48 protein-coding genes and 1 tRNA gene (2 of these 49 only partly in view) are annotated in these 57,671 nt (G+C 73.2%); 18 read left to right on the forward strand and 31 right to left on the reverse strand.

The features are described 5' to 3' along the window. The 6 genes from O7609_RS08030 to O7609_RS08055 form a co-directional block, all read right to left on the reverse strand. On the reverse strand, positions 1–397 hold the beginning of the coding sequence (locus O7609_RS08030) for a cytochrome P450 family protein (RefSeq protein WP_269737064.1). The gene continues 848 nt to the left of window position 1, outside the view; only the first 397 of its 1,245 coding nucleotides appear in the window; the start codon lies at positions 395–397; its stop codon lies off the left edge, out of view. Between the two features lie 225 nt (positions 398–622). Beyond that, positions 623–1,009: a DUF6479 family protein gene (locus O7609_RS08035; RefSeq protein ID WP_269734268.1), complete on the reverse strand. Its 387-nt coding sequence runs from the start codon at positions 1,007–1,009 to the stop codon at positions 623–625. Positions 1,010–1,066: 57 nt separating this feature from the next. Continuing rightward, positions 1,067–2,143, reverse strand: a complete 1,077-nt coding sequence (locus O7609_RS08040; RefSeq protein WP_269744326.1) for a nucleoside triphosphate pyrophosphohydrolase — start codon at positions 2,141–2,143, stop codon at positions 1,067–1,069. Between the two features lie 43 nt (positions 2,144–2,186). Beyond that, positions 2,187–2,828, reverse strand: a complete 642-nt coding sequence (locus tag O7609_RS08045) for a SurA N-terminal domain-containing protein (protein ID WP_269743322.1) — start codon at positions 2,826–2,828, stop codon at positions 2,187–2,189. 135 nt (positions 2,829–2,963) lie between these two features. Next, positions 2,964–3,179, reverse strand: a complete 216-nt coding sequence (locus tag O7609_RS08050; RefSeq protein ID WP_269734270.1) for an EF-hand domain-containing protein — start codon at positions 3,177–3,179, stop codon at positions 2,964–2,966. Positions 3,180–3,430: 251 nt separating this feature from the next. Beyond that, a complete protein-coding gene (locus O7609_RS08055; RefSeq protein ID WP_269743323.1) occupies positions 3,431–4,327 on the reverse strand; it encodes a helix-turn-helix domain-containing protein in 897 nt (298 codons plus the stop codon). A gap of 518 nt (positions 4,328–4,845) precedes the next feature. Between O7609_RS08055 and O7609_RS08065 the strand changes: the two genes are divergently transcribed. Further along, positions 4,846–5,055 (forward strand): DUF397 domain-containing protein, encoded by a 210-nt coding sequence (locus O7609_RS08065; RefSeq protein WP_269743324.1) that lies wholly within the window; start codon positions 4,846–4,848, stop codon positions 5,053–5,055. A gap of 52 nt (positions 5,056–5,107) precedes the next feature. After that, positions 5,108–5,578, forward strand: a complete 471-nt coding sequence (locus tag O7609_RS08070) for a GNAT family N-acetyltransferase (RefSeq protein WP_269734273.1) — start codon at positions 5,108–5,110, stop codon at positions 5,576–5,578. Between the two features lie 37 nt (positions 5,579–5,615). Here the strand turns inward: O7609_RS08070 and O7609_RS24595 are convergent, their stop codons facing one another. From O7609_RS24595 to O7609_RS08080, 3 genes are all read right to left on the reverse strand, one after another. After that, positions 5,616–6,050 (reverse strand): DUF6879 family protein, encoded by a 435-nt coding sequence (locus O7609_RS24595; RefSeq protein ID WP_332330040.1) that lies wholly within the window; start codon positions 6,048–6,050, stop codon positions 5,616–5,618. 118 nt (positions 6,051–6,168) lie between these two features. Beyond that, complete coding sequence (locus tag O7609_RS08075; protein WP_269734274.1) at positions 6,169–7,326, reverse strand: acyltransferase family protein; 1,158 nt, start codon at positions 7,324–7,326, stop codon at positions 6,169–6,171. A 176-nt stretch (positions 7,327–7,502) separates the two neighbouring features. Beyond that, entirely contained in the window at positions 7,503–7,655 is a 153-nt protein-coding gene (locus O7609_RS08080; RefSeq protein WP_269743325.1) for a hypothetical protein, read from the reverse strand. Positions 7,656–7,803: 148 nt separating this feature from the next. Here O7609_RS08080 and O7609_RS08085 point away from each other — a divergent pair, with 148 nt between their 5' ends. Continuing rightward, a complete protein-coding gene (locus O7609_RS08085) occupies positions 7,804–8,913 on the forward strand; it encodes an acyltransferase (RefSeq protein WP_269734276.1) in 1,110 nt (369 codons plus the stop codon). A gap of 58 nt (positions 8,914–8,971) precedes the next feature. On the opposite strand, the gene O7609_RS08090 is transcribed toward O7609_RS08085, so the two are convergent. From O7609_RS08090 to O7609_RS08120, 7 genes are all read right to left on the reverse strand, one after another. Beyond that, on the reverse strand, positions 8,972–11,299 hold the full coding sequence (locus tag O7609_RS08090; protein WP_269743326.1) for a glycosyltransferase: 2,328 nt from the start codon (positions 11,297–11,299) through the stop codon (positions 8,972–8,974). Continuing rightward, entirely contained in the window at positions 11,296–12,765 is a 1,470-nt protein-coding gene (locus O7609_RS08095; RefSeq protein WP_269743327.1) for a glycosyltransferase family 29 protein, read from the reverse strand. The genes O7609_RS08090 and O7609_RS08095 overlap by 4 nt, the downstream gene beginning before the upstream one ends. Positions 12,766–12,927: 162 nt before the next feature. Beyond that, on the reverse strand, positions 12,928–14,313 hold the full coding sequence (locus O7609_RS08100; RefSeq protein WP_269734279.1) for a polysialyltransferase family glycosyltransferase: 1,386 nt from the start codon (positions 14,311–14,313) through the stop codon (positions 12,928–12,930). A 4-nt stretch (positions 14,314–14,317) separates the two neighbouring features. After that, positions 14,318–15,286 carry a glycosyltransferase family 2 protein gene (locus O7609_RS08105; protein WP_269743328.1) on the reverse strand — a complete coding sequence of 323 codons (969 nt, stop codon included), beginning with the start codon at positions 15,284–15,286 and terminating at the stop codon, positions 14,318–14,320. Between the two features lie 170 nt (positions 15,287–15,456). Further along, the gene (locus O7609_RS08110; protein ID WP_269743329.1) at positions 15,457–16,740 is read right to left on the reverse strand and encodes a serine/threonine-protein kinase; all 1,284 of its coding nucleotides are present in this window, start codon (positions 16,738–16,740) and stop codon (positions 15,457–15,459) included. Further along, entirely contained in the window at positions 16,737–17,444 is a 708-nt protein-coding gene (locus tag O7609_RS08115; RefSeq protein ID WP_269734282.1) for a hypothetical protein, read from the reverse strand. Before O7609_RS08115 ends, O7609_RS08110 begins: the two co-directional genes overlap by 4 nt. A 104-nt stretch (positions 17,445–17,548) precedes the next feature. Next, a complete protein-coding gene (locus O7609_RS08120; RefSeq protein ID WP_269734283.1) occupies positions 17,549–19,471 on the reverse strand; it encodes an N-6 DNA methylase in 1,923 nt (640 codons plus the stop codon). A gap of 197 nt (positions 19,472–19,668) precedes the next feature. Between O7609_RS08120 and O7609_RS08125 the strand changes: the two genes are divergently transcribed. Further along, positions 19,669–20,259 (forward strand): DUF4352 domain-containing protein, encoded by a 591-nt coding sequence (locus O7609_RS08125; RefSeq protein WP_269734284.1) that lies wholly within the window; start codon positions 19,669–19,671, stop codon positions 20,257–20,259. Positions 20,260–20,406: 147 nt separating this feature from the next. On the opposite strand, the gene mfd is transcribed toward O7609_RS08125, so the two are convergent. The 4 genes from mfd to O7609_RS08145 all read right to left on the reverse strand — a co-directional run bounded on the left by mfd (position 20,407) and on the right by O7609_RS08145 (position 27,977). Further along, entirely contained in the window at positions 20,407–23,958 is a 3,552-nt protein-coding gene (gene mfd / locus O7609_RS08130) for a transcription-repair coupling factor (RefSeq protein WP_269743330.1), read from the reverse strand. 247 nt (positions 23,959–24,205) lie between these two features. Next, the gene (locus O7609_RS08135) at positions 24,206–26,791 is read right to left on the reverse strand and encodes an ABC transporter permease (RefSeq protein WP_269743331.1); all 2,586 of its coding nucleotides are present in this window, start codon (positions 26,789–26,791) and stop codon (positions 24,206–24,208) included. Beyond that, entirely contained in the window at positions 26,788–27,585 is a 798-nt protein-coding gene (locus tag O7609_RS08140; protein WP_269734287.1) for an ABC transporter ATP-binding protein, read from the reverse strand. The genes O7609_RS08135 and O7609_RS08140 overlap by 4 nt, the downstream gene beginning before the upstream one ends. A gap of 320 nt (positions 27,586–27,905) precedes the next feature. After that, positions 27,906–27,977: transfer RNA gene (locus O7609_RS08145), tRNA-Gln, on the reverse strand. A gap of 444 nt (positions 27,978–28,421) precedes the next feature. On the opposite strand from O7609_RS08145, the gene O7609_RS08155 reads away from it, so the two are divergent. After that, entirely contained in the window at positions 28,422–29,762 is a 1,341-nt protein-coding gene (locus tag O7609_RS08155) for a sensor histidine kinase (RefSeq protein ID WP_269743332.1), read from the forward strand. A gap of 33 nt (positions 29,763–29,795) precedes the next feature. Here O7609_RS08155 and O7609_RS08160 read toward each other — a convergent pair whose 3' ends face one another. Next, positions 29,796–30,290 (reverse strand): SUKH-3 domain-containing protein, encoded by a 495-nt coding sequence (locus tag O7609_RS08160; RefSeq protein ID WP_269734289.1) that lies wholly within the window; start codon positions 30,288–30,290, stop codon positions 29,796–29,798. After that, complete coding sequence (locus O7609_RS08165) at positions 30,287–30,790, reverse strand: YwqJ-related putative deaminase (RefSeq protein WP_269734290.1); 504 nt, start codon at positions 30,788–30,790, stop codon at positions 30,287–30,289. Before O7609_RS08165 ends, O7609_RS08160 begins: the two co-directional genes overlap by 4 nt. Positions 30,791–30,988: 198 nt before the next feature. Between O7609_RS08165 and O7609_RS08170 the strand changes: the two genes are divergently transcribed. From O7609_RS08170 to pth, 7 genes are all read left to right on the forward strand, one after another. Beyond that, positions 30,989–31,963 carry an SMI1/KNR4 family protein gene (locus tag O7609_RS08170; protein ID WP_269743333.1) on the forward strand — a complete coding sequence of 325 codons (975 nt, stop codon included), beginning with the start codon at positions 30,989–30,991 and terminating at the stop codon, positions 31,961–31,963. 5 nt (positions 31,964–31,968) lie between these two features. After that, entirely contained in the window at positions 31,969–34,260 is a 2,292-nt protein-coding gene (locus O7609_RS08175) for an SUKH-4 family immunity protein (RefSeq protein WP_269743334.1), read from the forward strand. Between the two features lie 102 nt (positions 34,261–34,362). Next, on the forward strand, positions 34,363–35,250 hold the full coding sequence (locus O7609_RS08180) for a cellulose-binding protein (RefSeq protein ID WP_269734293.1): 888 nt from the start codon (positions 34,363–34,365) through the stop codon (positions 35,248–35,250). A 117-nt stretch (positions 35,251–35,367) separates the two neighbouring features. Further along, entirely contained in the window at positions 35,368–36,840 is a 1,473-nt protein-coding gene (gene glmU / locus O7609_RS08185; protein WP_269734294.1) for a bifunctional UDP-N-acetylglucosamine diphosphorylase/glucosamine-1-phosphate N-acetyltransferase GlmU, read from the forward strand. Between the two features lie 99 nt (positions 36,841–36,939). Beyond that, entirely contained in the window at positions 36,940–37,914 is a 975-nt protein-coding gene (locus O7609_RS08190) for a ribose-phosphate diphosphokinase (RefSeq protein WP_269734295.1), read from the forward strand. A gap of 197 nt (positions 37,915–38,111) precedes the next feature. Then, positions 38,112–38,690, forward strand: a complete 579-nt coding sequence (locus O7609_RS08195) for a 50S ribosomal protein L25/general stress protein Ctc (protein WP_269734296.1) — start codon at positions 38,112–38,114, stop codon at positions 38,688–38,690. A 124-nt stretch (positions 38,691–38,814) separates the two neighbouring features. Then, positions 38,815–39,408, forward strand: coding sequence for an aminoacyl-tRNA hydrolase (gene pth / locus O7609_RS08200; RefSeq protein WP_219088501.1), 594 nt, complete (start codon positions 38,815–38,817; stop codon positions 39,406–39,408). Between the two features lie 24 nt (positions 39,409–39,432). On the opposite strand, the gene O7609_RS08205 is transcribed toward pth, so the two are convergent. Both O7609_RS08205 and O7609_RS08210 read right to left on the reverse strand, forming a co-directional pair. After that, positions 39,433–40,116, reverse strand: a complete 684-nt coding sequence (locus tag O7609_RS08205; protein WP_269734297.1) for a TetR/AcrR family transcriptional regulator — start codon at positions 40,114–40,116, stop codon at positions 39,433–39,435. Continuing rightward, entirely contained in the window at positions 40,113–41,150 is a 1,038-nt protein-coding gene (locus tag O7609_RS08210) for an acyl-CoA desaturase (RefSeq protein ID WP_269734298.1), read from the reverse strand. Before O7609_RS08210 ends, O7609_RS08205 begins: the two co-directional genes overlap by 4 nt. Positions 41,151–41,539: 389 nt before the next feature. Here O7609_RS08210 and ppc point away from each other — a divergent pair, with 389 nt between their 5' ends. Beyond that, complete coding sequence (gene ppc / locus O7609_RS08215) at positions 41,540–44,284, forward strand: phosphoenolpyruvate carboxylase (protein ID WP_269734299.1); 2,745 nt, start codon at positions 41,540–41,542, stop codon at positions 44,282–44,284. A 110-nt stretch (positions 44,285–44,394) separates the two neighbouring features. Here ppc and O7609_RS08220 read toward each other — a convergent pair whose 3' ends face one another. Next, positions 44,395–45,213: a trans-aconitate 2-methyltransferase gene (locus tag O7609_RS08220; protein ID WP_269734300.1), complete on the reverse strand. Its 819-nt coding sequence runs from the start codon at positions 45,211–45,213 to the stop codon at positions 44,395–44,397. Between the two features lie 148 nt (positions 45,214–45,361). Here O7609_RS08220 and O7609_RS08225 point away from each other — a divergent pair, with 148 nt between their 5' ends. After that, on the forward strand, positions 45,362–45,865 hold the full coding sequence (locus tag O7609_RS08225) for a MarR family winged helix-turn-helix transcriptional regulator (RefSeq protein WP_269734301.1): 504 nt from the start codon (positions 45,362–45,364) through the stop codon (positions 45,863–45,865). A 2-nt stretch (positions 45,866–45,867) separates the two neighbouring features. Here the strand turns inward: O7609_RS08225 and O7609_RS08230 are convergent, their stop codons facing one another. Then, positions 45,868–46,608 (reverse strand): response regulator transcription factor, encoded by a 741-nt coding sequence (locus tag O7609_RS08230; protein ID WP_269734302.1) that lies wholly within the window; start codon positions 46,606–46,608, stop codon positions 45,868–45,870. 146 nt (positions 46,609–46,754) lie between these two features. Between O7609_RS08230 and O7609_RS08235 the strand changes: the two genes are divergently transcribed. Beyond that, on the forward strand, positions 46,755–47,204 hold the full coding sequence (locus tag O7609_RS08235; protein WP_269743335.1) for a GNAT family N-acetyltransferase: 450 nt from the start codon (positions 46,755–46,757) through the stop codon (positions 47,202–47,204). Here the strand turns inward: O7609_RS08235 and O7609_RS08240 are convergent. From O7609_RS08240 to O7609_RS08260, 5 genes are all read right to left on the reverse strand, one after another. Further along, the gene (locus O7609_RS08240) at positions 47,197–47,850 is read right to left on the reverse strand and encodes a response regulator transcription factor (protein ID WP_269743336.1); all 654 of its coding nucleotides are present in this window, start codon (positions 47,848–47,850) and stop codon (positions 47,197–47,199) included. The two genes, O7609_RS08235 and O7609_RS08240, sit on opposite strands and share 8 nt — an antisense overlap. 224 nt (positions 47,851–48,074) lie before the next feature. Continuing rightward, the gene (locus O7609_RS08245; RefSeq protein ID WP_269734305.1) at positions 48,075–49,910 is read right to left on the reverse strand and encodes an outer membrane protein assembly factor BamB family protein; all 1,836 of its coding nucleotides are present in this window, start codon (positions 49,908–49,910) and stop codon (positions 48,075–48,077) included. A gap of 257 nt (positions 49,911–50,167) precedes the next feature. After that, complete coding sequence (locus O7609_RS08250) at positions 50,168–52,015, reverse strand: ABC-F family ATP-binding cassette domain-containing protein (protein ID WP_269734306.1); 1,848 nt, start codon at positions 52,013–52,015, stop codon at positions 50,168–50,170. Positions 52,016–52,141: 126 nt separating this feature from the next. After that, positions 52,142–53,776 (reverse strand): penicillin-binding transpeptidase domain-containing protein, encoded by a 1,635-nt coding sequence (locus tag O7609_RS08255; protein WP_269734307.1) that lies wholly within the window; start codon positions 53,774–53,776, stop codon positions 52,142–52,144. Positions 53,777–53,941: 165 nt separating this feature from the next. Then, positions 53,942–55,621, reverse strand: a complete 1,680-nt coding sequence (locus tag O7609_RS08260; protein WP_443072082.1) for a dolichyl-phosphate-mannose--protein mannosyltransferase — start codon at positions 55,619–55,621, stop codon at positions 53,942–53,944. A gap of 62 nt (positions 55,622–55,683) precedes the next feature. Between O7609_RS08260 and rsmI the strand changes: the two genes are divergently transcribed. The 3 genes from rsmI to O7609_RS08275 all read left to right on the forward strand — a co-directional run. Then, positions 55,684–56,529, forward strand: coding sequence for a 16S rRNA (cytidine(1402)-2'-O)-methyltransferase (gene rsmI, locus O7609_RS08265; RefSeq protein WP_269734313.1), 846 nt, complete (start codon positions 55,684–55,686; stop codon positions 56,527–56,529). A gap of 164 nt (positions 56,530–56,693) precedes the next feature. Beyond that, a complete protein-coding gene (locus tag O7609_RS08270) occupies positions 56,694–56,981 on the forward strand; it encodes a hypothetical protein (protein WP_332328052.1) in 288 nt (95 codons plus the stop codon). 162 nt (positions 56,982–57,143) lie between these two features. Beyond that, positions 57,144–57,671: the 5' portion of a TatD family hydrolase gene (locus O7609_RS08275; protein ID WP_269743337.1), read on the forward strand. 327 nt of this gene lie beyond the right edge of the window; 528 of the gene's 855 nt are visible here — the first part of the coding sequence; its start codon is at positions 57,144–57,146; the stop codon falls past the right edge of the window.

Here is a 57,671-nt window from a genome sequence, read left to right on the forward strand (position 1 = left end):
TGCCGCGGGCCGCGAAGCCGTCGATGAGGCCGTCCGTCAACTCCTGCACGCGCGGCGCGAACGCGGCCACGCGCCGCGGGGTGAAGGCGCGCGAGACGAGACGGCGCAGCCGGGTGTGGTCCGGCGGGTCGATGTTCAGGAGGTGCGTCATCAGGTTGGCGCTGCGCTCGCCGGGGATGCCGACCTTCCCCTTGCCGTGCGCCCGCTCGCTGTGCGCGCCCGGGTTCTTGCTGAGCCGCTGGTCGGCGAGGGCCTGGCGGGCGTCCTCGTACCGGGTGACCAGCCACGCCGAGACCCCGCTGGGCAGTTCCGCGCGGTGCACGGGCGCGTGCTCCCGCAGCCAGGCGTACGCCGGATACGGGTCGGCGGCGAACTCCCGGGTGAAGAGGTCGGGCATCGGGGGGCGGTCGTTCACGTTCACCACGCGAAACTAACCCGCGCGCCCCGGCCTCCGCCCACCCCCTCCACGGGCCGCCGTGCGGGCCGGACGGCGTTCCCCATGCCGAGCCCGAGGAAGCCGGGGCTCCGGGTTCGCCGTCCCGCCGGACGTCGGGCCACCCGGCCGTACGCGGCCGGGGCGGGTGCGCACGGTGCGTGACGGGCACGGGTACGCGCGGGCGCGTCACTTCGGGACGTCGCCGCCGCGACTGCCGAAATCCCAGCGGCGCCGCCCGTCCGTCTTTCCCCGGTGCGTGCCCCAGTTCCCGATCTCGTTCGGGTACCGGCGCCTGCCGTCGTGCGGCATCTCGTCCGGCTCCCGCAGCTCCCGCTCGTGCCCGGTGCTCCCCGTCACCTCGGCACCGTGCCCGGTGGTGTCCCGGTGCCCCGGGTGCTGGAGCGGAGGCTGGGAGCGGCCGACGCTCCGGCGGATCTTGTGGACGCCCACCGTCACCGTGAGGACCAGCAGGACGGTGATGACGATGCCGATGAGCAGGGGGCCGAGACCGACCAGATGGTCCTCCGCAGCCTGCCCGGCGTCGGCCAGGCGTGTCGCAAGGCTCTCGTTCATGGCCGCCGAGTACCCCGGAGGCCGCACCTTACGCAGCCCCGCCGGGCCGGGCCCGCCTCAGCTCGGCGACGCGTCCGCCCCCGTCGCCGTCTCCGCCGTCCCGGTCGCCTTCCCGGTCGCCGTCTGCGCGGCCGCCGAACGCTGCTCCTGCGCGATGATCGCGTCCCGGTACGCGCGGGCCGCCGCCCGCAGCGCCGTCTCCGGGTCGACGCCCTCCGCCTCGGCCCGCACGGCCAGCCCCAGCAGCTCGTAGCCGACGCCCACGCCCGCCGCGGGCACGTCGAGCCCCGCCGTACGGGCCCGGCCCGCCAGCTTCGCGGCCAGCGCCAGCGCCGGCTGCCCCAGCGGCACGCCCTCGGTCACCGACGTCCGGCGCTTCTCCACGGCCTTCGTCCGCCGCCAGTGCTCCTTGACGTCCTCCGCCGTCTCCGCCGTCTCCTCGCCGAACACGTGGGGGTGCCGGTGGACCAGCTTCGCCACGATCCCGGCCGCCACGTCGTCGATCGAGAACGGCTCGTCCGGGTCGTCCTGCGCGATCCGGGCGTGGAAGACCACCTGGAGCAGGACGTCGCCCAGCTCCTCGCGCAGCTCCTCCCGGTCCCCCGTCTCGATGGCCTCGACGAGCTCGTACGCCTCCTCGATGCCGTACTTGACCAGGTCCTCGTGGGTGCGCGGGCCCGTCCACGGGCACACCTCCCGGATCTGGTCCATGACCTCGACCAGATCCAGCAGCCGGGCGCCGGGCAGGTCGTACGAGCCCGGCAGCAGCTCCAGGTCCGGCATGGCCTCCCGGCCGCCGCCCGCGAGACGGGCCAGCCCGTCGGTCAGCCGGGGCTCACCCTCCGCACCGGCCACCACGACGACCGTCCGGCCGCCCGCGCACTCCGTCACCAGCTCCCGGGCCGTCGGCCCGGCCTCCTCCACCGCGACCCCCGCCTCGCGCAGGTACGGCAGCTGCGGGTGCCCGGCGTCGGAGCACACCACCCGGTCGGCGCTGCGCAGCGCCTGCCAGGCGGGCCAGGACAGCAGCCCGGGCGCCACCCGGTGACTGGTGGTGAGCAGTACGACACGCCCGGTGTCCCGGCTCTCGTCGCCGGTCGCCGCAGGGGTCGCGGGGGTCTCTTCGGGGGTTATGGCCTCTTCGCGGGACGTCACCCGTCGAATGTAACGCGCCCGGTCAGGCCGGTTCCTGCGGCGTCCGGGCGGGGTTGATCCACGGCTCCGTCCCACCGATGAGCGACACGAGGTCGACGTCCCACTCGCCGTAGCGGGGATTGACGTCGATGTCGAGGGACCGCGCCGTCTCGACGAACTCCCGGTTCATCACGTCGTCGGCGTTCGGCGTCCGCGGGCCGACGCCGATGGCCTTGGCGATCCCGTCGATCAGCAGCTGCATGCGCAGGGCGTCGTCGATGTGCTCCGGCGCGATCGACTGCTGGATCATGAACGCCTCCAGCCCCTTCGGGCCGCCGCGCTGCTTCTCCTGCGCGGCCCGGTGCTCCTGCACGTCGCGCCGCGTGATCTCCACCCCGTGGCGGCGCGCCGACTCCTCGACCACGCGCTCCCGGAGCATGTAGTTCAGCGTGTAGCGCGGCAGCGGGCCCGTCTGCTGGATGAGCTGCCCGCCGTTCGGATCCGAGCGCTGGGCGTCCCGCACCGCCTCCGCCCGCGCCTGGACCGAGGACACCTCGATCCGGTCCCCGTCCACGACGGCCGCCGCACCCGGATGCGTCTCTCCGCCGCAGCCCGTCAGCAGCGGGACCCCGCCCAGCAGCAGCGCTGCGGCGGAGAGGGGAAGCGCGGACCTACGGCGATGCATGGGGGCCTCCTGGCTGGGCCGGAAACGACGGCGTTTCGTCCTGCCTGGTGATCGTAAGGAGTCAACCCCCCGATCCACCACCGTTTCGCCACGCCCGTCTCGCCGGGCCCCGCCAGAAGGGCTCCCGCCCGCGCGTCACGCCTTGCGCAGGGCCTCCCAGTACTCCTCGAAGGACAGCTTCCCGTCCCCGTTGGCGTCCTTCGCCGCTATGACCGCCTCCGCCACCGGACCGGTGACGAACGGGTCGCCCATCTCCGCCATGGCCCGCTTGAACTCCTCGGCGGTCACCAGACCGTCCTTGTCCGCGTCGAACCGGTCGAACGAAGCCCGCGCATCCTCCATGCTCGCCACGCCCGCACCCCCTTCACCTCGAAGTCTGTCCGCGCCCCCAGCGGACGCGCCCCCTACAGTAACGATGTTGACCCGGCGGGCGGTTGCAAGGATGGGTGGCCAAGGGCCGTGCTGGAAGCGAGGTTTCCCTCCGTGACGTCGCGGTGGTTCAGCCTCCCCGTGCCACGAGGGCCGGTTCGCCGTCGGCCTGGACCGGGGACGGCCCGCGAAGCGTCGTCGGACGGATCGGCCCCCGTGCGCAGCCGTACCCGTCAACACCGCTCGACGTCACGCGCCGCGCGACACACGGGGCAGGAGCCTCCCGGCCTGGGGGCGCGGAATACGCGGGGGCAGGTGTCGCACTCCTGGAACGGATCGGGCGGGCGGGGCGGCGGGGGCTGCGCCGCCGGGGCCGACGCGGGCGGCAGGAGCGCGGTCAACCGGTAGCCGATCAGCCCGGCCGGGCGGGTGAGCGGCTCCGGCAGGTTCGCGGTGAGCGCGTTCCGCAGCGCCTCCGGGCTCGCGCCGCGCTCGAACCAGGCCGCCACGGCCGGGGTGAGCCGCCGCACGTCCCCCTCGGACAGCAGCAGCCGGGTGTCGCTGCGCCGCAGCCGGACGAGGAACCCTCGCGCCGCCCCGTACGGCGCCGACTCCGGGCGCCTCGGCTCCGGCAGCGGCGGCGCCGTCCGCCTCGGGGCGGGCGGCGGGGCCTCGGGCAGGAGCGCCCGGGCCTCCGGCGGGGGCGGCGGGGCCTCCGGCGGGGGCGGCGGGGCCTCGTGTGCCGGGGCCGGTGACGGGCCGTCAGGGTGCCGCCGCCCAGCCCCCACCCGCGCCCTCGCCTGCGGCCGGCAGGCACCGGGCCGCCCGGCGACGGCACCGGCCGGCCGGTGGTGGCACGTCGTCTGCGTGACGATGCGCCCGCCGGGCAACCGCCGGCGCCTGCGCGTCAGGTACCCGTGGGCCTCCAACTCCCGCAGCGCGGCGGCGATACTCACCTCGCCCTCGGGGAACTGCGCGGCGAGGGTCTTGATGTCCACCCGCGCGCCGTCCGGGAGCGACTGGATGTGCACGGCCAGGCCGATCGCCTTCAGGCTCAACCGGCGGTGCTGGGCGAGGTGGTTGCCCACCACGGTGAAGCACTCGGTGTGCCGCACCCGTTCGTGCGTCACGCCCCGGCATGGATCACCGGATTCCGCGCGCTCGAGCGCGCTAGGCTGCGTCTCAGCCACGGGAAGGGCCTTTCTTCCTCGTTGGTCAGGCCCTCGTCCGGGATGCCAGTCCCGGCGGGGGCCGTCGCATGTGGTCGGTTATGCCGGGAGCCTATGCCGGACAACTCACTGCATGTCCAGACCGCTTGGGCACAACCACCCGTCCGGGTTACCGGGGTGGGGTCGGGTTTTGGTCACTCCTTTCCTCCCGTACTTGGGTGGGTGACGTCGGGCCCCGCCATGCCCTGGCCCACCGGGACGCGGGAACCCACGATCCGGTGTTCGGCTCGATTTCTCCGCTCCCTCACCCAGAGTGACCGCCTCCGCCTACGCTGAGCGTCACGAAGCCGACCCGGCTGGGACCTCGGCGACGACGAGTCCACCGCCGTCATCAAGGCCGTCTGCCGACAACTCAAGCTCTGGCGCGAGGCGTCCGGCCTCACGCAGGCCGAGTTCGGCGCGGAGCTGGGATACAGCGCATGACGCTCACGCTCTCGTCCGAAGACGGCACCACCCTGGAGTGGGTCAAGAGCAGCTACAGCAGCAACGACGGTCCTGCCTGCGTCGAGGTCGCCGCCACTCCCGGAACCGTCCACGTCCGCGACTCGAAGTGCACCGACGACAGCCCCCGGCTCGCGCTCGGCCCCACGGCCTGGGCCGCCTTCGCGAGCTACACCTCAGCGGCCTGACGTCGCACTCCTCGGCGCGGAGGCTCCCGTCTCCGCGCCGTAGGGTGCCGTCATGACCAGCACACTCCGCCTGGAGAAGATCACCGCGGCCAACCTCGACGCCGCGACCGACCTGCGCGTGCGCCCGGACCAGGAACACCTGGTCGAGCCCGTCGCGAAGTCCCTGGCCGAGGCGTACGTCCACCCCGACATAGCCTGGCCGCGCCTCATCCTCGACGGAGACCGTCCCGTCGGCTTCCTCATGGGCTTCTTCGACGTCGACTGGAAGGACGACGGCACCCGCACCGACCTCCGCTCAGGCCTCTGGCGCCTCAACATCGCCGCCGGGGAACAGGGCCGGGGCTACGGCCGCTTCGCGGTCGAGGCCGTGGCCGCCGAGATCCGCCGCCGCGGCGGCAACCGGCTGACCGTCACCTGGCACCCGGGCGAGGACGGCCCCGAGAAGTTCTACCTCCGCCTCGGCTTCCGCCCCACCGGCGAGACCAGCGGCGGCCAGACCGTAGGCGAGCTGGACCTGACCTGACCCTCGCTTCTCTCAGGCGTCCCCGCACACAGGTGGCTCAGGGCACGTCACTCCGGCTCGCGGGCATGTCAGCAGCGTCCGTACGGCCATCTGGCCAGACGCCGTGTAGTAGCCGACGTATGCGTCCGACCAACGCTCCAGGCACCCGTACGCATGCTTCAGATGAAGAGCGACGGGCAAGCCTCCGGAGGTTTCGGGAAGTGGCGTGCCGGATGTACTCCGAGTGCGGCTCGGACACCACGCGGGCCCGGCGCACGACGACGCCCCTGCCAACGGCCTGGGCGATGGCGTCGTGGAACGACGACCACCAGACGTCCCCCGGCACGCCGTGCGGGTCCTCACCACGACGCCATGCGAGGAAGCCCGCGTCCTCGTCCGCGATCGCGTAGACGTCCCACGTCTCCAGGTGTACCGCTGAGTGCACGCAGGAGGCCAGCGGTTCAGCGAACGGCGGGACCGGCCGCGACGTCACACGCCCTCCTCAGTGCCTCCGCCATGCGTGCGGGCAGCCGCACGACGTCCTCAGACTCGGGGATCGACCCCGCACGCAGGCACTCCTCACGCAAACTTCACGCCGTGACGCGCAGGCGTCAACCCCGCCTCCGCATCGCCTCCAACGCCGCTCCCTGCCGGGAGGGCGCTCCGACAGGAGCGCCCGGGGCTGGGATTCGCGGCGCTCGGACAGCAGCAGATGTGGGGCCACCGGTCGTGTCCGGCAGCGGGGCGAAGAGGCGGCCGATCGGGGGACGCGTGAGCGGCCGGGCCAGCCGCCGCACCGGAGGCGACCCCAGAACGGCCGCCAGCGCCACCGCGCACAGCACCAGGCCCACCTGCTCCAACGGCGTGTTGACCCGCTCGATGAACCCCTTCTCCCGGAAGGGCAGGATGACGAGCGGGTGCAGCAGGTAGATCGTGAACCCGGCCGAGCCCAGCGTGGAGACGAACGGCAGCTTGCGGCGCGGCGTGAGCCGCAGCATGCACAGCACGAGCGCCGCCGCGGCCGCCAGCATGGCCAGCCGGATCAGCCAGGCCCACTCCAGCGGCAGCGTGTCCCCGGTGTAGACGTGCCGCATCGACAGCCAGGACCCCTTGATCTCCCGGTGCCACATCAGCCCGACGACGCCCGAGGCCAACACCCCGCACAGCGCGACGGGCAGACTCCAGCGCGCGGTGAACCACTCCCGCAGCGCCCCCTGCCCGATGCGCCAGCCGAGGTGGAACAACGGCAGGTAGACCACCGTCCGGCTCGCCGAGAACTCCATCCCCAGCGTGCCCACGTACCCGGCACCGAGTGCTGCGGCGGAGGTGGCGAGGAGCGGGTACCGCAACTGCACCACCAGCGGCAGCAGCAGCCGCCAGCAGAACAGGGACATCAGGAACCACAGGGTCCAGGGCAGCTTGGTGACGTGGAGCTGGAACTCACCCCCGAGCGCGTACACCTCCAGCGAGTACAGGACGCTGAAGATCCCGGCCGGCACCGCGATGCACTGTATGAGCCCCCGCAGCCGCCCGCTCCCCAGCGGCCCCGCGCTGCTGAACACCCCGGCGAGCATGACGAACAACGGCACCCGGAACGGCCACGTCCCGAGGCTGTACGCGTGCAGCGTCTCGTGCCGCGCCATGATGCTGCCGACCGTGTGCAGGACGACGATCAACGTCGCCGCGACGAACCGCGCGTTGTCCCACCACGGGTCGCGCGCCCGGTCAGCGGCCGGAGCGGCGGTCGTCGGTCTCGGCAGCGTCGTCATGGCGGGCAGGGGCCTCCAGGCTCCTCGGGCGGCAACGGGCTATCGGCACCGGAGCCGACCGATGCACTCTGCCGACCGTCCCGACAAGCCAGGTGGCACACGCCCGTCCACCGGGTGAACGACAGGCGTACATCGGATGCCCCCGCCCACCCCACGGCCAACGCCTTGACGTGAAGTCACATGGAGCTTCGAGCGTCGTCGGCGACGAAAGGAAGCGGACGATGACGACACCGGGTGGCGGTGGGCTGGACGGAGGTGCCGGGGCCGGTCTTGAGCCGCTGACCGGGCTTGAGGTCGCCGGCGTCGAGCGACTGGTTGAGGTCGGGCACCCACGGGACGACAACGGAACGAATCCTGCCCACATCCGTCGTTCACTCTTGTGTCACCCGGGCGGCCCACGGCGTTCCGGGGGGAGAGCTAATGGTCGGAGAGTCTCCATTCCACTCGCCGACACCCTTTGAGGACCAGCACACCACCATGGCACTCAGACCCCTCTCCCCCGGCACCGGCAATTCCGTCGGCGCGACGGAATCAGCTCGCATCCGTCCCCCCGCGACCGAACCGAAGGCAGCCGGGCACCGCTTCGACGTCGACGTGCTGCGGCTGCTGGCTTCCTGCACGGTGATACTCGGGCACGTCTCGGCCACGTTCATCCACGCGGTCGACGGCGAGAGGGGGAACGGGTCCGGTGCCTACTGGACCGGCCACGTCTTCGAAGCCGTCAACGCCTTCGCGGTGCCGGTCTTCTTCGCCATCGCGGGCTGGGGTGTGCTGGTGGGCGCGGTGCCGCGAGATGAACACCGGATGTGGACACGCATCATCCGCACCGGTGTGCCGCTGTTCGTCTGGACCGGGATCTACCTCACCTGGGCCTGGCTGAGGGACCGCAACGAGCAACCCATGATCGAGCTGGCGGTGGACGGGCTGTTCGCGTCCGTCCAGCCCGCCTACCACCTGTGGTTCCTCTACGTCTATCTGCCGGTCGTCGCGGTGCTGGCGTTCGCCGTGCTGGTCAAGGACGGCCGACGGCCGTGGAAGCTGGGTCTGGCGCTCCTCGCGATCGCGACAGGGCCCACCGCCCTGTCCACCGTCTCCGAGGTCACCGGCTGGGCCGTGCCGCGTATGGGCTGGGGCTTCGGCACCTACTCGATCGTGTACGCGATCGGTGGCGCTCTGCTGCTGGCGCTTCCGGGCTCGGCCCTGCGCGGTCGGCGGTGGCCCTTCGCCGCCCTGTTGCCCGTGGCCATGGCCGGGGTCCTCTGGTACCACACACAGGTCCACTACGTGATCCCCAACGCCCACCTCTTCGTCGGCACCATGACCGCCTGCGTGCTGCTCCTCGTCAGCCGGAGGAACGTGCCCGAGCGGCTGCGCCCGCTGATACGACGGGGCGCCAACGCGGCCATGGGCGCCTACATGATCCACGTCCTCTTCGTCGAGGAACTCGTACGGCCACTCGTCTCCGCCGACATGAGCGCCCCCACGGCCACCCTCACCCTCCTCGGCATGCTCACCGTCGTGATCACCCTCTCCTACGGCTCCAGCCTCCTGTGGGAACGCCTCGGCCTCCGCCGCCTCCTCGGCTGAGGAAGCAGACGGAAGGGGGGGACCGGCGTGCGGTCCCCCCCTTCCTGCGCGTGACGCGTTATGCCGGCGCCTCCCCGAACGTCTTGCGCAGCTCGGCCATGTTGTCCTGGGTGACCTTCCACAGGAGGTCCTGGCGCCCGTGGACGTCGGCGACGACGGTGGCGTGGTCGTCGAGGATGCCGAGAGCGCGCTCGGTGAGCAGGGCGCCGAGGTCACGCTCGTGGACGGAGACGCCCCACTCGGGGCGCTCGATGTCGGCGAGGAAGTACGCCATCTTCGGGTGCGAGACGAGGCTGATGATCGGCGTGCCGCAGCCGAACGGGATCATGCCGGCGTGGCCGCGCATGCCGATCACGAGCCTGGTGCGGGCGTACTCGGCGCGGATCGCGTCGCCGTCCCAGTCGTACATGGGGACGACGGGCAGCGAGATGCCGTGCTCGCGGCGCAGGTCGAAGGCTATGCGCTCGTCTTCCAGCGCGTGGGCGACGCAGCGGACCTCGGCGTGCTCGCCCAGGGCCCGGACGGCCTTGGCCATCTCGTCCAGGAAGTGGCCGTAGTCGTGGCCGAAGCGGAGTCCGGCGCGGTCGTAGGCGCAGTTGAGCAGGATGGTGTCGGCCCGGCCGGCCGGGTCCTGCCAGTCGGGGACGAGCTGCCGGGTGACGGTCGTCGGGCAGGGCTGGTAGAGCACCCGGTCGCGCAGCCCGGCCGGGAGCAGGTCGCGCACCCTCTGCACGGAGCCGCTGTTGCGCAGCCCGAAGAAGGCCGACTTCTCCACCAGGAGGCGCAGGCTCTCGGTGAAGCGCTCCCGGCGATAGGACTGTCCGTCGAAGGCGTTGTAGCCGACGGCGAAGACGGCCAGCGGTACGGTGATCCGCTCCAGGTTGCGGTCGGGGACGTTCCACTGCCAGGCGCTGTTGCCGTTGGGAGCGGTGTCCGGGATGAACAGCCCGCCACCGCCGACGACCAGGCCGCGGCCGGCGTTGACGCGGTCGAGGGCGGCCTCGTCGAAGAACCGGTGGGCGTGCTGGGAGTGCCAGCGCGCGGGTCCGGTGTCACCGTCGAAGCAGAGCCGGACGGACTCCGGGAGCAGCTTGTCGCCCGCGTTGCCCTGCCGGTCCATGTAGAAGGCGACGTGCGAGAGCCGGCCCGAGGGCTCGGCCGCGGGCTCGTCGGCACCCGTGTCGGGGCGGGTGCGTTCGTGCAGGATGCGGCACATGCGGCTGACCGGTTCCACGGCGAGACCCGCGGCGGCGTGCCGGTGTGCGGCGGCGTCGTCGTTCAGGGTCCAGGCGAGCTGGGCGAGCCGTCCGTACGACCTGGCGGCGTTCTTGGGCCCGGCGGTGGCCAGCAGGAGGTGGGCCTCGGCCTCCTCGTACCGGGAGAGTGCCATGAGCGCGGTACCGAGCACCTCGTGCGGCCAGGCGGCACGGGCCGGGAGGGTGATCCCTCCGAGGATGTCCACCGCCTCCTGGTAGCGCCCGGTCGCGACGCACGCGGACGCCACCTGTCGGGCGGCGGCGACATCGCCGGTGCGCTCGACGTGCTGGCGGCCGAAGTGCAGGAGGAGATCCGGATGCTTGGTCCCGGGCTGGGACATGTAGGCGGCGGCCAGCGCGCTCTCGCTCATGGTGTGGCGCTGCCAGGCCTCCTCGGCGAGCGTGTACCCCTCCTCTCCGCCGTTCCAGGGCTTGTGGCGGCCGGTGAAGTGAAGGACGGCTACGTCGTCGGGTACCGGCCTGTCGCCTGAGAGTCTGCGTTTGACGAAGTTGAAACGGGGGTCGAGCCGGACGAAGTCCCCGTCCAGGACGGCGTTGAGGATGCCCTGGTCGTGCTTGTCCAGCTCGTACCGGCCGGAACGGCCGGTCTCGTCCAGCCGGGCGCAGAACGCGTCGGTGAGGTACTCGCGCTGGATGACGAGCAGGCCGCTGTTGAGCTTGTGCTGACCGTGGAAGAACTGGGGAACGGCGGCGAGTCCGTGGCGCAGTGTCAGCAGCTCGCTGATGTCTCCGAGGACCACCATGTCGGTGTCCAGGGTGATGACCGTGTCGTAGTCGCGGATCCGGAAGACGTCGAGGATGAAGTACGCCTTACGGATCAGGTAGTTCTCGGGGTCACCCTTGACGAAGTCCTCGTAGCGCGTGTCGTCGACGCGCCGCAGCACGATGCGCGGGTGCAGACGGCGGATTGCCGCGACGGACGAGGGGCGCAGGTCGTCGTAGAGGACGACGAAATCCTCGCAGACGCCCGGGTTCGACAGGGCCAGGCTGCGCAGCAGTGCGAGAAAGCCGGGCAGGTAGTTCTCCTCGACGTACGACGCGAACGCCACGCGGCGTTTGCCGGTCAGGTTGGGGGCTGCGGCGCCGGCCGCCGGGGTTGGCGCGGTCATCGGAGCGAAATCCTCATCTCGGTACGGCTGGTGGCCCGGTCCATGACCCACGCCTTCTCACTCAGGTACTCGTGAACGGAGGTGATGGGGAGCTTCATCGCGCCCGGGAGCCGATAGGCGCCGGAGTCGTAGAAGTCGAATCCGATCAGGTCGATCGTCGGATTGACGTCGAGGAAATCGAGCAGCCACAGCATGTTGAAGCCGCTGGTGGGGATGGAGGGCCACTCCTCCTCGGAGACTCTCCCGAGGTTGCGCACAGGCCAGCGCAGCGAAGCGTCGTTCAGATAACGCTGCGCTCCGGGCACCAGGCGCTGGCGGATGGACTGCTTCCATTGCTCTTCCAGACCGCCGAAGACAAGGCGGGTCTGCACCTTCTCGCCCCAGTTGAATCCGTGCTTGTGGATCGTGGCGTGGATGTCGGTGCGCGAGCCGGTGGCGGGCGCGTCGATGCGGAAGGAGTTGAAGCGGACGACGAGGTCGTAGGAGTCGATCTCCTTGCCCATGGAGCTCGATCCGACGCGCTGGGAGTTGGCCACGAGGCAGATGCTCTTGCCCGCGACGAGATTCCGGAAGTCCCCGACGGTGATGATCGACGCTCCCCCGTCCCAGTCCGCGACCGGCCCCTGGGAGCGCAGGCGTACGTGGTCCGCGTACGCGCGGAGCACGACGGCGCTGCCGATCACGCCGTCGGGGCGACGCGTGGTGTGGCGATCCATGAAGCCGGCGAGCGCCTCGCCCATGTCGATGCTCGACGTGCCCTGCTCGTGCATCGTGCTCAGGGCGGCCACCAGACGCGGGGCGGCCTGCGGCCACTCCCCCCGCTCGTCCATCGCGAGGCCCTCGGCCCACAGCTCCGCCGGCTCCCCGCCGACGAAGCCGGAAGCCTTCGGGAACTCCTCCCGCAGCAGGTCCAGGAGCTCTGCCAGCCGGGTGGTGCTCTGCCGCAACCCCGTCACCCGCGCCGCGATGCCCAGGTCGTCGTCACGGCAGAGCGCGACGTAGCGCTCGTGCGCCTCGGCCGCACCCGAGTCCTCACCCAGCTCCTCCAGTACCCGGGCCCGCAGCCGCCATCCCGCACGGGAGTTGGGCCGCTCGGTCAGCACGGCGTCGGTGATGGACAGCGCGAGTTCCAGCTCCGCGACGGACCAGCAGTACAGCGCCTTGTTACCGGCCTCCAGCAGGGCGTCAAGGAGCTCAGGGGACTCCTTGGCCCAGCCGGAGCCACGCCCCGCACCGCTCGCCGAGCCGACCGCCGTGCGGGCATGGACGACCAGGAGCTGCCGCAGCGCCTCTCCCAGTTCGGCACGCTTGCGGTCGCGGTTGTACACGAGCTTCCCGCTGTGTGCCGCACACGCCTCGATGCTCTGGTCGAGAGTCGTCGGGCGGACGGGGACCTCGGTGTTCGGTGCCGGAGCGGATCGCCGGTCCAGGCGGCGCTCCAACCATCCGGTACGGACCCGTTTCATGATGCTCCAAGCCTCAAGTACGCCCGGATTCACAGGGCGTTACGGAAGCACCGTACGGAGGCCGGGTGTACCGGCGATGAACGACGACCGTCTCGACGACGAACGGCACAGCCGATTCGCCCGGTGTCCAGCACACGGTCACGGCGTTGCCTACCGACGTCCTCAACGGCGCCGGTTGGCCGCTCGCCTGACACGCCGGGCCACGCGCAGCGCGGCACCACCCCCCGGGAAGCGGCCGCCCGCGGGGGCCAGGCTGCCGGGAAGCTCCAGGCTGGTCAGCCGACGGCGCTTGAAGTAGCGCTGCGTGTGGGTGCCGAAGTGCTCCTCCAGCCAGGCGTGGGCCTCGGCCCGCAGGGCCGCGTACTGCCGGGGCTGCATGCAGTATCCGACGGTACGCACCAACGGGCCGACGTCGCCGCGAGGTTCCGCCGAACTCGACGCCTCCAGGTCGGGCAGCAGCGCGTCCACGATGGTGAGCGGCACCCGGTTGCTGTTCTGGTAGGGCACGATCCGGTCGAGCAGGAGGTCCGTGCCCACGCGCGCCGCGGGGATGCCGTAGTACGTGGCCGCGGTGAACAGCGCCGTCGAGAAGCAGCCCACGACGAGGCGGGGGCGGCAGCGGCCGAAGACGGCCTCGGCGAGCAGCGATGTCGTGGGGACGAGCAGTTCCACCCCGCAGTCGGCGGCGGCCTTCTCCAGGGCCCGCGAGTAGCGGCTCGGTGCGGTCGGGTGCGGCTTGAAGAGCACCCTCTCGTGCCCGGCTGCGGCGGCCGCGCGCAGCATGCGGGCGTGCAGCTCTTCCTCTTCCTCGGTGCTGAGGATGCCGAGGGCGGCGAGGTACTGACCGAGGATCACGGCGCCGGGCGCGCGGGCCGAGTCGCGCGGAACCTCCGGATCGTCCGCGGCGACGGCCGTGAGCTCGTCGAGGACGGCGCGGAACGCCGCGTCCGGGACCGTCTCGGACGCGACCTCGTACTCGCTCAGGAGCAGGGGCCGCAGTCCGGGGACGAGGTCCAGGTGCAGCAGCCGCACGATGCGCGGGGCCGTGGCGGCGGGCAGTGCCTCGCGGGTCGGCCCGTAGCTCATCAGCCCGTCGGCGTAGACGTGCACGTCGGCGTCGGCGAAGATCCGGGCGAGCGCAGCGGCCGGGTTGGCATGAACGGACTCCACCACCAGGTCGGCGATACCCTCGCCGAGCCCCCAGGCCTCCCGGAAGACACGTTGCCACAGCGGCGCGTCCTGCTCCGCGGGCGACCAGTCACTCGGGTGCAGTGGCCGGATCGTGGCGTTCCAGTCGACCACCAGGTCGAAGCGCGTGACGATGCCGGCCCAGCCGGCCATGTCGCCCAACGGCGTGGCGGTCTCCGGTACGGCCGCGTTGTTGGAGACGAGGAGGACGCGGCGGGCGGCCTCCGCCGGTCCGAAGAGCCCGGCGTCGAGCGCGGCGGCGAGGGTGGCGGCACCGTAGAGAGTGGACACCTCGAAGATCTGCGGACGGAGCTCGGTGTGCCGAACCGTCGGGTTCGCGTGGATCGATTCCGTGGTCATGCCGTCATGCCGCCTTTCCAGTGCCGCGCCCACGCAGCCGTCGCAGTACCGCGGCGCGCTTCTCGTCGAGCACGGAGAGCACCGCTTCGAGGACGTCGGAGGGCATTCTGCGGAGCGCCGCGGAAGCCTCGCGGCGCAGCTTCCTCGTCGTCTCTGCGTCATAGCGGGTCGATCCGCTCATGTGGAAGGCGATCATCGCGCAGTAGGTGCGCACGATCTTGGGCAGGAAGCGGTCGGCCTCCTGGTGCGCTGTGACCTCTTCCAGGATGCGGTCGTGCGCGGGGATGAAGTCCAGTTGACGCTCGTCCCCGATCTGGGTGAGGGAGGTCGCCACGCCGCGCCGGTAGAAGACGCCGTGCAGGCCGACGGTGGCGAAGGACTCGGCGCGCAGGTGCAGTTGCCACGTGAAGACGCGGTCCTCGGCCGTGCGCAGCCGGGACTCGAAGCGCAGTCCGTCGTCGAAGAGGTTCCGGCGGTAGACACCGGCCCACACGAAGGGGTAGTCCACCATCGTCTTCATCGTCGCCGGGCCGATGGCGCCACGGGGCGAGAGGACGACACCGCGGCGCGGTGCCGGGGCACGCTGAACGGACCGCGTGCGGCCGGTCGCCTGCACGTGGTCAGTGCGCACGAAGTCGCAGTCCAGCCTCTGGGCTGACGCGAGCAGCTCGTCGAGATAGCCCGGGGCGTACCAGTCGTCGCCGTCCAGGAAGGTCAGATAGTCACCGCGAGCCGCGTCGATGCCGGTGTTGCGGGCCTGTGAGATTCCTCGGTTGACCTCGTGGCGGAGCACTCTCGACCGCGGGATGTCCGTTGCGGCACGCTGCAGCAGATCGCCCGTGGCGTCTGTCGAGCAGTCGTCGACGAGCAGGAACTCGGTGTCCGGACCGGCGTTGCGGCTGAGGCTTCTGAGGGTGTCCGGGGCGAAGTCCTGCACGTTGTGACAGGGGACGATCACTGAGAGCTTGGGCACGTGGCTTCCCGGTCGAGTGGATCAGGCCAGGGCTGCGGGACACACCGCCTCCCGACACGGAGGCTAGGCCGCCGGAGTGGGCGCCACGTGCCCGCAGGGCGGCCGTGGGGTGAACTTCATGCGTACGACGCGCGACGGGTGACGTGGACGCGCCAAAGCGGCGGGCGGTGTCAGTGACCGGTGAGGTTGTGGCGGCAGAGGGCCTCGTCCTGGAGGAGCTGCGTGACCACCGGGTCGTGCGGGCCGCGTTCGGCGGCGTACTCGGCGACCAGCCGGGTGATCTCGGGCAACGCGCGGGCGTACTGGCCCGCCTCCATCAGGGTCACCGCGTACTGCTTGCGCAGGCTGCGGACGATCGGCGAGCCCTCGCCGTGCTCGGCCGCCGCGGTGGGCAGGGCGGCGCCCAGCAGGTCGGCCACCTGGGCGTACTGACCGTGGGACAGCAGCCGCCGGACGTCCTCCAGGGTGGCCGCGAGGCCGGTCGCCGGCGGTGGGCCGAAGCCGGCGGCGGGGGCGGGGCGGGCCGGACGCTGCGGCCAGGGCTCCAGGGGCCGGCGGAAGGGCCGGGACGGGTCCAGGGGCAGCGCGGGGCCGGGGGCTCCGGGGCTGGGCAGGAGCGGGGCCAGCGCCTCGTAGACCTCGTGGGCGTCGGCCGGGCGGGCCTGCGGGTCCTTGTGCAGGAGCCGGTGGACGAGGGCGGCCAGCGCGCTCGGCGTCTCCGGGCGGACCTCCCGGACGGGCACGGGCTCCTCGTGCAGCTTCCTGTACAGCAGGCCGGTGGCCTCGGGGGCCTCGAAGGGCACCTGGCCGGTGAGGAGTTCGTAGAGCATGACGCCCAGCGCGTACAGGTCGGCGGCGGGCCCGACGGGCGCGGTGCCGATGGCCTGCTCGGGCGCCATGTAGACGGGCGTGCCGATGAGGGTGCCGGTGCGGGTGAGGCGGGTGTCGGCGGCGGAGCCGACGGCCGCGATGCCCAGGTCGAGGACGACGACACGGCCCTCGGGGCGGACGATCACGTTGCCGGGCTTGAGGTCGCGGTGGACGATGCCGACGGCGTGCACGGCGACCAGGGCCGCGCACAGCTGGGCGGTGACGGCCACGGCCCACTGCCACGGGTAGGGGTCGTTCTCGGCGAGGTGGTCGGCCAGGTCGCTGCCGTCCAGCCGCTGCATGACGAGGAACAGCTCGTCGTCGTCCCGCCCCGCGTCGAAGACCGTGACCAGGTTGGGGTGGTCGATCTGCGCGGTGACGCGGCACTCGCGCTCGAACCGCTCGCGCAGCTCCTCCGGGTCGGCGCTGCCGGACAGCGAGGCCATCTGGCCCGAGTGCATGAGCTTCACCGCCACCGGACGCCCGCCCAGGCCCCGGTCGTGGCCGCCCCACACCTGGCCCATCGCACCCTTGCCGAGGGGCTCGGTCAGCTCGTACCGGCCCGCGATGACGCGGCCGATCACCGGCCGTCCCGCTTGCGCAGCAGCTCGTCGAGCTCGTCCAGCTCGGAGGCCACCTGCCGCATCCGGCCCTGCGGCTCCGGCTGGCCCTGCGCGGCCGGAGCGGGCGCGGGCGGGGGCGTGTGCGGGCTCGCGGGCGGGGGCGTGTGCGGGCTCGCGGCGGGCGGCGGGGCGTAGAGCGTCGGCTGCTGGTGGAGGGGCACGGCGGGCGGCTGCGGGTAGCCGTAGCCGGGCGCGGGGGGTGCCGCCGGTTGCGCACCCGGGCCGTAGCCGGGCGGGACGGCCCCGGGGACGACGCCCGGGGCAGCCCCGGGGCGGGGCCCGGAGTACGGCCCGGCGTGGTGCGGGTAGGGAGCGGGCGGGCGCGGGAACCGGTCGCCGAGCACGGCGTGCACCGTCGCGCCGATGATCAGGACGAGGACGAGACCACCGGCCGCGGCGCTGACGTTGGAGCCCTCGGGCTCGTCCTCGAGGGCGAGGGCGAACACGACCTCCAGGACGCTCAGCGTCAGGAAGCCCGCGAACACCGCCCAGTCCAGGGCACGGCTGCGCAGGACGGCGAACCGCAGGGACGGCACCCAGGCGAGCATGCCGAGCGACCAGACGGGGAACGACGCGAACAGCACCCGCACCACCAGCGCCCCGCCACCGGGCCCCTGGCGGTAGGGCGTTGGGGTCGCCGGTCTGACCGGGTCGTGCATGCTCATGCTCCCGCCATCTCTCCGTGCCGTACCTGACAGCTTGTAGGAGGAGCGTATCCGGGCTCCGGGTCTCGGGGCACAGGGCGGGCACGGCGTGAGACGGCGGGCGGTCAGTCCGGAGTGAGGGTGCCGTCGGTGAGGGCGTCGAACATGCCCTGGGCGAGCTGGGTGCCCACGTCGGCGGCGAGGACGAGGGCGGCCTCGAAGTCGGCGAGGCGGCGGAAGTGGAGGCCGTAGCGGCGCTGGGCCTCCAGCGGCAGCCGCGGGAGCTGGAGGCGGCGCACGTCGAGGCGGGAGGCGGTGGAGGCGTAGCTGCTGGCCTGCCGGGTGTTGGCGGTCGAGCGCAGGAACCCGGCCACGAACCAGGGGTCGAGGGCGTTCGGGTCGGGACGGAGCAGGTAGAGCGGCTTGGCCAGGGTCTCCCCCGCGCGGTCGGCGGCGACGACGTAGGCCGCGCCCCGGCCCTGGACGGGGATGACGACGTCGCCCTCGCGGGTGACGGCCGGCTCCCCCTCGGAGCCCCCCGAGCCCCCGGAGCCGCCGGCTCGCAGCTCCAGGGCGCCGCCGCGGACGAGTTCGCCCACGGTGGTCAGCGTCCAGCGCGGCCCGTCGTCGGTCACGGGCCCGGCGGCGGGGGCGAGTTCGAGAGTGCGACGCAGGGTGCGGTCCAGCCTCCCGCGCATCCCGGTGAGCGCCTCGACGTCCGCGGTGCCCCCGGCCGGGGGCAGATGGCGGGCCGGGGCGAGGTCGACGTCGTCGTCCAGCAGGTCGATGACGGGCCGGGTGCCGCACACGCCGGGCTCCTCGGGGACCGGGCTTCCGGCGTCGAAGGCCCGCCACGCGGCGAGGACGGTGGCGCTCAGCTCCTCCCAGGGCAGCGGGTCCCGCCCGCTGCCCTGGTGCCGGGTGCTGGTGTCCAGCAGGAGGAGGTGCGGGTCGGGGGAGACGGGCCCGCCGGGGGCCCGCAGGACCCACAGGTGGAGCGGGAGGCTGTGCGGCGGTGCGGCCCCGGCGGGCAGCGCGACGACGGCCCGGAGGGCGCCCCGGCGCAGCAGCGCGGCGCGGATGCGGCGGCCGGTGCGGCGGGACGCGGCTGCGGGCGGCATCAGCAGGACGGCGGTGCCGCCGGGCCGCAGCCGGGCCAGCGCGTGCTGCACCCAGGCCAGCTCGGACTCGGTGCGGGCGGGCAGGCCGTAGGCCCAGCGGGGGTCGTAGGCCAGTTCGTCGTGGCCCCAGTTGCGTTCGTTGAACGGCGGGTGGCACAGCACGGCCTCGGTGCCCGGCTGTTCACCGAGGGGGGTGCGCAGGGCGTCCTCGGTGCGCACGTGGACGGCGACGGGACGCGGCGTTCCGTCGCACAGGGTGAGGCGGAGGGCGGCGAGCCGGGCGAGGGCGGGGTCGCTCTCCTGGCCGTACAGCTCGACGGCGCCGGTGCCCTGGCGCAGGGCGGCGGCGAGCAGTTCGGCGGAGCCGCAGGCGGGGTCGAGGACGGTCGCGGCGGGGCCGGCGAGGCGGGCCATCAGGTCGGCGGCGGGCGGCGGGGTGAGCGTGTAGGCGCGGGGGTTGGCGTCGAAGTAGCGGCCCAGGAGGAAGGCGAAGGCCTCGCCGGGGCCCAGTTCGTCGGCCAGGGCGGGCAGCCCGGGGACGGCCTCGGCGGCGTGCGCGGGTGCGGGTGCGTGCGCGGAATCCGGTGCCAGAGCCGAGGCGGGAGCGGATGCCGGTGCGGTACCGCCGGTACGCCGCAGCAGGTACTCCCCGGCCCGCGCGAGGGCGCCCGCGACGCCCTCGGGGGCGGCCTCGAGGTGCTGCCACACCTTCTCCCGCAGGGGGACCTCGGCGAGCTTGCCGTGGGCGCGCAGCCACTCCTCGACCTCCGCGAGGGCGAACGCCGGGCTGGTCTCGGTGCCGCCGACGGGTTGCGGGAAGTGCGGGTAGCGGCGGCGCCAGTTGCTGACGGCGGCCCGTCCCACTCCGGCGAGGCGGGCGATCCCGGCCGCCGTCACCTCGGGCACGTCTGGCGAGCTCTGCGACACGTCACCGGCCTCTCTCGGGTGGCTGCTGGGGTTCGTTCGAGCATACCCGGAGAGCGGTTCACAGCACCGTTCACTCGGTGAACTCACAGAACAGCGTGAACCGTGTTGACTCGATTCACAGACTCTGCTGTTATTAACCCACCGGTTCACAACGAGCCGCACTGACGAAGTCCGTCATGGAATCGAGGGGTACAGCCATGTCCGTGAACACCACCCGCACCCGTACGCTCATCGCCGCCGTGGCCACCGCCGTCCTCGCGGTCGGCGGACTGACCGCCTGCGGCACGGACGACGAGCCGACCAAGGAGAGCAAGCCCTCCAGCAGCAGCGAGGAGAAGACCGGGGGCGAGACGAAGGACGGGGACAAGAAGGGCGAGGAGAAGTCCGACGAGAGCGGCGCCTACGCCGCCGGGGACACCGCCGTCTACGACAGCGGCCTCAAGATCACCGTCTCCGCGGCCGAGGGCTACACGCCCGACGAGTACGCCGTCGGCCACACCGAGGGCAACACGGCCCACAAGGTGACCGTCACCCTGGAGAACACCGGCGACGAGAACGTCTCCGCCGACCTCATCACCGTCAGCGCCCGCGCCGGCGAGGACGGCGTCGACGCCGAGGAGATCTTCGACAACACCGTCGGCTCCGGCTTCTCCGGCGAACTGCTGCCCGGCAAGAAGGCCACCGCCGTGTACGCCTTCGACGCCCCGGCCGACGCGAAGGTCCTCGACCTGGAGGTGGAGCTGATCGACTTCACCACCGCTCCGGCCCAGTGGAGCCTGCAGCTCTGACCCACGGGCACGCCGGCCCCGGCCGGTCCGCCGAGGGCCCTTCCCAGAACCCCGCCGGGAAGGGCCCTCGTCTCCGTCGTCGCCCCAGGGCCGCCGCCCGCACCGGGCCGCCCCAGCGCGGTTCACCGCGCCTCCTCAGGGCGCGGGTCAGGAGCCCAGCACCGTGGCCAGGAACTCGCCCGTCCAGGCCAGCAGGTCCCGGCCCACCACCGGCTTGCCGCCGATACCCCCGGCCTTGGGGCGCGGCACCAGCACCTGGCCGGCCGCCGCCTTCACCACCGAGCCCGGGTAGACGCGCTTCAGCCGCAGTTCCTGCGACTCCCGCAGCTCCACCGGGCCGAAGCGGATCTTGTTCCCCTGCAGCGTGACGTCCGTGACCCCGCACGAGCGGGCCAGCATCCGCAGCCCCGCCACCAGGAGCAGGTTCTCCACCGGCTCCGGCAGCGGGCCGTAGCGGTCCGCCAGCTCCTCGCGCACCGCCGCGATGTCCTCCTCCGAGGTGGCGGCGGCGATCGAGCGGTACGCCTGCAGTCGCAGCCGCTCCCCCGGCGCGTAGTCGTGCGGGACGTGCGCGTCCACCGGAAGCTCGATCTTCACCTCCAGCGGCGGCTCCTCCGCGGCTCCGCCGGGTTCTCCCTCCAGCGAGGCCCGGAAGTCCGCCACGGCCTCGCCGACCATCCGCACGTACAGGTCGAAGCCGACCCCCGCGATGTGCCCCGACTGCTCGCCGCCCAGCAGGTTTCCGGCCCCGCGGATCTCCAGGTCCTTCATGGCCACGTACATACCCGCGCCCATCTCGGTGTGCTGGGCGATCGTGGCCAGCCGCTCGTGCGCCGTCTCCGTCAGCGGCTTCTCCGGCGGGTACAGGAAGTACGCGTACCCGCGCTCCCGGCCCCGGCCGACCCGGCCGCGCAGCTGGTGGAGCTGCGACAGGCCGAAGTTGTCGCCCCGCTCGACGATCAGGGTGTTCGCGTTGGAGATGTCGATCCCGGACTCCACGATCGTCGTCGACACCAGCACGTCGAACTTCTTCTCCCAGAAGTCCACGACGACCTGCTCCAGCGCCGACTCCGACATCTGCCCGTGCGCCGTCGCGATCCGCGCCTCCGGCACCGCCTCGCGCAGCCGCGCCGCCGCCCGGTCGATCGACTCCACCCGGTTGTGGATGTAGAAGACCTGGCCCTCGCGCAGCAGCTCCCGGCGGATCGCCGCCGCGATCTGCCGCTCCTCGTACGGACCGACGAAGGTCAGCACCGGGTGCCGCTCCTCCGGTGGCGTCGTGATCGTCGACATCTCCCGGATGCCGGTCACCGCCATCTCCAGCGTGCGCGGGATCGGCGTCGCGGACATCGTCAGCACGTCCACGTTCGCCCGCAGCTTCTTCAGCTGCTCCTTGTGCTCGACGCCGAACCGCTGCTCCTCGTCCACGATCACCAGGCCGAGGTCCTTGAACTTCGTCTCCGAGGAGAACAGCCGGTGCGTGCCGATGACGACGTCCACCGAGCCGTCCCGCAGCCCCTCCAGGACCGCCTTCGCCTCCGCGTCCGTCTGGAACCGCGACAGCGCCCTCACCACGACCGGGAACTGCCCGTACCGCTCGGAGAACGTCCCGAAGTGCTGCTGCACCAGCAGCGTCGTCGGGACGAGGACGGCGACCTGCTTGCCGTCCTGCACCGCCTTGAACGCGGCACGCACGGCGATCTCCGTCTTGCCGTAGCCCACGTCGCCGCAGATCAGCCGGTCCATCGGGGACGGCTTCTCCATGTCCGCCTTCACCTCACCGATCGTGGTGAGCTGATCCGGCGTCTCGGCGTACGGAAAGGCGTCCTCCAGCTCCCGCTGCCACGGCGTGTCGCCGCCGAACGCGTGCCCCGGCGCCGCCATCCGCGCCGAGTACAGCTTGATCAGGTCCGCGGCGATCTCCTTGACCGCCTTGCGCGCCCGCGCCTTCGTCTTCGTCCAGTCCGCGCCGCCCAGCCGGTGCAGCGAGGGCGCCTCACCGCCCACGTACTTGGTGACCTGCTCCAGCTGGTCCGTCGGCACGAACAGCCGGTCCCCGGGCTGGCCGCGCTTGGCGGGCGCGTACTCCACGACCAGGTACTCGCGCGTCGCGCCCTGCACCGTGCGCTGCACCATCTCCACGTAGCGGCCCACACCGTGCTGCTCGTGCACGATGTAGTCGCCCGCCTCCAGCGTGAGCGGATCGATCGTCTTCCGGCGCCGCGCCGGCATCCGGGCCGCCTCCCGGCCCGCCGCCTTCTGCCCCGTCAGATCCGTCTCCGTCAGCACCGCGAGCCTCAGCTCCGGCGCGACGAACCCGCGCTCCAGCGCACCGCACGACACCTGCACCAGCGAGGGCGCCAGCTCCGCCAGCTCCTCGTCCAGCCGCGCGGGCACCCCCTCCCCGCTCAGCACCTCCACCGTGCGGGCGGCCGGACCGTGCCCCTCGGTCAGGTACACGCACCGCCAGCCGTCGGCCAGCCAGCCCTTGGTGTCCGCCAGCGCCCGCGCCGTGTCACCCCGGTAGGACTCCGCGGCCCGCAGGCCCAGCCGCACCGTGTCGCCGTCGTCCAGCCCCAGTTCGGCGTCCGCCGTGAACGGCGACACCGACCACCACAGCATGCCCAGCTCCCGCGCCCGGTCCCGGACGTCGGCGATCGACCACAGCGAGGCCGCGCCCACGTCCACCGGCGCCTGACCGCCGCCCGCCGTCGCCGCCCACGACGCCTCCAGGAACTCCCGGCTCGTCGCCACCAGGTCCGCCGCCCGGGCCCGCACCCGCTCCGGATCGCACACGACCGCCATGGCGCCCCGCGGCAGCACGTCGAGCAGCAGCTCCATCTCGTCCACCAGCACCGGGGCCAGCGACTCCATGCCCTCCACCGCGATACCCTCGGCGATCTTGTCCAGCAGCTCGCCCAGCTCCGGATGCGCCTCGGCCAGCGCCGCCGCCCGCTCCCGCACTGCGTCCGTCAGCAGCAGCTCCCGGCACGGCGGTGCCCACAACCCGTGCTCCGCCACCTCCAGCGACCGCTGGTCCGCCACCTGGAAGTAGCGGATCTCCTCGACGTCGTCACCCCAGAACTCGATCCGGACGGGGTGCTCCTCCGTCGGCGGGAAGACGTCGAGGATGCCGCCGCGCACCGCGAACTCGCCGCGCTTCTCCACCAGCTCCACCCGCGAGTACGCGGCGGCCGCCAGGCCGTCCACGACCTCGCCCAGGTCAGCCGACTCGCCGGTGCGCAGACTCACCGGCACCAGCTCGCCCAGCCCCTTGACCTGCGGCTGCAACACCGAGCGGACCGGGGCCACCACCACCGACACCGGGCCGGTGCCCGCCTCGTCCACGGCCTCCGGGTGCGCCAGCCGGCGCAGTACCGCAAGCCGCCGGCCCACCGTGTCGCTGCGCGGCGACAGCCGCTCGTGCGGCAGCGTCTCCCACGCCGGGAACTCCGCCACCCGCTCCGGCGGCAGCAGCGAGCGCAGCGCCGCGGCCAGGTCCTCCGCCTCGCGCCCCGTGGCCGTCACGGCCAGCACCGGGCCGGGGCCGCGGCGCGCCAGCGCCGCCACCGCCAGGGGGCGCGCCGACGACGGCCCCACCAGATCCACCTCACGACGCCGCCCCGCGACGGCGGCCTCGACCGCCTCGCGCAGCCCCGCATCGGCAACCACCGCATCGAGCAGACCGGACAGGCTCATGGCTTGGTGTTTTCTTCCGTCCTCGGACAACACGAAGGACCCGACACGCGAGCGGGCCGGGGCTGCCCAGCGTACGCGCTCAGGGCGACAACGGCCGACAGACGACCACGGCCGGCACGCGTGGCCGAGCCCGCGGCCGCCCCCCGCGCGGCCCGCGCCCCCGAAACGCCGCGGCCCCGGCACGGGAAGCCCGTACCGGGGGGCGTGGCGTGTGCGGCCGCACGCCCTCGCGGCGGCCGCACTCCGCCTAGTCGGTGGCGATCGCGTTCAGCACGTTCATCCGGCCGGCCCGGAAGGCCGGGACCAGCGCCGCCAGCAGACCCACGACCGCGGAGCCCAGGAACACCGTGACGATCGTCGGCCACGGGATCTCCAGCGTGCGCAGGCCCTCCAGGGCCAGCAGCTGCTGTCCCGCCACGCCCCAGGCCAGGCCCAGGCCGAGGCCCAGCAGCGCACCGAACAGGGCGATCACGACCGCCTCCAGCCGCACCATCCGGCGCAACTGGCGCCGCGACAGCCCGACGGCCCGCAGCAGCCCGATCTCCCGCGTCCGCTCGACCACCGACAGCGCGAGCGTGTTCACCACGCCCAGCACGGCCACGATGATCGCCAGCGCCAACAGCCCGTAGACCATGGTCAGCAGCTGGCCCACCTGGTCCTCCAGGAGCTGCTTGTACTCCGCCTGGTCCCGCACCTCGTACTGCGGGTAGCTCCTGAGCTCGGCCTTCAGCGCCTCGTAGGCCGCGCTCTCGCCGCCCTCGACCGCCGTGCCGAGCATCATCATGTTCAGCGGCATCAGGTCCCGCGGAATGTGCGCCTCCGCCGTCGCCAGCGCCAGGTACATCTGGCCCTGGTCGATCATCGTCTCGGCCGACGTCACCGCACGGATCTCCAGCTCCGCGCCCTCCCCACCGGGGAACAGCACCTCCAGCCGGTCCCCGACACCGAGCCCGTGCTCCGTGGCGAACTCCTCGCCCACCGACATGCCACCGGCGGTGACCGCCTCCGACAGCTCACCCTCGACCGTCTCCGCCCGCACGTCCTGCGCGTACGTCGGCGAGACCGCCGAGACGTCCCCCGGCACGCGCTCACCGTCCGGCAGCCGCAGCTCCGTGCCGGACAGATAGCGGTACTCCGTGACGTGCTCCAGCAGCGGCAGCCTTTTGACGGACTCCGCCACCTGCGGCGTCACCGGCTGGCCCCCCGTGCTCGTGACGATGAAGTCCGCCCCGACCGAGCGGTCCACCTCGTCCCGGCCCGAGGCCACCAGCGAGGAACCCACCACCGACAGCCCCGCCACCAGGGCCAGACCGATCATCAGCGCGGCCGCCGTGGCGCCGGTACGCCGCGGGTTGCGCAGCGCGTTCCGCTCCGCGAGCCGGCCCACCGGTCCCCACACCCGCAGCACGACCACCGACAGCGCCCGCACCACGACCCGGGCCAGCAGCGGACCCACCAGCACGAAGCCCAGCAGCGACAGCAGCACGCCCAGCGCCAGGTACATCGACCCCGGCCCGGCCTCGCTCGCCGTCCCCGCCGCGACGAGCGCGGCCGTTCCGGCCACCGTCAGCACCGTGCCGGAGACCGCGCGCAGCGTCCCGGAACGACCGTCCGCGGACACCCCCGCGTCGCGCAGCGCCGCCATCGGCGAGACCCTGCCCGCCCGGCGTGCCGGCAGCCACGCCGCCAGCAGCGTCACGACCACCCCCAGCACCAGGCCGACCACCGGCGTCGTCCACGCGATCGTCAGGTCGTCCGTGCTGAGGTTCATCCCCATCAGGCCCATCAGCTCCATGAGCCCGACCGCGATCCCCACACCGACCCCGATGCCGACCAGCGAACCCACGACGCCCAGCAGCAGCGCCTCGACCACCACCGAACGGCCCACCTGCCGCCGCTCCGCGCCGAGCGCCCGCATGAGCCCCAGCTCACGCGTACGCTGCGCCACCAGCATCGAGAACGTGTTGACGATGAGGAACACGCCCACGAGCACCGCGATCCCCGCGAAGCCCAGCAGCGCGTACCGCATGACGTCCAGGAAGCCGCCCACGTCCTCCTGGTTCTCGGCGGCGTACTCCTCGGCCGTCTGCACCGACAGCCCGTCCTCGACGGCCGCCACCACGTGCTTCTTCAGCAGCTCGTCCGTGACCCCGTCCGCCGACAGCACGGCCACCGACGTGAACACCTCGCCGCCGCCCAGCAGCCGCTCCTGCACGACCTCCGTCGGGTAGTACAGCGCCGCGGCGCCGGGGTTCGTCATCTCCCATTCGGCGATGCCCGACACCTTCGAGGTGAACTCGCCGAACACCGAGATCGTGCGCAGCTCGTCGCCGAGCCCGATGCCGTGCTTCTCGGCGGTGTCGGCGTCGACCATCACCTCGTCGGGCCCCCGCGGCGGATGACCGGCCGACACCTTCATCGCCCGGCGGTCCAGCTCCGTCCAGTTGCTGGCGAGCGTCGGGGCGCCCGTCGTCGGGCCGATGTTCTCGCCGTCCCCGTCCACCACGGTGACGGCCATGCTCATCGCGACGCCGAAGGCCGTCTCGGCGCCCTTGACCTCCCCGGCCCGCTCGACCACCGAGGCCGGCAGCGTGTCGGGGCGGCCGTTCGACGGCAGCTCGTCCTCACCGCCGCCGCCCTCGCGCTCCTCCGGCGACACCATCACGTTCGGCGCCGTGTCGCCGAACAGCTTGTCGAAGGTGGTCCCCATCGTGTCCGTGAACACGAGGGTCCCGCAGACGAACGCGACGGACAGCACCACCGCCATGCCGGACAGCACCATCCGGCCCTTGTGCGCGAAGAAGTTGCGCAACGACGTCCGAACGATCGTCATGACACCCGCCCGACCGTGTCGAAGGCCTTCATCCGGTCCAGCACCATCTCGGCCGTCGGCCGCCGCATCTCGTCCACGATCCGGCCGTCCGCCAGATACAGCACCCGGTCCGCGTACGCCGCCGCCACCGGGTCGTGGGTGACCATCACGATCGTCTGCCCCAGCTCGTCCACCGAACGGCGCAGGAAGCCCAGCACCTCCGCGCCCGCACGCGAGTCCAGGTTGCCCGTCGGCTCGTCACCGAAGATGATGTCCGGCCGTGCTGCCAGCGCCCGCGCCACCGCGACCCGCTGCTGCTGACCGCCCGACAGCTCGTTCGGCCGGTGCTTGAGCCGCTGCCGCAGCCCCACCGTCTCGACCACCCGGTCCAGCCACGCCTTGTCCGGCTTCCGCCCGGCGATGTCCATGGGCAGCGTGATGTTCTCCATCGCGCTCAGCGTGGGGAGCAGGTTGAACGACTGGAAGACGAAGCCGATGTGGTCGCGGCGCAGCCGCGTCAGCTTCTTCTCCTTCAGCCCGGTGATCTCGGTGTCCCCCACCCAGATGCGCCCCGAGGAGACGGTGTCCAGCCCCGCCAGACAGTGCATCAGCGTCGACTTGCCGGAGCCCGACGGGCCCATGATCGCGGTGTACGCGCCTGCGGCGATGTCCACGTCGACCCGGTCGAGGGCGACCACCTCCGTCTCCCCCGAGCCGTACGCCTTGACGACCTGTCGCGCCTGCGCCGCGACGGCCGTAGGCCCCCCGGTCCCGCCGGACCCCCCGGACGTGGCGTCCGCTACAGCCGTAGTCACGGTGTTCTCCCTCTGATCGCGTTCGTGTTGGTGACGTGCGTGGCGTGCTGAGTCGAGCCTCGTACAGGCAGGGGGCGCGCCGCGATGGTGTCTGTCGGTCTGTCGACCGGGGGCTTTCCCCACCCCTCGACCACGCCCTAACCGTAGGAACGCGGGCCCCTCGTCCTCGTCGTACGCAGGGACGAACGGTGCCCGGGCCCGACCCTGCCCCGCCCCTTAGGGGAAGCCTCGCCCCTCCCCTGACGTCAGGCGCAAGCGGTGCGCGACAGGGCAACACGAAGGGCCCCGGCCGACGATCGGCCAGGGCCCTCCACGAACTGCTCCCCCGCCAGGACTCGAACCTGGAATGATCGGACCAAAACCGATAGTGTTGCCAATTACACCACAGGGGACCACGTAAAGGTCAATTCGGACATCCGTTACTGGTGGCCGAACTGACGCCCTCCACTATGCCGTACCACCAGCCCTCAATGCGACGGCAGAGATCAGCACCGTCAAGAACGACCCCCCGGAGGCAGCCACGATGACGTGTATCAGCCGTCAGCCGCGCGGCCTTCGGGTTGTGCCGCTTGAGGCTCGTCTTCTGGAGATGCGAGACCGGCACACCGACCTGCCCCGCCCGGAATCGCTCGGCGGCGGCCACGTCTGCGGACTCATGACATGCACACAGAGCGAGGGTGGGCACACGCCCGTAGGTCGAGAACGCGGTCGATTCACCGGTGCGAGCGAGGAATGAACGGCTCCGGTTCCCGGGGGCGCGCCGTGCGCGAACGCGCAGGTGATCCGCCTCGGGCGCCGCCGGGAAACGGCTGGCGCGGGGTCTTAGGGTGGTCGGTATGACCGAGTCGGGGGCTGAGGTGCCACGGGGGCGGGCGGGACCGTTGTGGTGGAGACGCAGACGCGCCGCCGTGCTGGACGTCTCGCTGGGCGTCGTGTCCGCTGTGGAGTGCGCGGCCGAGGGGGTTCCGTTCGCCTCGCAGACCGGCCTGCCGGTCGTCGCGGCGATGCTGCTGGGGCTGTTCGCGGGCGGCTCGCTGGTGTTCCGCAGACGCTATCCGATCGCCGTCGTGCTGGTGGCCATCGCGGTCATGCCCGCGCAGATGGGCTTCCTGCTGGCCACGGTGGCGCTGTACACCCTCTCGGCGACGGATGTGCCGCGCCGGATCATCGCCCTGCTGGCCGGGATGATGGTCGTCGGCTCGTTCGTCGTCACGTATCTGCAGTTCCTGCCGGGCGGGGCGGAGGCCGACGTCCCCGGGCCGCGGTGGTTCCTGCTGCTGCTGGCGGCGCTGCTGTCCGCGGTGACGGTACTGCCGCCGGTGCTGCTGGGGCTGTACGTCGGCGCGCGGCGGCGGCTGGTGGACGCGCTGCGGGAGCGGGCGGACGGCCTGGAACGGGAGCTGTCGCTGCTGGCCGACCGGGCGGAGGAGCGCGCGGAGTGGGCGCGCGGCGAGGAGCGGACGCGGATCGCCCGGGAGATGCACGACGTGGTGGCCCACCGGGTGAGCCTGATGGTGGTGCACGCGGCGGCGTTGCAGGCGGTGGCGCTGAAGGACCCGGCGAAGGCGGCGAGGAACGCGGCGCTCGTGGGGGACATGGGGCGGCAGGCCCTGTCGGAGCTGCGGGCGATGCTGGGGGTGCTGCGGGCCCACGAGGACGACGAGCCCGGCGGTGTGCGGGGTGCCGAGCCCGCGGGTGGCGGGGAGCATCCGCTGGAGCGGGTGGCGCGGTTCGCGGCGGCTGCGGCCGAGCGGGACGCCCTGTTGCGGGCCGACGGGGAGGGGCCGCGCCTGGGCGGGCTGGAGCAGTTGGTGGGGCAGTCGCGGGCGGCCGGGATGGCGGTGGAGCTGTCGGTCGAGGGCGAGGTGCGCTCGTACGGGCCGCAGGTGGAGCAGACGGCGTTCCGGGTCGTCCAGGAGGCGCTGACGAACGTGCACAAGCACGCGGCGGGTGCGGCGACCCGGGTGCGGCTGGCGCACCGGGACGCGGAGGTGGCGGTGCAGGTGGAGAACGCGGCTCCGGCGGCGGGTGTGGTGGACGCGGGGCTGCCGAGCGGGGGCAACGGCCTGGTGGGGATGCGGGAGCGGGTGACGGCGCTGGGCGGTGTGTTCGTGTCGGGGCCGACGGATTCGGGGGGCTTCCGGGTGTCGGCGGTCATTCCGGAGGGCCCGCGCTGACGGGCCCGGGGCCCGGCTCCCGCCGGGCGGCCGTCAGTGCTGGGGGTACTCCAGGCGCTGCGGCCGGGTTCCGGTGACGAGCGTGGCCAGCGCGGAGTCGACGTCGTACCCGAGGTACCAGTCGCCGCTGTGGTCGAGGCTGTAGACGCGGCCCTCGCGGTCGAGGGCGAGGAGCGCGGCGGGTTCGCCGTGGTGGCCCTCCTCGGTGCCCAGCGGGGCGAGTTGGGTGTCGAGGGCGCGGCCGAGGTCGGCGAGGGTGCGGGCCCAGTGGAGCCCGGCGGAGGGGTCGATGACGGCCGGGGTGGGGGCGAGGTGGCGGCCGGGCGCGGTGCCGGCGATGCGGAGTCCGCCGAACTCGGCCCAGGCTTCGACGGCGGCGGGGAAGAGGGCGTGCCGGTGTCCGGCGGGCGAGGCGTGGGCGCGCAGGGCGTCGGCCCAGATCTCGGCCTGGCACATGTCCCAGCGGCCGGGGCGCCAGCCGGCGTCGCGCAGGGCGGCGTCGACGGCGACGGGGAATCGGGTGGTCATCGGCTGGTGCGGGTGGGGTCGACGGCACGGACGCCGAAGTGGGCGAGGAGGGCGTCGCAGGAGCGGCAGGGCGGGGCGTAGGTGCCGTGTTCGGGGTCGCCCTGTTCGCGGATGCGGCGGGTGGTGATCTTGGCGTGCTTGAGGGCCCGGCGGGCGTCACCGCCGGTGAAGGGTTTTCGGGCCGCGCGTTTGGAGCGGGCGGCCTCGGCGCTGGTGAGGTAGCGGGAGATGAGGACGGCTTCGGGGCAGCGTCCGGTGTGACGTTCGCGACGTTCGGTGGTGAGGGTGTCGAGGAAGTCCTGCACGAGGGGGTGGTGCACGGGGGGCGGGCCGGACTTCCCGGCGGCGCAGGTGAGGGTGGTGCCGCGGACGGAGAGGGCGGCGGCCGTCGTCGGCATGATGCCGTCGCGGCGGTGGAGCGGTATGGGCGCGGCGCCGGTCTCGGGGCCGTCTCCCCAGCCGAGCCGGGGGTCGGTGGTGGTGTGGTGCGTCGTCTGCATGGTGGTGCTCCCTCCCCGTTTCGTCCCCCGTCAGGTGGGGTCGACTTTGCCAAATGTTCGCGTGGCAGCGTAAGGCGGGTTCCGTGCCTGGTGTGTCCCGGATCTGTGACAGGCGCCGGGAGGCGGGCGTCGGGTGGGGCCTCGGGGGGAGCGCATACGCTGTGGGCGAGCAGTCGCCACTCACAGGGAGCACCGCCAATGACGACAGGTCGGCTCGGGCAGGAGGCCGCGCCGCCGAATGCGGCGTACGCGGGTCAGGTCGTGCACTTTCCGGACCCGGTGCGCGGTGCGCGCTTCCCGCAGGGGGTGCGGGTGGACGCCTCGGGGTTCCCGTCGTTCACGCCGTACGCGCGGGCGGCGGCGGAGATCGCCGAGCCGCCGGAGGGTTTCGGCGTCGACGAGCTGCGGCTGACGGACTACGTTTCGGCGAACGTGGCCCAGCACGCGGAGGGGCACGAGCTGTGGGCGGATCTGCCGCCGGTGGCGACGCCGCACGGCTGGACGTGGCATCACGTTCCGCACAGCCGCCGGATGGAGTTGGTGCCGGTGGAGGTGAAGGCTCTGCTGCGGCATCACGGCGGTCTGTCGACGGCCGCGGTGGACCACGGCAAGCGGGGCACGCGGCCGCTGCAGGAGACGCGTCCGGCGCACTTCGAGGTGCCGCACCGGGTGGCGGTGCCGGAGGAGAATGTCGCCCAGGTCGAGGAGTCGCTGGGGTACCGGCTGCCCGGTGCCTACCGGTCGTTCCTGAAGGCGGCGGGCGGCTGCGCGCCGGTCGGGGTCGCGCTGGACGCCGAGTTGGGGCTGCTGGTGGACCAGCCGTTCCTCACCGTGCGGGACGAGCCGGCGGTCAACGACCTGGTCTACGTGAACAAGTGCCTGCGGGACCACCTCACGAAGGACTTCCTGGGCGTGGGGTTCGTGCACGGTGGTCTGCTGGCGGTGAAGGTGCGCGGTGAGAGCGTGGGATCGGTGTGGTTCTGCGCGTACGACGACGCACGGGACCGGGACGGTCTCGGGGTGCAGGAGCGCGTGGACGCGCTGCTGCTGCCGTGCGGGGCGGACTTCGACGCGTTTCTGTTGCGCCTGGCGGGGAATCCGCCGGAGCTGGAGACGGTGGCGAACCTGATGGTCGACGGTGGCTTCGCGCGTGCCGTCGCGGTGGAGGGGTGAGCGGGATGGTGACGTTCGCACAGGCGCAGGAGCGGGCGGAGCGCTGGATCAACGGCGGCGTCCCGGCGTACCAGCACCGCGAGGTGAAGGTGCGGGAGTTCGAGCTGGGCTTCGTGGCCTGGGCGGAGGACCGGGCGGACGGGCCGCGGGGCGACGGCGGGCTGGCGCGGCTGGTGATCGCGCGGGACAGCGGTGAGTCGACGCTGTGGCCGGGTCTGTCGGTGGGTGAGGTGATCCGCCGGTATCTGGAGGAGTACGGGACGCGGGCGGAGGCCGCGCCGGAGCCGGCACCCCCGCGGCGGACGGACCTGGAGGCGACGTCGTTCCTGCTGTCGCCGCCGGACTGGCTACAGGAGGCGGCGGACCGGATGGGCATTCCGGACCGCCGGGGCGGTGAGCGGCCGACGGAACCGGCGACCGCGGCTCCCTCGCAGGGCGGTGTGGCCCCGCCCGCACCGGAGCCGCAGCGCGCACCGGAGCCGCAGGTGGCGCAGCCGCCCGCGGAGCCCGCGCGTCCGGTGGTGAGCGGTTGGGCGGACACCTCGGACTCGGGTGAGGGCGAGTCGATCGCCCTGCCGGACACGGTGTTCAGCCCGCCGCTCGGCAGCGGTGACGACGAGCCCGGTGCGGGCGCCGCGCCGGAGCCGCCGGCGCCGGTGGCCGAGCCGCGCACGGAGCTGATGCCCGAGGGCAGCGCGCTGCCGCCGACGAAGCTGTCCCCGGCGCTGGAGCGGCCGGCGGCTCCGCCGGAGGAGGGCGAGAGCATCGCCTACGCGGCGACGAGCAAGGTGAAGCCGACGCCGCGGCCCTCGCGTGGCCGGGGTCCGACGGTGCCACCGCCCCCGGGCGCGCCGGGGGTCCCGGGCGCCGGGCGCAAGCCGCAGGGTGCGGCGGGCTCGGGGAGCTCCGGCGGGGTGGCCGGCGGCTATGTGCCGACGCAGATGGTGTCGGCGGACGACGTGGCGGCGCAGGGCGGTACGGGCGAGCCGGGTCCGGGCACGCCACCGCCGCCGTCCGGTGAGGGCTCGTCGGGCGGCGGTGTGCACCACGCCGCGACGATGCTGGCGGGCCCGCAGGGCGGGCCGGGCCAGGGCGGGCAGCCGCCGGCGCCGCCCGCTCCGCCGGGCCACAGCGGTGGTGACGTGCACCAGGCCGCGACGATGCTGGCGGGCCCGGGGCCGTCCGGTGCCGGCGCGCCCCCTCCGCCGCAGCCGCCGCCGGGGAGCCCGCAGCCGCCGCCGGGCGTGCCGCAGGGACAGCCCGGCGCTCCGCAGGGACACCCCGGTGGGCAGGCGTACGGCTATCCGCAGCAGCCGGGGGTGCCGATGGTCGGTCCCGGGTACATGGCGGTGCTGCGCTATCGCGCTCCGGACGGCTCGGAGCAGCAGCTCATCCGGCGTTCCGCGCCGGGGATGCCACACCCGGAGTGGCAGATCCTCTACGAGCTGCGGTCGATGAACGTGCCGCCGCAGGAGGTGCTGGAGCTCCACACGGAGCTGGAGTCCTGTGATCTGCCGGGCGGTTACTGCGCGCGCATGGTCCGCGAGACGTGGCCGCAGGTGCGGGTGAGCCACACGGCTCCCTACGGCACCGACCACGGGTCGCGGCAGCAGGGCATGCGGCATCTGCTGACGCATCAGGGCGAGCTGCACCAGGTGGCGGACGGTCCGGCGCGCCCGGCTCCGGTGCGGGCGCCGTTGCAGCCGGTGCCGCAGGCCGCGCCGATCCCGCCGGACGGGATCGGGCAGGAGCTGCAGCAGGCGTTCGGCCCGCAGGGCGTGTTCCGGTTCGACCAGCGGGCCGTCTCCCGGCAGGGCGTGCCCGACATCGTCGCGCAGACGCTGATGTGGGCGGGGCTGCCGACGGAGTTCGGCCCGTTCTTCTGGGCGCAGGCCCAGCCGGGTCGGCCGGTGCCGACGCTGGCGGAGCTGGCGCAGGAGCGCGGCGTGCAGCCGGGGCCGGACGCCGGGACGTATCTGGTGATGGGCAGCGACTTCGGCCGCCAGCTGTGCGTGCAGTACGGGACGGCGCACATCGTCGCCGTGCCGCTGGAGGCGGCGCCGAACGGGGCGCCCGCGCCGGCGCAGTTCGTCAACACGGGGCTGCCGGAGTTCGCGCGCTGCCTGGCGATGGCGGGGCGGATGTGGCGGCTGCGCTACGGCCTGACGCCGGATCAGGCGGGCCGCTGGACGGTGGATTTCCAGCAGCAGCTCGCCGCGCTCGACCCGGCGGCGCTGAGCCACCCGGAGAACTGGTGGTCGGTGCTGGTGGAGCAGCTCTGGGACGGGTTGCTGTAGCCCGGGTTCCTTCGCACACGCCTGACGGTGTTCGTCCCGGGATGCGCTGCTATGCCGCATCCTGGGACGACGGACGCGCTCGAGTGGAAGAGGCCTACAGGGATGTCTTCGACGAAGTCACCGCACGGCTTCGACGTCGTACGGGGCCGTGGCTACCGGCCTGCGCAGGTGGACCGGCAGGTCGACGGCCTCCGGCAGGAGATCGAGGAGGCGCGCGGGTCGCTGGCGAGGCTGGAGGTCCTCGCCAGGGAGCTGGGCGAGGAGGCGGAACGGCTGCACGCGGTGGTGGAGGCTCTGCCGCCGCCGACGTTCGAGTCGCTGGGGGCGCGCGCCCAGTCGCTGCTGGCCGAGGTGGAGGCCGAGGCGGCGGCGGTGCGGGGCACCGGCGAGGAGGACGCGGCCCGGCTGCGGGCCGAGGCCGAGGAGGCGGGCCGGGCCGGGCGGGAGGCCGCGGCGGCGGAGGCCGCGCGGGTCCGGTCGGCCGGGACGGAGGCCGCGGACGGGGTGCTGGCCGAGGCCCGGGCGCGGGCGGACGCGCTGCGCGGGGAGGCCCGGGAGGCCGCCGGCCGGGTGCACGGGGAGGCCGAGGAGGCGCTGCGCGAGGTCTCGGAGCGGTGCACGGCGCTGCTGGAGGGCCAGGAGCGGGAGCACCGGGCGCGGCGGGAGTCGGCCGAGGGTGAGCTGACGGCCCGGGAGGCCGAGGTGGAGGCCCGGGTGACGGCGCTGGAGGAGCGTGGCCGGGAGGCGCTGGCGGCGGCGCGGCGCGAGCAGGCGGAGGCGGAGCGCGCGGCGCGGCTGGCCGAGGAGGAGGCGCGGTCCGAGGCCGAGGGGGTGGTGGCCACGGCCCGCGCCGAGGAGGAGCGGGTCGAGGCGGAGACGACGCGGCTGCTGCGGGAGCACGGCGAGGAGGCGGACGAGCTGCGCGAGCACCTGGCGCGGGTGCGGGCCTCGCTGGCGGCCCTCACCGGCCGCGGCCACGTCGCCGACTGAGTTCCGGGCCCGGTGCGCGGTCCGCCGTCCGTGGCCCGCGCGCCGGGCTGGCACCCGGTCCGCGGGGACGCAGCGGTATCCTTCGGGTGACATTCACCCGAAGCCGAAGGGCATACCGTGAGCGCCAACCGCCCGGCAGCCGTCGTCGTTCTCGCAGCGGGTGAGGGCACCCGCATGAAGTCGTCGACGCCGAAGGTTCTGCACGAGATCTGCGGGCGGTCGCTCGTGGGTCACGTCGTCGCCGCAGCCAGGGAACTCGATCCGGAGCATCTCGTCGTGGTCGTGGGCCACGCTCGTGAGCAGGTGGGTTCGCATGTGACGGGGCTGGACGCGGGTGCCCGCACGGCCGTGCAGCACGAGCAGAACGGCACCGGGCACGCGGTGCGCATGGGGCTGGAGGAGCTGGCCGCGGACGGCGTGACGCTGTCCGGGACGGTGCTCGTCACCTGTGGGGACACGCCGCTGCTGACGGGTGACACGCTGGCCGCGCTGGCGGCGGCGCACGAGGGCGAGGGCAACGCGGTGACGGTGCTGTCGGCCCGGGTGCCGGACGCGACGGGGTACGGGCGGATCGTGCGCGGGGCGGACGGTTCGGTCACCGCCATCGTCGAGCACAAGGACGCCACGGAGGAGCAGCTCGCCATCGGTGAGATCAACTCCGGGGTCTTCGCCTTCGACGCCGCGCTGCTGACCGAGGCGCTGGGCAAGGTACGCACCGACAACAGCCAGGGCGAGGAGTACCTCACCGACGTGCTGGGCATCCTGCGCGGGGAAGGCCACCGGGTGGGGGCCGCCGTCGCGGCGGACCACCGGGAGATCGTCGGTATCAACAACCGGGTGCAGCTGGCCCAGGCCCGGCGGCTGCTGAACGACCGGCTGCTGGAGCGGGCGATGCTGGCCGGGGTGACGGTCGTGGACCCGGCGTCGACGTGGGTGGACGTGACGGTGACGTTCGAGCCGGACGCGCTCGTCCACCCCGGTACGCAGCTGCTGGGCTCGACGCACCTGGCCGCGGGCTGCGAGGTCGGCCCGCAGACGCGGCTGACGGACACGTTCGTCGGCGCGGAGGCCGAGGTCACGCACACCGTGGCGGTCGGCGCCCGGATCGGGGGGCAGGCGTCGGTGGGCCCGTACGCGTACCTGCGGCCGGGCACGGAGCTGGGCCTGAAGTCCAAGGCGGGCACGTACGTGGAGATGAAGAACGCGCGGGTGGGCGAGGGCACGAAGGTGCCGCACCTGTCGTACGTGGGCGACGCGACGATCGGGGAGTACACGAACATCGGCGCGGCCAGCGTGTTCGTGAACTACGACGGCGAGACCAAGCACCACACGACCATCGGCTCCCACTGCAAGACGGGCTCGGACAACATGTTCGTCGCGCCGGTGACGGTCGGGGACGGCGCCTATACCGCGGCCGGCTCGGTGATCACCAAGGACGTGCCGCCCGGCTCGCTGGCCGTGGCGCGCGGGCAGCAGCGCAACATCGAGGGCTGGGTGGCCCGCAAGCGGCCCGGCAGTGCCGCGGCACAGGCGGCCCAGACGGCACGCCCGGCGCGGGGTGCGGAGGATTCCGGCATCCGGAAGGCATGACCACCGTCACACCTGCAAAAGGACGGCCCCTGACGAGGTGTGCCCACCGGGGCGTACCGTGATAGGCGCACCACCACCGCAGCCCAAGGAGACACCGCAGTGACCGGGATCAAGACGACCAGCGAGAAGAAGCTGATGCTCTTCTCCGGCCGCGCTCACCCCAAGCTGGCCGAGGAGGTGGCCAGCGAGCTCGGGGTGGACCTGGTCCCGACGAAGGCCATCGACTTCGCGAACGGTGAGATCTACGTCCGCTTCCAGGAGTCGGTGCGCGGCGCCGACTGCTTCCTGATCCAGAGCCACACGGCTCCGATCAACAAGTGGATCATGGAGCAGCTGATCATGATCGACGCGCTGAAGCGGGCCTCCGCGCGCAGCATCTCCGTCGTGATCCCGTTCTACGGCTACGCCCGGCAGGACAAGAAGCACCGCGGCCGCGAGCCGATCTCGGCCCGCCTCATGGCCGACCTGCTGAAGACGGCTGGCGCCGACCGGGTGCTGAGCGTCGACCTCCACGCCGACCAGGTGCAGGGCTACTTCGACGGTCCCGTCGACCACCTGTTCGCGCTGCCGGTGCTCACCGACTACATCGCCAACCGGGTGGACCGGGACAAGCTGACGGTCGTCTCCCCCGACGCCGGCCGGGTGCGCGTCGCCGACCGCTGGGCGGACCGGCTGGGCGCCCCGCTGGCCATCGTGCACAAGCGCCGGGACCCGGACGTCGCGAACCAGGTCACCGTGCACGAGGTCGTCGGTGACGTGGAGGGCCGCGTCTGCGTCCTCGTCGACGACATGGTGGACACCGGCGGCACCATCTGCGCGGCGGCGGACGCCCTGTTCGCCAACGGCGCCGAGGACGTCATGGTCACCGCGACCCACGGCATCCTGTCCCACCCGGCTCCGGACCGGCTGAAGAACTCCCGCGTGAGCGAGTTCGTCTTCACGGACACGCTGCCCACCCCGGAGGCGCTGGACATGGACAAGATCACCGTCCTGTCGATCGCCCCGACCATCGCCCGCGCGGTGCGCGAGGTGTTCGAGGACGGCTCCGTCACCAGCCTCTTCGAGGAGGGCTGACCGGAGGGCCGGGCCCCCGGGCCCGGCCCTCCGATTTACGCTGCGGCCTCCCGGCCGGGTACCCTGAGCGGGTTGCTCGGCGAGGGAGGCCGCACCGTTCTCACGGCGCGGTGGTCCGTAATCGACGCGCTCTTCGTAGCAGGCCGTTCGTGGCCGGGTGACGTGTAGCGATTCACCCCAGACGAGGAGCGAACGTCATGTCCGAAGTGAAGCTTTCCGCCCAGGTCCGCACCGAGTTCGGCAAGGGCGCGTCCCGCCGGCTGCGGGCCAAGGAGCAGGTCCCCGGCGTGATCTACGGCCACGGTGCCGAGCCGGTGCACGTCGTCATCCCCGCCTACGACCTGATGATGGCCCTGAAGACCTCGAACGTCCTGATCAACCTGGACGTGGAGGGCAAGAAGGAGCTGTGCATCCCCAAGGCCGTGCAGCGTGAGGCCATCCGCGGCTTCCTCGTCCACATCGACCTGCTCACGGTCAAGAAGGGCGAGCAGGTCGACGTCGAGATCCCGCTGGTCACCGAGGGCGACCTGGCCCCGGGCCAGCACATTCTCGAGCACTCGCTCAACGCCCTGCCGGTCCACGCCGAGGCGACGCACATCCCGGAGTCGGTCACCGTCTCCGTCGCCGGTCTGGCCGCCGGTGACAGCGTCCTGGCCAAGGACGTGAAGCTGCCCTCCGGCGTCACCCTGGCCGTCGACGGCGACACCACCGTCATCCAGGTGCTGGCGGCGCAGGCCGAGGCCGCCGAGGAGGGCGAGGGCGAGGGCGCCGAGTGACGCCCGGGGGTGTTGCCGGGACACCCCCAGGGCCGGGCCGCAGCCTCCTGCGGCCCGGCCCGTAGTGTGTGCATCCCCCGGGGGCCGCGTCGGCCCCCGGAACCAGGCGCAGGGAGAAGCAGGCATGAGCGAGTCCACCACCGGCCCCTGGCTGATCGCCGGGCTCGGCAACCCGGGCCCCGGGTACGCGGGGAACCGGCACAACGTGGGCTTCATGGTGGCCGACCTGCTGGCCGAGCGGATGGGCTCGGCGTTCAAGGCGCACAAGGCCCGGGCCCAGGTCGTCGAGGGCCGTATCGGCCCACCCGGTCCGGGCAGCCGGCGCGTGGTCGTGGCCAAGCCCATGACGTACATGAACCTCTCCGGCGGCCCGGTGACCGCGCTGGCCGACTTCTACAAGGTGCCGGTCGAGCGGATCGTCGTCGTCCACGACGAGCTGGACATCGACTACGGCGCGCTCCGCCTCAAGCTGGGCGGCGGGGACAACGGCCACAACGGCCTGAAGTCCATCACCAAGTCGCTGGGGAACGGGTACCACCGGGTGCGCTTCGGCGTGGGCCGTCCGCCGGGCCGGATGGCCGTCGCGGATTTCGTCCTCAAGGACTTCGGCTCGGCCGAGCGCAAGGAGCTGGACTACTTCGTCGACCGTGCCGCCGACGCCGCCGAGTGCCTGGTCATCGACGGTCTGCCGCGCGCCCAGAACACCTACAACACCTAGGCGACACCCTCGGCACGCGGGCGCTCACGCCTTGCGGTGGCCGATGAGGCGGGGGTGCTGCTCCAGCCCGTCGAGGCCGTGCCAGGCGAGGTTCACCAGGTGGGCGGCGACGTCGGCCTTCTTCGGCTTGCGGGCGTTCAGCCACCACTGGCCGGTGAGGGCCACCATGCCGACGAGCGCCTGGGCGTAGAGCGGGGCGAGCTTCTCGTCGAAGCCGCGGGCGCCGAACTCCCGGCCGAGGATGTCCTCGACCTGCGTGGCGATGTCGCTGATCAGCGAGGCGAAGGTGCCGGTGGTGGAGGCGACGGGCGAGTCGCGCACGAGGATGCGGAAGCCGTCGGTGTAGGTGTCGATGTAGTCCAGCAGGGCGAAGGCGGCCTGCTCCAGCAGCTCGCGGGGGTGGCCGCCGGTGAGAGCGCTGGTCACCATGTCCAGGAGCTGGCGCATCTCACGGTCGACGACCACGGCGTAGAGCCCTTCCTTGCCGCCGAAGTGCTCGTAGACGACCGGCTTGGAGACCCCGGCCTTGGCCGCGATCTCCTCCACCGAGGTGGCCTCGAAGCCGCGCTCGGCGAACAGCCTGCGCCCGATGTCGAGGAGCTGCTCCCGGCGTTCCTTCCCGGTCATGCGGCGTCGCGCACGCCGGGAAGGAGCGTCGGGTTTGTGCTGCTGGGTACTGCCGTCATCGGTCGCCACGGCGACCATCATGCCGCGTCGGCCGTGGCCTTCTCGCGGCGGGAGGAGCGGGGGTCCTCGGCGCGCTTGGCGTCCAGGCGGTGCGCCTGCGGCCAGCGGACGTCGTAGGCCCAGCCGGCCTTCTCGAACCAGCGGATGATACGGGCGCTGGAGTCGATCTGGCCCCGCTGCACGCCGTGCCGGGCGCAGGTGGGGTCGGCGTGGTGCAGGTTGTGCCAGGACTCGCCGCAGGACAGCACGGCCAGCCACCACACGTTGCCGGAGCGGTCGCGGGACTTGAAGGGGCGCTTGCCGACGGCGTGGCAGATGGAGTTGATCGACCACGTGACGTGGTGCAGCAGCGCGACGCGGACCAGGGATCCCCAGAAGAACGCGCTGAGCGCCCCTTCCCAGGACCAGGTGACCAGGCCGCCGACGAGGGCGGGGAACAGCAGGGAGACCGTCGTCCAGAGCACGAACTGGCGGGAGACGGCCCGCAGGGCCGGGTCCTTGACGAGGTCGGGGGCGTACTTCTGCTGCGAGGTCTGCTCGGTGTCGAACATCCAGGCGATGTGGGCCCACCACAGGCCCTTCATGAGCGCCGGCACCGTCTCGCCGTAGCGCCACGGGGAGTGCGGGTCGCCCTCGGCGTCGGAGAACTTGTGGTGCTTGCGGTGGTCCGCGACCCAGCGCACGAGCGGACCCTCGACGGCCAGGGAGCCGGCGATGGCGAGCGCGATGCGCAGGGGCCGCTTGGCCTTGAAGGAGCCGTGGGTGAAGTAGCGGTGGAAGCCGATGGTGATGCCGTGGCATCCCAGGTAGTACATGAAGGCCATCAGGCCGAGGTCGAGCCAGCTGACTCCCCAGCCCCAGGCGAGCGGCACCGCGGCGACGAGCGCCACGAACGGCACCGCGATGAAGAGGAGCAGGGTGATCTGCTCCACCGAGCGGCGCTCCTCCCCGCCCAGGGTGGCGGAGGACGCGGGCGGGAGGTCGTTCGCGGTGGTCCGAACGTGTTCGGCGGTGGTGTCGACGGCGCCGTCGATCAGGTCTGGTGTCGTCGTCATATGTGTCCTCATCCGTCGGGGGGCGGCCCGGCCCACCTACGGGACCGTAACCTACGGTTTCGTAAGTATGGCAGCACTTCGCTCGACCATCACAGGGGCGGACGACTGTGAGGTGCTCGAGTTCGGCGTGACATACCGCACGGCCGGCACGCGGCGTGCGGCACGCGCCGCCGCCCGCGGCGGCGACCGGTGCGTGGACAGCCCGGCCTCGGGGTAGGCGATCGATCTATCCTGGGCGCTCGGACAGCGCGGTCCGTGACCTGCCAAGAGCGAGAATGTCCTGACATCAGGTGTGCCCGCGCTGACGGCGACGCAACCGCAGCAGCCGCTGGCCGGGTGCACCACAGTGCCGCCAAGAGCTGCCGAAGAGCTGCAAGGAGCCGCCCCTCATGAGCAGTGCCGATCCCCGTCCGGAGGCCGTGGAGACCTCGGAGGGAACCAGCGCCCTGCGCACCGAAATCCGCCGACTGGGCGATCTGCTGGGCGAGACGATCGTCCGGCAGGAAGGCCCGGAGCTGCTGGAGCTGGTCGAACGCGTCCGGGCGCTGACCCGCAGCGACGGAGAGGCCGCCGCCGCGCTGCTGGGTGAGACCGACCCGCAGACCGCCGCGAAGCTGGTGCGGGCCTTCTCCATCTACTTCCATCTGGCGAACGTCACCGAGCAGGTGCACCGGGGCCGGGAGATGCGGGAGACGCGCTCGGTCGAGGGCGGCCGGCTGTCGCGCACCGCCGACCTGCTGAAGGACGCCGACCCGGCCCACCTGCGGGAGACGGCCCGGCACCTGGGCGTGCGGCCGGTGTTCACCGCGCACCCCACCGAGGCGGCCCGCCGCTCGGTGCTGACGAAGCTGCGCAAGGTCGCCGAGCTGCTGGAGGTCACCGACTCCGCCGAGCGCCGTCGCACCGACCTGCGGCTGGCGGAGAACATCGACCTGATCTGGCAGACGGACGAGCTGCGCGTGGCCCGCCCCGAACCGACGGACGAGGCCCGCAACGCGGTGTACTACCTGGACGAGCTGCACCGCGGTGCCGTCGGCGACGTCCTGGAGGACCTGGCTGCCGAGCTGGAGCGCGCCGGGGCGCCGCTGCCCGCCGGCTCGCGCCCGCTGACCTTCGGCACCTGGATCGGCGGCGACCGCGACGGCAACCCGAACGTCACCCCGCAGGTGACGTGGGACGTGCTGATGCTCCAGCACGAGCACGGCATCGAGCAGGCCCTGGAGCACGTGGACGAGCTGCGCGGCGCGCTGTCCAGCTCCATCCGCAACTGCGGGGCCACGCAGGAGATGCTGGACTCGCTGAGCGACGACCTGGAGCGGCTGCCGGAGATCAGCCCGCGCTACAAGCGGCTGAACGCCGAGGAGCCCTACCGGCTGAAGGTCACCTGCATCCGGCAGAAGCTGCTCAACACCCGGGACCGGCTCGCGCAGGACAAGCCCCACGTCCCGGGGCGCGACTACCTGGGCACGGGCGAGCTCCTGGCCGACCTCGTGCTCGTCCAGTCCTCGCTGCGGCAGCACCGCGGCGAGCTGATCGCCGACGGGCGGCTGGAGCGGGTGCTGCGCACGCTGGGCGCCTTCGGACTGCAACTCGCGACGCTGGACGTGCGCGAGCACGCCGACGCGCACCACCGTGCGCTGGGCCAGCTCTTCGACCGCCTGGGTGAGGAGTCCTGGCGGTACGAGGACATGCCGCGCGACTACCGGCGCAGGCTGCTGGCGAAGGAGCTGCGTTCGCGGCGCCCGCTGGCCCCGACCCCGGCGCCGCTGGACGAGGCGGGGGCGAAGACCCTCGGCGTCTTCGACACCGTCCGCCGGGCTCTGGACACCTTCGGGCCCGAGGTCGTCGAGTCGTACATCATCTCGATGTGCCAGGGCGCCGACGACGTGTTCGCCGCCGCGATCCTCGCCCGCGAGGCCGGGCTGATCGACCTGCACGCGGGGTGGGCCCGCATCGGTATCGTCCCGCTGCTGGAGACGACCGACGAACTGCGGATCGCGGACGAGCTGCTGGACGCGATGCTCTCCGACCCCTCCTACCGGAAGCTGGTGGCGCTGCGCGGCGACCTCCAGGAGGTCATGCTCGGCTACTCGGACTCCTCGAAGTTCGGCGGCATCACCACCTCGCAGTGGGAGATCCACCGCGCGCAGCGGCGGCTGCGCGACGTCGCGCACCGGCACGGCGTGCGGCTGCGGCTCTTCCACGGCCGCGGCGGCACCGTCGGCCGGGGTGGCGGCCCGACGCACGACGCCATCCTCGCCCAGCCGTACGGGACGCTGGAGGGCGAGATCAAGGTGACCGAGCAGGGCGAGGTCATCTCGGACAAGTACCTGGTGCCCTCCCTCGCGCGGGAGAACCTGGAGCTGACCGTCGCGGCCACCCTCCAGGCGTCCGCGCTGCACACGGCGCCGCGCCAGTCGGACGAGGCGCTGGCCCGCTGGGACGCGGCGATGGACACGGTCTCGGAGGCGGCGCACGGCGCCTACCGCGCCCTGGTGGAGGACCCGGACCTGCCCGCGTACTTCTTCGCCGCCACGCCGGTCGACCAGCTCGCCGAGCTGCACCTGGGCTCGCGTCCGGCCCGGCGCCCCGACTCGGGGGCCGGGCTCGACGGGCTGCGGGCGATCCCGTGGGTGTTCGGCTGGACGCAGTCGCGGCAGATCGTGCCGGGCTGGTTCGGTGTGGGCACCGGGCTGAAGGCGGCCCGGGAGGCCGGGCTCGGCGACGTCCTGGCCGAGGCGCAGGAGCGCTGGCACTTCTTCCGCAACTTCCTGTCGAACGTCGAGATGACGCTGGCCAAGACGGACCTGCGGATCGCCCGGCACTACGTGGAGACGCTGGTGCCGGCCGAGCTGCGGCACGTCTTCGACGTCATCGAGGCGGAGCACGCGCTGACCGTGCGGGAGGTGCTGCACATCACCGGGGAGAGCGAGCTGCTGGAGTCGAACCCCGTGCTGCGGCAGACGCTGAAGATCCGCGACGCCTACCTGGACCCGATCTCCTACCTCCAGGTGGCCCTGTTGGACCGGCAGCGGCGGGCCGCCGAGCGCGGCGAGGCGCCGGACCAGACGGTCTCCCGGGCGCTCCTGCTGACGGTCAACGGGGTGGCCGCGGGCCTGCGCAACACGGGCTGACCCCTTCCCGCAACGGCTGACCGCCCGCCGCGGGGCACCCGGGCCGAGTGCTCCGGGCGCCCCGCGGCGGCCGTCCGGGGGTCACGGGGGTGGCCCCCGACTGGCGTGGGTCAGGCGGGCTTGCGGGCCACCGCGAAGATCCGGCGGAACGGGAACACCGTGCCGTCCGGGCCCTCGGGGTAGGCGGCCCGCAGGAGGTCGCGGTACTCGGCGACGAACGCCTCCGCGGCCTCCGGGTCGTCGGCGAGGGTCGTCAGCACCGGGCGCAGGGCCGTGCCGCGCACCCAGTCGAGCACGGCGTCGCGGCCCTGGAGGAGCTGGACGTACGTCGTCTCCCACACGTCGGCCGTGCAGCCGAGGTCGGTGAGCCACCGGAGGTACTCGGCCGGTTCGAGGATGTGGACGTAGCGGCGGCCCTGGTCCGCCAGGCGTGCCCGCCAGCGGGGGGCGTCGCACAGTTCGCCGAGCAGCGCATGGCTGGGCGAGGTGAAGTTGCCGGGCACCTGGAAGGCCAGCACGCCGCCGGGCGGCAGCGCCTCCAGCCAGGCCTTGAAGCGTTCGGCGTGGCCGCGCACCCACTGGAGCGCGGCGTTGGAGACGATCAGGTCGTACTGCTCCTGGGGTTCCCAGTCGGCGATGTCGCCGCGGGTGAAGTCGAGGTGTCCGCCGCCCGGGGTGCCGCCCTCACGAGTCCGGGCGGCGGCGAGCATCTGGGGTGAGCTGTCGTAGCCGGTGATGCGCGCGTCGGGCCAGCGGCGGGCCAGCAGCTCCGTCACGTTGCCGGGGCCGCAGCCCAGGTCGGCGATGCGGGCCGGGCGCCCGGCCGCGGGCAGCTCGGGTATGCGTTCCAGCAGGTCGTGGAAGGGGCGGGTGCGGTGGTCCGTGTGCTGAAGGTAGATCTGTGGGTCCCAGGTTGGAGCGGACGACATGTGTGGTGCCTCCTCGCGTGCGTCGGACCGGCCCTGCCTGACAGGCGGTCCCGGCCATCGGAGCCTTCCACCCTGGGAGGGCCGTCATCCCTCGAATTTATCTCGACATCAAGAAACTTTATGGCGACACAACTACTACACTGATCGCATGGAGGACGAGGTCGATCGACTGGTGGCAGCGTGGCGCCGTGAACGCCCCGATCTCGACGTGGAACCGCTCGAAGTGCTCAGCCGGGTCAGCCGGCTCGCCCGCCACCTCGACCGGGCCCGTCGGATCGCGTTCGCGGAGCACGGGCTGGAGCCCTGGGAGTTCGACGTCCTCACCTCCCTGCGGCGCGCCGGTGCGCCCTACCAGCTCTCCCCCGGCCAGCTCCTCACCCAGACGCTGGTGACCTCCGGCACCATGACGAACCGCATCGACCGGCTCGCCAAGAAGGGCCTCGTCGAGCGGCTGCCCGACCCCAGCGACCGCCGCGGCGTCCTCGTCCGCCTCACCGGCGAGGGCCGGGACCGCGCGGACCAGGCCCTCGCCGGGCTGCTCGCCCAGGAGCGGGCCATCCTCGTCGAGCTGTCCACCGCCCAGCGCTCGGACCTCGCCGGACTGCTGCGCCGGCTCACCGCCCCCTTCGACAACGTTCCCGCCGGGCCCTGACGTCAGGGGCCGGGCTGTGCCGCCGGTCCGCCCCCGCCCGGGGCCCCGCCCGACGCGCCGATCCCCGCCCGGCGCGCCAACGCCACCGCGGCCAGCGTCGAGTGGACGCCCAGCTTGCCCAGCACGTTCTGCATGTGCGTCCGCACCGTGTGCGGGGACAGGTACAGGCGCTCCGCTACCGCGTTCCGCCCGAGCCCCGCCACCATGCACCGCAGCACCTCGTGCTCCCGCGGGGTCAGCGAGGCCAGCAGCCGCTCCCCCTCGCTGCGCTGCCGCGCCCCCGCCGTCAACTCCCGCAGCACGCCCGTCAACAGCGCGGGCGGCACGTGCGTCTCGTCCCGCAGCGCCCCCCGGACGACGAGCAGCAGCCGGGACAGCGACGCCCCCTTGGCCACCCAGCCCACCGCCCCCGCCTGGAACGCCGCGGCGGCACGCCGCGAGTCGTCCCGCGCCGCCAGCACGACCGTCCGCAGCCCCGGATGCGCCCGCCGCAGCCGCGCCAGCAGCGGCGCCCCCTCCACCGCGCCGGGCCCCGGCTCCCCGCCCGAGCCGATCAGCTCGACGTCGACCAGCAGCACCCCGAAGGGCCGCCCGTCCACCGCGCCCCGCTCCAGACAGCGCACCACGGCCTCCCCGCTCGACGTCGCCGCAGGCTCCAAGTCCGGCTCGGCCGCGAGCGCCGCGGCCATCGACTCGGCGAACACCCGGTGGCCGTCCGCCACCAGTACCCGGATCCGTCGCACACACCCACCCCTCGGCACACCCCCGGCACGGTGCGGACCAGGGTACGGACGCCGCGTCCCGGCGGAAGCCCCGCCGCGGTATCCGTCCGGGCCCGGCCGGGAAAAGCGTTCCCGGCCCAGGCCCCCGGCGGCCTAGTGTGGCGCGCATGTACACCTTCGACACGACGGTCAGCCCGGCCCGTCGCGACCTGCTGGTCTCCCGGCTGCGGGAGACCAACACCCGGCGCTCCCCCGTGCTGGCCGCGATGCGCGACACCCCGCTGGACACCGACGTCCCCCTGCACGTCCACGCCCTCGGCCCCGAGGACGGCGACGCCCTCGCCGGCGGGCTCGTCGGGCACGTCTGGGGGCGGTGGCTGCACGTCGACTACCTGTGGGTCGACGAGCACCACCGCGGCGCCGGACTCGGCGGTCGGCTCCTCGCCCGTGCCGAGGAGATCGCCCGCCGAGAGCACGACTGCCTCTTCGCCCGGGTCGGCACCTGGGACTTCCAGGCCCCCGGCTTCTACCAACTGCACGGCTACACCATCGCGCTGGCGCTGCCCGACTACCCGCCCGGCGTCACCGACTACCTGCTCACCAAGCCGCTCACCTGAGGAGCCCCGTCCGCACGGCCAGGGCCGCCGCCTCCAGCCGGGAACCCACCTCCAGCTTGGACAGCACCCGCTGCACGTGCGTCCGTGCCGTGCTCGGCGCGATGCCCAGCGCCGCCGCGACCCCCCGGGTGTCCTCGCCCTCGGCTACCCGCGTCAGCACCTCGATCTCCCGGACCGTCAGCAGGGCCCGCAGTCGCGCGGCCTCCTCCCCCGGCCCCGGCGCCGGGTGCAGCAGCTCGGTGAACGCCTGCCGCAACAGCTCCGGCGTGACCGCCGCCTCCCCCGCCCGCACCCGGCACAGCGCCCGGTCCACCTGGGCCACCCGCTCCCCGCAGGGCACGTAGCCGCACGCCCCGGCGGCGAACGCTGCCGCCACGCCCCGGGGATGGGGCACCGGGCCGAGCACGACGACGGACGTCAGCGGCTGCCGCGCCCTGATCAGCGCCACGGGCTCGAACGCCCCCGGCGTCCCGGGCACACCCGTCCCCCACAGGCACACCTCGGGCCGCCTGCGCACCACCACCTCGACGGCGTCCGCGTCCGCGGTCAGCGCGGCCAGCACCCGGTGCCCGCGCAGCCGCAGCGCCGAGGCCAACGCCTCGGCCTGCAGCCGGTACTCGTCGACGACCACGACCCGTACCCCCATCACCGCTCCCGCCCCTCTCCGCCCGTCCGTCCCCCGAACGCCGGCCGTGTGCGCACACCGTCGTCGCACGGTCCGCGGTGCGCCCGCTCACACGATCCGTAGCCGGGCAAGCTACCGCCTCGCGCCCGCCCGCGCAGCCCCGAAACCCAGCCCCGACGCCCAGCCCTGACACGACGGCGGGCCGCACGCGACGACGCGTGCGGCCCGCCCGGTGCGGCCCGTGCTCAGCGCACGGCCATCAGCACCGCCTTGTTGAGGGAGGTCTCCTTGAACAGCTGGTGCGCGACCAGCAGGAACGTGCCGTTGCCGTACAGAGGCCGGGCGTTGGAGGTCGTGGTCATCCGCCGCAGGTCCTCGTCGTCGTCCGTCGGCAGTTCGAGGAAGAGCTCGCCCTTGCCCGTCGCCGGGTCCAGGAGCTGGAGGTTGGCCTCCACCTCGTAGCCGCCGTCGGCGAAGGCCAGCAGCTTCCCGTCGTGCATGGCGACCGGCGAGATGCTCCCCGCCTGCCCCAGCTCGAAGACCTGCTTCTGGCCGCCGGTCTTGAGGTCGTAGGAGACGATCTCGTTCGTCCGGCTCTCGCCGCCCTGGTGGGCCTTCGTCTCCAGGTAGATCACGTTGGCGTCCGGGTCCACGACGACGTTGTGGGCTTCCGTCAGGCCGATGCCCGCGGAGTCGTACTGGAAGCGCTCCTCGTCAACGGTGATCTTCTGCTGGAGCTTCAGGTCCTGGGAGAGGACCATCAGGTCGGTGATGGAGATGCTGCTCTCACCGCCCGCGTTGACGCCGATGACCAGGGGGTCGGTCGAGAACACCCGCTTGATCTCCACGCCGTTCGGAGCGACCCACTCGGCCTTCTTGCCCCCCTTCGCGTCCAGGTGCTGGAGCTTCTCCTCGTCGCCGAAGCCGCACTCGACCTTCGAGAGGAACATGTCGCCGCCCACGTAGGCACGGTCCCGGCACTCGGTGTAGTCCTCGGTGGGCTTCCACAGCAGCTTGCCGCTGGTCAGGTTGTAGGCGGCCGAGCCGCCGATCCAGGCGGCGCCGGCGATGTCGCCGCTGACCCCGATCTGCGGGTAGCTGACGTCGGCCATGCTCTCGCCTTCCTTGGCCGGAAGGTCCGCGCGCCACAGCTCCTTGCCCGCCGCGAGGTCGATGCCCATGGCCTTCTCGCACTTGCGGCCCCACAGGATCATCGTCTTGTCGCCGGAGGCCGTGTCCGCCGCGGCGCACCGCTCACCGCGGACCGCCGGGATCTCCCAGGCCTTCCGACCCGTCTCCAGGTTGTAGGCGCGGACCGCGTCGTGCTCGTACTTGACGACGTTGTCACCGGCGAACCAGACGCCCGGGAGCTCCATGATGATCTTGGCGTTGAAGTCGGTGGGCGGCTCGACCTGCCAGGCCAGCTCGCCCTTGGTGTCCTGCGGCTCCTTCTGCTCGCCCCCCTTGCCACCGTCCTGGCCGCCGTCGGCACCGCCGTCCTCGCCGCCCTGGCTGTGGCCCTTGTCGTCGTCCTTGGCCTGCGGGTCGTCGTCACCGCCGGTGAACAGGAAGATGCCGCCGACGGCGATCAGCGCGACGGCCACCACGGCCGCCACGATGACCAGCAGCTTCTTGTTCCCGCCGCCCTGGCCCTGCGGCACGTTCGGCAGCGGGTACGTCGGCTGCTGGCCGTAGGGGCCGGGCTGTCCCGGCTGGGCGTACGGCGCGGGCTGGCCCGGCTGCCCGTACGGGCCCGGCTGTGCGTAGGGGCCGGGCTGGCCCGGGGCCTGACCGGGCCCCTGCGGGTAGCCGTAGCCCGCGGGCGGCGGCGTCTGGGCCGGGTCCTGGCCGGGGGGCTGGCCGGGCGCCTGCGGGTAGCCGTAACCACCGGGTGCCTGCCCGGGCGGCGGCGGGGTCTGCGGCGGCTGACCGGGCTGCTCCGGCCCCTTCTGGAACGAGGGGCCCTCGGCCGGAGGCTCCGGCGGCGGGCCGAAGCCGCCGGACGGCGGCTGGTTCGGCGGCTGTCCCGGGGGCCCCGGCGGCTGGTTGGGCGGCTGGCTGGGTGGCGGCGGCTGCGACATGGCGGTCCTTCTGCGCATGCGGACCGATTGCCCTGCCCCTCATTCCCCCGTAGGGACGAGCGAATCGGACATTTGGCCCGCCTGGTCTCGGCAATCGACTGGAACTTGGGCGAAGCCCTTTGTACCACCGGACACCGAAGGCTCCTCGTTCGGTTCCCAGGAGGCACCGCAGTCGCCACCGAGCCGGAACACACCCGTTACCGGCGGCAGTCCGGAAGACGGCCGCCGCACCGCCCACCGGGACGTCCCGGGCCGGGTCACTGCCCGTCGGCCAGTTCCAGCCAGCGCAGCTCCAGCTCGTCCTTCCGCTCCGTCAGCTCGCGCAGCTCACCGTCGAGTTCCGCGACGCGTTCGAAGTCGGTTGCGCACTCGGCCATCCGCGCGTGCAGGGTGCTCTGCCGCTCGCCGAGCTTGTCGAGCTGCCGCTCGATGCGCTGCAGTTCCTTCTGCGCGGCCCGGGAGACGGCGGCGGGCTTCCCGGCCGCCGGGGTGGCCGGGGCCGCGGCCCCACCCGTCGCACCGGCGCCCGTCGCGCCACCGCCTGCCGCACCGCCCGGCCCCTGGGCGGCCCGGGCCCGCTCGCGCCGCTCCAGGTACTCGTCGATCCCGCGCGGCAGCATCCGCAGCGTCCGGTCACCGAGCAGGGCGAACACCCGGTCGGTGGTGCGCTCGACGAAGTAGCGGTCGTGGCTGATGACGACCAGCGAGCCGGGCCAGCCGTCGAGCAGGTCCTCCAGCTGCGTCAGCGTCTCGATGTCCAGGTCGTTCGTGGGCTCGTCCAGGAACAGCACGTTGGGCTCGTCCATGAGCAGGCGCAGCAGCTGGAGCCGGCGCCGCTCACCACCCGACAGGTCGCCCACCGGCGTCCACTGCTTCTCCTTGCCGAAGCCGAACTGCTCGCAGAGCTGCGAGGCGGTCATCTCGCGCCCCTTGCCCAGGTCCACCCGGCCCCGGACGCCCTCCACGGCCTCCAGCACCCGCAGGGCCGGGTCCAGCTCGGAGACCTCCTGGGACAGGTAGGCCAGCCGCACCGTGCGTCCGACGGTGATCCGGCCCCCGGCGGGCTGCTCCTCGCCGTCGCTGCGCGCCGCGGAGTCCATGGCCCGCAGCAGCGAGGTCTTGCCCGCTCCGTTGACGCCGACGAGGCCGATGCGGTCACCCGGCCCGAGCTGCCAGGTCAGACGCTCCAGCAGTGCGTGCGGGCCGGCCTGGACGGTGACGTCCTCCAGGTCGAACACCGTCTTGCCGAGCCGGGCCCCGGCGAAGCGCGTCAGCTCGGCGCTGTCCCGGGCGGGCGGCTCGCTCTCGATCAGCGCGTTGGCCGCCTCGATCCGGAAGCGCGGCTTGCTGGTGCGGGCGGGGGCGCCCCGGCGCAGCCAGGCCAGCTCCTTGCGGACGAGGTTGCGCCGCTTGGCCTCCTCCGACGCGGCGATGCGCTCGCGCTCGGCCCGGGCGAAGACGTAGTCGCTGTAGCCGCCCTCGTACTCGTGGACGACGCCCCCCTGCACGTCCCACATCCGGGTGCAGACCTGGTCGAGGAACCAGCGGTCGTGGGTGACGCACACGAGCGCCGAGCGGCGGGCCCGCAGGTGCGCCGCGAGCCAGGAGATGCCCTCGACGTCAAGGTGGTTGGTGGGCTCGTCGAGCACGACGAGGTCCTGCTCGGCGATGAGGAGCTTGGCCAGAGCGATCCGGCGCCGCTCGCCACCGGAGAGCGGGCCGATGACGGTGTCCATGCCCTGCGGGAAGCCGGGCAGGTCCAGCCCGCCGAACAGCCCGGTCAGCACGTCCCGCACCCGGGCGTTCCCGGCCCACTCGTGGTCGGCCAGCTCCCCGACGACCTCCTGTCGGACGGTGGCGGTCGGGTCCAGGGCGTCGTGCTGCGTCAGCACACCCAGCCGAAGCCCGCCCGCATGGGTGACCCGGCCCTCGTCGGCCCGTTCCAGCTTGGCCAGGATGCGGATCAGCGTCGTCTTGCCGTCGCCGTTGCGGCCCACGACCCCGATCCGGTCCCCCTCACTCACGCCGAGGGAGATGCCGTCCAGCAGGGTGCGCAGCGTGTACGCCTTGCTGACGGCTTCCAGATTGACCAGGTTGACGGCCATACGGTGCGGCTCCTTGTCACGGTGGGGCAATTCCCCAGCGTAGTCGCACCATTCGCCCCGCACCCGGGGGGCGGTCCGTGCGCGGGGCGGAGGTCGGGGTGGAGTCGGCGGTCCGGGCGGGGCGGGTCAGCCCGCGTTGAGGATCTCCGCCACGACCGGTCCGGCGTTCGTGCCGCCGTGTCCCGAGTTCGGGATCACCGCGGCGGCGGCCAGGTCGTCGCTGTAGCCGATGAACCACGCGTTGGGCTTGTCCTGGCCGTCCACCTCGGCGGAGCCGGTCTTGCCGCCCTTGTCGCCGCCGACGGAGGCCATCGCCTGGGCGGCGGTGCCGCTGGTGGCAGTCGTCTTCATCAGCGAGCGCAGCTCGGCCGCCAGCGCCGGGCTCATCGCGCGCGGCGCGGTGGCCAGCTTGCGGTTGTCCACCGTGGGCGGGACGAGGTACGGCTGCTTGAACACGCCCGCCTTCACCGTCGCCGCGACGGAGGCCATGTTGAGCGGGTTCGCACGCACCCCGCCCTGGCCGATCAGGGAGGCGGCCATCTGGGCGTCGGCCTGCACGGGGACCGAGCCGTCGAACGTCCCGGTGCCGACGCTCCAGGTCAGGCCGATGCCGAAGAGGTCCCGGGCCTGCTGGGTCAGGTCGTCGTCGGCGAGCTCGGGAGCCTGGCTGATGAAAGCGGTGTTGCAGGACGCGGCGAAGCTGTCCCGGAAGGTGCCGCCCTCGATCTCGAACTCGTCCAGGTTCTGGAACTTCCAGCCACCGTGGGTGAAGTACTTCGGGCACGGGTGCGGCTTGTCGGCGCTGGCCAGGTTCTTCTCGATGAGCATCGAGGCGCTGACGACCTTCCAGGTCGAGCCCGGGGCGTACGAGCCGCGCAGCGCCGCGTTGAAGCCGCCGGCCGGGGCGTCCGCGATGGCCAGGATCTCGCCGGTGCTGGGCCGGACGGCGACGGCCGCGCCGTTCTTCCTGTCCTTGAGCGCGGCCTGCGCGGCCCGCTGGAGGTTCGCGTCGATGGTGGTCGGGATCTTGCCCGGCTCACCCTCCGACAGCTTCGTCAGGACCTTCTTCTCCTCGCCGCCCTTGTCGACGATCCGCATCGAGACGGGGGCGACGCCCTCGGAGTCCTCGGCGTAGCGCTTGGAGACGTCGAGGAGCACCTCCTTCAGCTCGGGGAACTCCTCGGCCGTCAGCTCCTCGCCGTCCCGGTCGACGGTGATCACCTCGGGCATGCCGCCCGCGTCGGTGACGATCCGCTCCCCCTCGGCCAGCTCCGGGTGCAGCACGGAGGGCTCCCAGTCGACGACGGGCTCCCCGGTGTCGGCGTCCCGGACGACGGTCAGCGCGCCGTCGTACTCGACGCTGCCGGTCACGTCCTCGTGGGCGAGCTGGGCGGTGAGGTCGAAGGGCACCTTCGCCCCGCTGGGCGCGCCCTCCGTGAGCGTCACGCCCGTGACCCCGGCGTCCTCGGTGAACGCCGTCAGGGCGGCCCTGGCAGCGGCCTCCTCGTCGGTGAGCTCGGCCGCCTTCGCGGCGTCCCCGGACTCCCACGCGGTGAGGAACTCCTCCGCCACGCCCCGCACCTCGGTGGCGCTGAGCGGGCCGGTCTCCTTACCGCCGGGCTTGCCGTCGTCCTGGCCGCTCACGGTGCTGTTGCCGCTGCCCTCGTCGTCCCCCACCAGGGCGTACGCGCCGAAACCGGCCGTCGCCACGGCAACGGCACAGACGGCGCCGATCACCGCCATGCGCTGAGCGTCTCTCATAAGTCCTCGGTCCTCCACCCCTCCCCGGTGGCCACCGGGGACCACGTCGCACCCTAGAGCACGCACCCGGCGGTGTGGTGGCGCCGTCCTTCCCGGAGCCGGGCCGTTGCCGGAGTGTGACAGAGCGGACCGGCCGGAGCGCGACAGCGCCGCCCGGCCCGCCGGTCAGATCCAGGTGCCCAGCCACATGCGGGCGCGCCACTCCTCCATGGAGAGCTCCTGGCCGGTGTAGAGCGGCCAGAAGTAGACGAAGTTCCACACGACGAGCAGCGCGAGCACCCCGCAGGCCACCAGCCCGACGGCCCGGCGCACCTCGGTCGAGCGCGGCGGCCCGGCCGCCGCGCCCAGCAGCTGGGCGACCGCGAGGCACAGGAAGGGCACGAACACGACGGCGTAGAAGTAGAAGATGGTGCGTTCCTGGAAGACGAACCACGGCAGGTAGCCGGCCGCCAGCCCGCACAGCAGCGCGCCGGAGCGCCAGTCCCGCCGCAGCGCCCAGCGGTAGAGGGCGTACACGAGCGCGGCGCAGCCGAGCCACCACAGCAGCGGCGTGCCCAGCGCCAGCACCTCCTGGGCGCAGCCCCCGCCCTCCGCGCAGCCACCCTCGCCCGGCTCGCGGGACTCGTAGAAGTACGACACGGGCCGCGCGGTCACGATCCAGCTCCACGGGTGGGAGTCGTACGCGTGCCCGTCGGTGAGGTCGACGTGGAAGGTGAGCTTCTGCCACTCGTAGTGCCACAGGCTGCGCAGCGGGCCGGGCACGAAGCCGAAGGACGTCTCGGCCCCCGGTCCCTCGTGCCAGTTCCGGTGGTAGCCGCCGTCGCTGGCGAACCAGCCGCTCCAGGACGCGAGGTAGACCAGCCCCGCGACGGGGACGAGGGAGAGGAAGGCGGGGCCCGCGTCCCGGCGGAGCATGGCCCGCAGCGGCCGCCGGGCCCCCGCGGTGCGCCGGGCCCCGACGTCCCAGGCGACGGTGAGCAGGCCGAACGCGGCCAGCACGAACAGCCCGCTCCACTTCGTCCCGCAGGCGAGCCCGAGGCAGACCCCGGCCGCGAGCCGCCAGGGGCGCGCGCCCAGCGGCAGGGCGGCGACGGCGTCGTCCGGACGGTCCTGGGGCAGGGCGGCGGCCAGCCGGGCCCGGGTCCGGTCGCGGTCGAGGAGCAGGCAGCCGAAGGCGGCCAGCACGAAGAACATGAGGACGATGTCGAGGAGCGCGGTGCGGCTCATGACGAAGTGCAGGCCGTCCACGGCCAGCAGCGCGCCCGCGACGCAGCCGAGCAGGGTCGAGCGGAACAGCCGGCGGCCGATCCGGCACAGCATGAGCACGGACAGGGTGCCCAGCACCGCCACCATGAAGCGCCAGCCGAACGGCGTCAGGCCGAAGAGCTGCTCGCCCACGGCGATGACCCACTTGCCCACCGGCGGATGCACGACGTAGGAGGGGTTTTCCAGGAGCGGGATCGACTGCGGGTCGGCCAGGATGGCCTCATTGGCCCCCTTGTCCCAGGTGCCCTCGTAGAACAGCTCCCGCAGCGACCAGGCGTCCTTGGCGTAGTACGTCTCGTCGAATATCACCTCGCGCGGGGAGCCGAGCCGCCAGAACCGCATCAGCCCGGCCACGAGCGCGACGAGGAGCGGCCCGCCCCAGCCGCGCCACCGCGGCTCGACGCCGAGCACCGACCACACGCGCGCCCGCGCCACCGGGAAGGGCGGGACCAGCCGCTCCCGCACCCCGTCGCGCGGCGGGGGCGCGTAGCCGTAGCGGCGCAGCCGGTCCGGCCACCCTGAACGGGTGGGTTCGATCGCGGGGCGCTCCCGGCCCGGCGCCGTGATCTCACTCCTCACCGGGACATCGTAGGGAACGCGGGGCGCGGCGGTCCCGCAGGCGGCGGTGCGAGGATGGTGCGGTGAACGGAACGCTCGTACTGGCAGGAACCCCCATCGGCGACGTGGCCGACGCCCCGCCCCGGCTGGCGACGGAACTGGCCGAGGCCGACGTCGTCGCCGCCGAGGACACCCGGCGGCTGCGGCGGCTGGCCCAGGCCCTCGGGGTGCGGCCGGCCGGGCGCGTCGTGTCGTACTTCGAGGGCAACGAGGCCGCGCGCACCGCGGAGCTGACCGAGGAGCTGACCGGCGGGGCCCGGGTGCTGCTGGTGACGGACGCGGGCATGCCCTCCGTCTCCGACCCCGGGTACCGGCTCGTGGCCGCCGCGGTCGAGCACGGGGTGCGGGTGACGGCCGTGCCCGGGCCGTCGGCGGTGCTCACGGCGCTGGCGCTGTCGGGACTGCCGGTGGACCGGTTCTGCTTCGAGGGCTTCCCGCCCCGCAAGCCGGGCGAGCGGCGGTCCCGGCTGGCCGAGCTCGCCGGCGAGCGCCGGACGCTCGTCTACTTCGAGTCCCCGCACCGGCTCGCGGCCACGCTCGCCGCGATGGCGGAGGCCTTCGGCCCACAGCGGCGGGCGGCCGTGTGCCGCGAGCTGACGAAGACGTACGAGGAGGTCCGGCGCGGCCCGCTGGCGGAGCTGGCCGACTGGGCGGCCGACGGCGTGCGCGGGGAGATCACCGTGGTGGTGGCCGGCGCCCCGGAGCCGGACGCCGCCGAGCTGGACGCGACGGAGCTCGCGCGGCGGGTCGCGGCGCGCGAGGAGGCGGGCGAGCCGCGCAAGGAGGCCATCGCGTCGGTGGCCAGGGAGACGGGCGTGCGCAAGCGCGCGGTGTTCGACGCCGTCGTCGCCGCCAAGCCCCGGCCGTAGGGCCGCGGCACGCCCCGGGGCCCGGGGTGGCCCTGAGGAGCCCCCGGGATGGGCAGGGGTGGGCTGGGGTGGCCGCCGGAGCGCCCTTATGCGGCATTCTGCACCGATATCTCCTACTCGCCAGTACGGGTCTACGCTCGAATTCGGTAGTGGGAGGAGCCGCCATGACCGACTTCAGGGACGCGCCGCCGCGTACGGTCCAGGAGTCGTACGCCTTCGCCTGCCTGGCCTGCGGCCAGTCATGGGAGCAGACGTACGAGATCGAGCACCACGTCGACCGGGACAACCGGCCGTACCTGCTCTACTTCGCCGACGGCGAGCGGGTCCCCTCCCCGCTCAGCCGGCTCACCTGCCCCCAGTGCGGCGGGCACGACGTACGGATCGTGCGGGCGGGGCAGGCCGCCTCGGTCGCGACGGCGATGGGAGTGGGCTGGCCGCCGCTCAGCCACTGAGGCCCGCCGGGGCCGCGACGCGGCCCGCCGGCCACGACGGACGGCCGGGACCACACGAGCGGTCGGGACCGCGTGGGCGGACGTCCCGCGTGGGCGGACGTCCCGCGTGGGCGGACGTCCCGCATGAGCGGGTGGCGGCAGGCAGCCCATAGGATCGGACGCATGCCCGCGTCATCGACCGCCGACCCGTCCGCGCCACCGCCGCCCGAGCCCCTCGACGTGGCCGTGGCCGACTCCCACACCCACCTCGACATGCAGGACGCCCCCGTGGCCGAGGCCCTGGAGAAGGCCGCCTCGGTCGGGGTCACGACCGTCGTGCAGATCGGCTGCGACCTGGAGCGGGCCCGCTGGGCGGCCGAGGTCGCGGACGAGCACCCGGCGGTCTGGGCGGCCGTGGCGCTGCACCCGAACGAGGCGCCGCGGCTGACACTGGAGGAGGGTCCCCGGGCGCTGGAGGACGCGCTGGCGGGCATCGCCGAGCTCGCCGCCCTCCCGCAGGTGCTGGCCGTCGGCGAGACCGGGCTCGACTACTTCCGCACCGGCCCCGAAGGCATGGCCGCCCAGCAGGAGTCCTTCCGCCGGCACATCGCGCTCGCCAAGGAGCTCGGCAAGGCGCTGGTCATCCACGACCGCGACGCCCACGAGGACGTCCTGCGCATCCTGGACGAGGAGGGCGCCCCGGAGCGGACC

This window comes from Streptomyces sp. WMMC1477, from assembly GCF_027460245.1.
GTDB lineage: Bacteria > Actinomycetota > Actinomycetes > Streptomycetales > Streptomycetaceae > Streptomyces.

Bases quoted from the DNA above. Each gene is read 5' to 3' on its own strand.
- ppc (WP_269734299.1), top strand. From the start codon at position 41,540: ATGAGCAGTGCCGATCCCCGTCCGGAGGCCGTGGAGACCTCGGAGGGA.
- O7609_RS08035 (WP_269734268.1), bottom strand. From the start codon at position 1,009: ATGAACGAGAGCCTTGCGACACGCCTGGCCGACGCCGGGCAGGCTGCG.
- O7609_RS08165 (WP_269734290.1), bottom strand. From the start codon at position 30,790: ATGCAGACGACGCACCACACCACCACCGACCCCCGGCTCGGCTGGGGA.
- O7609_RS08125 (WP_269734284.1), top strand. From the start codon at position 19,669: ATGTCCGTGAACACCACCCGCACCCGTACGCTCATCGCCGCCGTGGCC.
- O7609_RS08195 (WP_269734296.1), top strand. From the start codon at position 38,112: ATGTCCGAAGTGAAGCTTTCCGCCCAGGTCCGCACCGAGTTCGGCAAG.
- O7609_RS08160 (WP_269734289.1), bottom strand. From the start codon at position 30,290: ATGACCACCCGATTCCCCGTCGCCGTCGACGCCGCCCTGCGCGACGCC.
- O7609_RS08245 (WP_269734305.1), bottom strand. From the start codon at position 49,910: ATGTCGCAGCCGCCGCCACCCAGCCAGCCGCCCAACCAGCCGCCGGGG.
- O7609_RS08135 (WP_269743331.1), bottom strand. From the start codon at position 26,791: ATGACGATCGTTCGGACGTCGTTGCGCAACTTCTTCGCGCACAAGGGC.
- O7609_RS08115 (WP_269734282.1), bottom strand. From the start codon at position 17,444: ATGAGCATGCACGACCCGGTCAGACCGGCGACCCCAACGCCCTACCGC.
- O7609_RS08070 (WP_269734273.1), top strand. From the start codon at position 5,108: ATGACCAGCACACTCCGCCTGGAGAAGATCACCGCGGCCAACCTCGAC.
- O7609_RS08075 (WP_269734274.1), bottom strand. From the start codon at position 7,326: ATGACGACGCTGCCGAGACCGACGACCGCCGCTCCGGCCGCTGACCGG.
- O7609_RS08170 (WP_269743333.1), top strand. From the start codon at position 30,989: ATGACGACAGGTCGGCTCGGGCAGGAGGCCGCGCCGCCGAATGCGGCG.
- mfd (WP_269743330.1), bottom strand. From the start codon at position 23,958: ATGAGCCTGTCCGGTCTGCTCGATGCGGTGGTTGCCGATGCGGGGCTG.
- O7609_RS08220 (WP_269734300.1), bottom strand. From the start codon at position 45,213: ATGTCGTCCGCTCCAACCTGGGACCCACAGATCTACCTTCAGCACACG.
- O7609_RS08225 (WP_269734301.1), top strand. From the start codon at position 45,362: ATGGAGGACGAGGTCGATCGACTGGTGGCAGCGTGGCGCCGTGAACGC.
- O7609_RS08240 (WP_269743336.1), bottom strand. From the start codon at position 47,850: ATGGGGGTACGGGTCGTGGTCGTCGACGAGTACCGGCTGCAGGCCGAG.
- O7609_RS08085 (WP_269734276.1), top strand. From the start codon at position 7,804: ATGGCACTCAGACCCCTCTCCCCCGGCACCGGCAATTCCGTCGGCGCG.
- O7609_RS08095 (WP_269743327.1), bottom strand. From the start codon at position 12,765: ATGAAACGGGTCCGTACCGGATGGTTGGAGCGCCGCCTGGACCGGCGA.
- O7609_RS08205 (WP_269734297.1), bottom strand. From the start codon at position 40,116: ATGATGGTCGCCGTGGCGACCGATGACGGCAGTACCCAGCAGCACAAA.
- O7609_RS08250 (WP_269734306.1), bottom strand. From the start codon at position 52,015: ATGGCCGTCAACCTGGTCAATCTGGAAGCCGTCAGCAAGGCGTACACG.
- O7609_RS08255 (WP_269734307.1), bottom strand. From the start codon at position 53,776: ATGAGAGACGCTCAGCGCATGGCGGTGATCGGCGCCGTCTGTGCCGTT.
- O7609_RS08155 (WP_269743332.1), top strand. From the start codon at position 28,422: ATGACCGAGTCGGGGGCTGAGGTGCCACGGGGGCGGGCGGGACCGTTG.
- O7609_RS08210 (WP_269734298.1), bottom strand. From the start codon at position 41,150: ATGACGACGACACCAGACCTGATCGACGGCGCCGTCGACACCACCGCC.
- O7609_RS08270 (WP_332328052.1), top strand. From the start codon at position 56,694: ATGACCGACTTCAGGGACGCGCCGCCGCGTACGGTCCAGGAGTCGTAC.
- O7609_RS08045 (WP_269743322.1), bottom strand. From the start codon at position 2,828: ATGCATCGCCGTAGGTCCGCGCTTCCCCTCTCCGCCGCAGCGCTGCTG.
- O7609_RS08180 (WP_269734293.1), top strand. From the start codon at position 34,363: ATGTCTTCGACGAAGTCACCGCACGGCTTCGACGTCGTACGGGGCCGT.
- O7609_RS08065 (WP_269743324.1), top strand. From the start codon at position 4,846: ATGACGCTCACGCTCTCGTCCGAAGACGGCACCACCCTGGAGTGGGTC.
- O7609_RS08235 (WP_269743335.1), top strand. From the start codon at position 46,755: ATGTACACCTTCGACACGACGGTCAGCCCGGCCCGTCGCGACCTGCTG.
- pth (WP_219088501.1), top strand. From the start codon at position 38,815: ATGAGCGAGTCCACCACCGGCCCCTGGCTGATCGCCGGGCTCGGCAAC.
- O7609_RS08175 (WP_269743334.1), top strand. From the start codon at position 31,969: ATGGTGACGTTCGCACAGGCGCAGGAGCGGGCGGAGCGCTGGATCAAC.
- O7609_RS08100 (WP_269734279.1), bottom strand. From the start codon at position 14,313: ATGACCACGGAATCGATCCACGCGAACCCGACGGTTCGGCACACCGAG.
- O7609_RS08090 (WP_269743326.1), bottom strand. From the start codon at position 11,299: ATGACCGCGCCAACCCCGGCGGCCGGCGCCGCAGCCCCCAACCTGACC.